Annotated in this window: 57 protein-coding genes (1 of these 57 running past the window's edge); 9 read left to right on the forward strand and 48 right to left on the reverse strand. The window is 76.2% G+C overall.

Annotation, left to right across the window (positions count from 1 at the left end; all coding sequences use genetic code 11):
- The first annotated feature begins 34 nt into the window (after positions 1-34).
- The gene (locus ACI781_RS10745) at positions 35-1,624 is read left to right on the forward strand and encodes a UDP-N-acetylglucosamine 1-carboxyvinyltransferase (protein ID WP_456566086.1); all 1,590 of its coding nucleotides are present in this window, start codon (positions 35-37) and stop codon (positions 1,622-1,624) included.
- Positions 1,625-1,701: 77 nt separating this feature from the next.
- Here the strand turns inward: ACI781_RS10745 and ACI781_RS10750 are convergent, their stop codons facing one another.
- Together ACI781_RS10750 and ACI781_RS10755 are read right to left on the reverse strand one after the other, a co-directional pair.
- A complete protein-coding gene (locus tag ACI781_RS10750; RefSeq protein WP_456566087.1) occupies positions 1,702-2,448 on the reverse strand; it encodes a DUF5995 family protein in 747 nt (248 codons plus the stop codon).
- Positions 2,449-2,538: 90 nt separating this feature from the next.
- Positions 2,539-4,392, reverse strand: coding sequence for a PucR family transcriptional regulator (locus tag ACI781_RS10755; RefSeq protein WP_456566088.1), 1,854 nt, complete (start codon positions 4,390-4,392; stop codon positions 2,539-2,541).
- 405 nt (positions 4,393-4,797) lie between these two features.
- Here ACI781_RS10755 and ACI781_RS10760 point away from each other — a divergent pair, with 405 nt between their 5' ends.
- Together ACI781_RS10760 and ACI781_RS10765 are read left to right on the forward strand one after the other, a co-directional pair.
- A complete protein-coding gene (locus tag ACI781_RS10760; RefSeq protein ID WP_456566089.1) occupies positions 4,798-5,793 on the forward strand; it encodes a DUF2877 domain-containing protein in 996 nt (331 codons plus the stop codon).
- A 184-nt stretch (positions 5,794-5,977) separates the two neighbouring features.
- The gene (locus ACI781_RS10765; protein WP_456566090.1) at positions 5,978-6,268 is read left to right on the forward strand and encodes a DUF4287 domain-containing protein; all 291 of its coding nucleotides are present in this window, start codon (positions 5,978-5,980) and stop codon (positions 6,266-6,268) included.
- Position 6,269: 1 nt separating this feature from the next.
- Here ACI781_RS10765 and ACI781_RS10770 read toward each other — a convergent pair whose 3' ends face one another.
- From ACI781_RS10770 to pyrR, 25 genes are all read right to left on the reverse strand, one after another.
- Positions 6,270-6,677 (reverse strand): SSI family serine proteinase inhibitor, encoded by a 408-nt coding sequence (locus ACI781_RS10770; protein WP_456566091.1) that lies wholly within the window; start codon positions 6,675-6,677, stop codon positions 6,270-6,272.
- A 56-nt stretch (positions 6,678-6,733) separates the two neighbouring features.
- On the reverse strand, positions 6,734-7,600 hold the full coding sequence (hisG, locus tag ACI781_RS10775; RefSeq protein ID WP_456566092.1) for an ATP phosphoribosyltransferase: 867 nt from the start codon (positions 7,598-7,600) through the stop codon (positions 6,734-6,736).
- A gap of 99 nt (positions 7,601-7,699) precedes the next feature.
- Entirely contained in the window at positions 7,700-7,963 is a 264-nt protein-coding gene (locus ACI781_RS10780) for a phosphoribosyl-ATP diphosphatase (protein ID WP_456566093.1), read from the reverse strand.
- Entirely contained in the window at positions 7,960-8,484 is a 525-nt protein-coding gene (ribH, locus tag ACI781_RS10785; RefSeq protein WP_456566094.1) for a 6,7-dimethyl-8-ribityllumazine synthase, read from the reverse strand. Before ribH ends, ACI781_RS10780 begins: the two co-directional genes overlap by 4 nt.
- Positions 8,481-9,785 (reverse strand): bifunctional 3,4-dihydroxy-2-butanone-4-phosphate synthase/GTP cyclohydrolase II, encoded by a 1,305-nt coding sequence (locus tag ACI781_RS10790; RefSeq protein WP_456566095.1) that lies wholly within the window; start codon positions 9,783-9,785, stop codon positions 8,481-8,483. Before ACI781_RS10790 ends, ribH begins: the two co-directional genes overlap by 4 nt.
- Positions 9,782-10,405, reverse strand: a complete 624-nt coding sequence (locus ACI781_RS10795; protein WP_456566096.1) for a riboflavin synthase — start codon at positions 10,403-10,405, stop codon at positions 9,782-9,784. Before ACI781_RS10795 ends, ACI781_RS10790 begins: the two co-directional genes overlap by 4 nt.
- Positions 10,406-10,407: 2 nt before the next feature.
- Positions 10,408-11,448 (reverse strand): bifunctional diaminohydroxyphosphoribosylaminopyrimidine deaminase/5-amino-6-(5-phosphoribosylamino)uracil reductase RibD, encoded by a 1,041-nt coding sequence (gene ribD / locus ACI781_RS10800; RefSeq protein ID WP_456566097.1) that lies wholly within the window; start codon positions 11,446-11,448, stop codon positions 10,408-10,410.
- Positions 11,445-12,119: a ribulose-phosphate 3-epimerase gene (gene rpe, locus ACI781_RS10805; protein WP_456566098.1), complete on the reverse strand. Its 675-nt coding sequence runs from the start codon at positions 12,117-12,119 to the stop codon at positions 11,445-11,447. Before rpe ends, ribD begins: the two co-directional genes overlap by 4 nt.
- Before the next feature lie 108 nt (positions 12,120-12,227).
- Positions 12,228-13,625, reverse strand: a complete 1,398-nt coding sequence (locus tag ACI781_RS10810) for an RsmB/NOP family class I SAM-dependent RNA methyltransferase (RefSeq protein ID WP_456566099.1) — start codon at positions 13,623-13,625, stop codon at positions 12,228-12,230.
- Positions 13,622-14,599, reverse strand: coding sequence for a methionyl-tRNA formyltransferase (locus tag ACI781_RS10815; RefSeq protein ID WP_456566100.1), 978 nt, complete (start codon positions 14,597-14,599; stop codon positions 13,622-13,624). Before ACI781_RS10815 ends, ACI781_RS10810 begins: the two co-directional genes overlap by 4 nt.
- Positions 14,548-15,081 carry a peptide deformylase gene (gene def, locus ACI781_RS10820; RefSeq protein WP_456566101.1) on the reverse strand — a complete coding sequence of 178 codons (534 nt, stop codon included), beginning with the start codon at positions 15,079-15,081 and terminating at the stop codon, positions 14,548-14,550. Before def ends, ACI781_RS10815 begins: the two co-directional genes overlap by 52 nt.
- A gap of 100 nt (positions 15,082-15,181) precedes the next feature.
- Complete coding sequence (locus tag ACI781_RS10825) at positions 15,182-17,173, reverse strand: primosomal protein N' (RefSeq protein ID WP_456566102.1); 1,992 nt, start codon at positions 17,171-17,173, stop codon at positions 15,182-15,184.
- Between the two features lie 114 nt (positions 17,174-17,287).
- On the reverse strand, positions 17,288-18,484 hold the full coding sequence (gene metK, locus ACI781_RS10830) for a methionine adenosyltransferase (RefSeq protein ID WP_456566103.1): 1,197 nt from the start codon (positions 18,482-18,484) through the stop codon (positions 17,288-17,290).
- Positions 18,485-18,575: 91 nt separating this feature from the next.
- The gene (gene coaBC, locus ACI781_RS10835) at positions 18,576-19,787 is read right to left on the reverse strand and encodes a bifunctional phosphopantothenoylcysteine decarboxylase/phosphopantothenate--cysteine ligase CoaBC (RefSeq protein WP_456566104.1); all 1,212 of its coding nucleotides are present in this window, start codon (positions 19,785-19,787) and stop codon (positions 18,576-18,578) included.
- Positions 19,788-19,944: 157 nt separating this feature from the next.
- Positions 19,945-20,208 (reverse strand): DNA-directed RNA polymerase subunit omega, encoded by a 264-nt coding sequence (gene rpoZ / locus ACI781_RS10840; protein WP_012949163.1) that lies wholly within the window; start codon positions 20,206-20,208, stop codon positions 19,945-19,947.
- 50 nt (positions 20,209-20,258) lie between these two features.
- Positions 20,259-20,867 (reverse strand): guanylate kinase, encoded by a 609-nt coding sequence (gmk, locus tag ACI781_RS10845; protein ID WP_456566105.1) that lies wholly within the window; start codon positions 20,865-20,867, stop codon positions 20,259-20,261.
- A gap of 32 nt (positions 20,868-20,899) precedes the next feature.
- Positions 20,900-21,256: an integration host factor, actinobacterial type gene (mihF, locus tag ACI781_RS10850; RefSeq protein WP_456566106.1), complete on the reverse strand. Its 357-nt coding sequence runs from the start codon at positions 21,254-21,256 to the stop codon at positions 20,900-20,902.
- Positions 21,257-21,610: 354 nt separating this feature from the next.
- Positions 21,611-22,504 carry an orotidine-5'-phosphate decarboxylase gene (gene pyrF / locus ACI781_RS10855; protein ID WP_456566107.1) on the reverse strand — a complete coding sequence of 298 codons (894 nt, stop codon included), beginning with the start codon at positions 22,502-22,504 and terminating at the stop codon, positions 21,611-21,613.
- Positions 22,501-23,442: a dihydroorotate dehydrogenase gene (locus ACI781_RS10860; protein ID WP_456566108.1), complete on the reverse strand. Its 942-nt coding sequence runs from the start codon at positions 23,440-23,442 to the stop codon at positions 22,501-22,503. The genes pyrF and ACI781_RS10860 overlap by 4 nt, the downstream gene beginning before the upstream one ends.
- A gap of 5 nt (positions 23,443-23,447) precedes the next feature.
- Complete coding sequence (locus ACI781_RS10865; RefSeq protein ID WP_456566109.1) at positions 23,448-24,329, reverse strand: iron-sulfur cluster-binding protein; 882 nt, start codon at positions 24,327-24,329, stop codon at positions 23,448-23,450.
- Entirely contained in the window at positions 24,326-27,619 is a 3,294-nt protein-coding gene (gene carB, locus ACI781_RS10870) for a carbamoyl-phosphate synthase large subunit (protein ID WP_456566110.1), read from the reverse strand. The genes ACI781_RS10865 and carB overlap by 4 nt, the downstream gene beginning before the upstream one ends.
- Positions 27,619-28,779 carry a glutamine-hydrolyzing carbamoyl-phosphate synthase small subunit gene (carA, locus tag ACI781_RS10875; protein ID WP_456566111.1) on the reverse strand — a complete coding sequence of 387 codons (1,161 nt, stop codon included), beginning with the start codon at positions 28,777-28,779 and terminating at the stop codon, positions 27,619-27,621. Before carA ends, carB begins: the two co-directional genes overlap by 1 nt.
- Positions 28,776-30,065, reverse strand: coding sequence for a dihydroorotase (locus ACI781_RS10880; protein ID WP_456566112.1), 1,290 nt, complete (start codon positions 30,063-30,065; stop codon positions 28,776-28,778). The genes carA and ACI781_RS10880 overlap by 4 nt, the downstream gene beginning before the upstream one ends.
- Positions 30,062-30,982, reverse strand: coding sequence for an aspartate carbamoyltransferase catalytic subunit (locus ACI781_RS10885; protein WP_456566113.1), 921 nt, complete (start codon positions 30,980-30,982; stop codon positions 30,062-30,064). Before ACI781_RS10885 ends, ACI781_RS10880 begins: the two co-directional genes overlap by 4 nt.
- Positions 30,979-31,584 carry a bifunctional pyr operon transcriptional regulator/uracil phosphoribosyltransferase PyrR gene (gene pyrR / locus ACI781_RS10890; protein ID WP_456566114.1) on the reverse strand — a complete coding sequence of 202 codons (606 nt, stop codon included), beginning with the start codon at positions 31,582-31,584 and terminating at the stop codon, positions 30,979-30,981. Before pyrR ends, ACI781_RS10885 begins: the two co-directional genes overlap by 4 nt.
- Positions 31,585-31,853: 269 nt before the next feature.
- On the opposite strand from pyrR, the gene bldD reads away from it, so the two are divergent.
- Both bldD and ACI781_RS10900 read left to right on the forward strand, forming a co-directional pair.
- Positions 31,854-32,399, forward strand: coding sequence for a transcriptional regulator BldD (gene bldD / locus ACI781_RS10895; RefSeq protein WP_456566115.1), 546 nt, complete (start codon positions 31,854-31,856; stop codon positions 32,397-32,399).
- A gap of 170 nt (positions 32,400-32,569) precedes the next feature.
- Positions 32,570-32,713 carry a hypothetical protein gene (locus ACI781_RS10900; RefSeq protein ID WP_456566116.1) on the forward strand — a complete coding sequence of 48 codons (144 nt, stop codon included), beginning with the start codon at positions 32,570-32,572 and terminating at the stop codon, positions 32,711-32,713.
- A gap of 37 nt (positions 32,714-32,750) precedes the next feature.
- Here the strand turns inward: ACI781_RS10900 and ACI781_RS10905 are convergent, their stop codons facing one another.
- The 16 genes from ACI781_RS10905 to ACI781_RS10980 all read right to left on the reverse strand — a co-directional run bounded on the left by ACI781_RS10905 (position 32,751) and on the right by ACI781_RS10980 (position 47,326).
- Entirely contained in the window at positions 32,751-33,062 is a 312-nt protein-coding gene (locus tag ACI781_RS10905; protein ID WP_456566117.1) for an EthD family reductase, read from the reverse strand.
- Between the two features lie 113 nt (positions 33,063-33,175).
- Positions 33,176-33,580: a transcription antitermination factor NusB gene (gene nusB, locus ACI781_RS10910; protein ID WP_456566118.1), complete on the reverse strand. Its 405-nt coding sequence runs from the start codon at positions 33,578-33,580 to the stop codon at positions 33,176-33,178.
- A 29-nt stretch (positions 33,581-33,609) separates the two neighbouring features.
- Complete coding sequence (efp, locus tag ACI781_RS10915) at positions 33,610-34,170, reverse strand: elongation factor P (RefSeq protein ID WP_409330659.1); 561 nt, start codon at positions 34,168-34,170, stop codon at positions 33,610-33,612.
- Positions 34,170-35,270 carry a M24 family metallopeptidase gene (locus ACI781_RS10920; protein WP_456566119.1) on the reverse strand — a complete coding sequence of 367 codons (1,101 nt, stop codon included), beginning with the start codon at positions 35,268-35,270 and terminating at the stop codon, positions 34,170-34,172. Before ACI781_RS10920 ends, efp begins: the two co-directional genes overlap by 1 nt.
- Positions 35,270-35,704: a type II 3-dehydroquinate dehydratase gene (aroQ, locus tag ACI781_RS10925; protein WP_456566120.1), complete on the reverse strand. Its 435-nt coding sequence runs from the start codon at positions 35,702-35,704 to the stop codon at positions 35,270-35,272. The genes ACI781_RS10920 and aroQ overlap by 1 nt, the downstream gene beginning before the upstream one ends.
- A gap of 21 nt (positions 35,705-35,725) precedes the next feature.
- Positions 35,726-36,775 carry a 3-dehydroquinate synthase gene (aroB, locus tag ACI781_RS10930; protein WP_456566121.1) on the reverse strand — a complete coding sequence of 350 codons (1,050 nt, stop codon included), beginning with the start codon at positions 36,773-36,775 and terminating at the stop codon, positions 35,726-35,728.
- On the reverse strand, positions 36,772-37,311 hold the full coding sequence (locus ACI781_RS10935; protein ID WP_456566122.1) for a shikimate kinase: 540 nt from the start codon (positions 37,309-37,311) through the stop codon (positions 36,772-36,774). The genes aroB and ACI781_RS10935 overlap by 4 nt, the downstream gene beginning before the upstream one ends.
- Positions 37,308-38,486 (reverse strand): chorismate synthase, encoded by a 1,179-nt coding sequence (gene aroC, locus ACI781_RS10940; protein WP_456566123.1) that lies wholly within the window; start codon positions 38,484-38,486, stop codon positions 37,308-37,310. Before aroC ends, ACI781_RS10935 begins: the two co-directional genes overlap by 4 nt.
- A gap of 66 nt (positions 38,487-38,552) precedes the next feature.
- A complete protein-coding gene (locus ACI781_RS10945; protein ID WP_456566124.1) occupies positions 38,553-39,209 on the reverse strand; it encodes a prepilin peptidase in 657 nt (218 codons plus the stop codon).
- 38 nt (positions 39,210-39,247) lie between these two features.
- Positions 39,248-40,057, reverse strand: a complete 810-nt coding sequence (locus ACI781_RS10950) for a shikimate dehydrogenase (protein ID WP_456566125.1) — start codon at positions 40,055-40,057, stop codon at positions 39,248-39,250.
- Positions 40,057-41,748: an endolytic transglycosylase MltG gene (gene mltG / locus ACI781_RS10955; protein WP_456566126.1), complete on the reverse strand. Its 1,692-nt coding sequence runs from the start codon at positions 41,746-41,748 to the stop codon at positions 40,057-40,059. The genes ACI781_RS10950 and mltG overlap by 1 nt, the downstream gene beginning before the upstream one ends.
- Positions 41,745-42,407, reverse strand: coding sequence for a Holliday junction resolvase RuvX (ruvX, locus tag ACI781_RS10960; RefSeq protein WP_456566127.1), 663 nt, complete (start codon positions 42,405-42,407; stop codon positions 41,745-41,747). The genes mltG and ruvX overlap by 4 nt, the downstream gene beginning before the upstream one ends.
- A gap of 1 nt (position 42,408) precedes the next feature.
- Entirely contained in the window at positions 42,409-45,099 is a 2,691-nt protein-coding gene (alaS, locus tag ACI781_RS10965; protein ID WP_456566128.1) for an alanine--tRNA ligase, read from the reverse strand.
- Between the two features lie 49 nt (positions 45,100-45,148).
- Entirely contained in the window at positions 45,149-45,433 is a 285-nt protein-coding gene (locus ACI781_RS10970; protein WP_456566129.1) for a hypothetical protein, read from the reverse strand.
- Positions 45,433-45,858, reverse strand: a complete 426-nt coding sequence (locus ACI781_RS10975; protein WP_456566130.1) for a DUF948 domain-containing protein — start codon at positions 45,856-45,858, stop codon at positions 45,433-45,435. The genes ACI781_RS10970 and ACI781_RS10975 overlap by 1 nt, the downstream gene beginning before the upstream one ends.
- 133 nt (positions 45,859-45,991) lie before the next feature.
- Complete coding sequence (locus ACI781_RS10980) at positions 45,992-47,326, reverse strand: replication-associated recombination protein A (RefSeq protein WP_456566131.1); 1,335 nt, start codon at positions 47,324-47,326, stop codon at positions 45,992-45,994.
- A gap of 36 nt (positions 47,327-47,362) precedes the next feature.
- On the opposite strand from ACI781_RS10980, the gene ACI781_RS10985 reads away from it, so the two are divergent.
- Positions 47,363-48,223, forward strand: a complete 861-nt coding sequence (locus ACI781_RS10985) for an aldo/keto reductase (RefSeq protein ID WP_456566132.1) — start codon at positions 47,363-47,365, stop codon at positions 48,221-48,223.
- Between the two features lie 170 nt (positions 48,224-48,393).
- The gene (locus ACI781_RS10990) at positions 48,394-49,251 is read left to right on the forward strand and encodes a DUF559 domain-containing protein (RefSeq protein WP_456566133.1); all 858 of its coding nucleotides are present in this window, start codon (positions 48,394-48,396) and stop codon (positions 49,249-49,251) included.
- 91 nt (positions 49,252-49,342) lie between these two features.
- Here ACI781_RS10990 and ACI781_RS10995 read toward each other — a convergent pair whose 3' ends face one another.
- Positions 49,343-50,434 carry a pyridoxal-phosphate-dependent aminotransferase family protein gene (locus tag ACI781_RS10995; RefSeq protein WP_456566134.1) on the reverse strand — a complete coding sequence of 364 codons (1,092 nt, stop codon included), beginning with the start codon at positions 50,432-50,434 and terminating at the stop codon, positions 49,343-49,345.
- 37 nt (positions 50,435-50,471) lie between these two features.
- Here ACI781_RS10995 and ACI781_RS11000 point away from each other — a divergent pair, with 37 nt between their 5' ends.
- Positions 50,472-50,951: an ASCH domain-containing protein gene (locus ACI781_RS11000; protein WP_456566135.1), complete on the forward strand. Its 480-nt coding sequence runs from the start codon at positions 50,472-50,474 to the stop codon at positions 50,949-50,951.
- Positions 50,952-51,005: 54 nt separating this feature from the next.
- On the opposite strand, the gene aspS is transcribed toward ACI781_RS11000, so the two are convergent.
- From aspS to ACI781_RS11020, 4 genes are read right to left on the reverse strand one after another with little or no spacing between them, the layout of a single operon-like run.
- Positions 51,006-52,784, reverse strand: coding sequence for an aspartate--tRNA ligase (gene aspS / locus ACI781_RS11005; protein ID WP_456566136.1), 1,779 nt, complete (start codon positions 52,782-52,784; stop codon positions 51,006-51,008).
- A gap of 37 nt (positions 52,785-52,821) precedes the next feature.
- Positions 52,822-53,811: an aldo/keto reductase gene (locus tag ACI781_RS11010; RefSeq protein ID WP_456566137.1), complete on the reverse strand. Its 990-nt coding sequence runs from the start codon at positions 53,809-53,811 to the stop codon at positions 52,822-52,824.
- On the reverse strand, positions 53,808-55,070 hold the full coding sequence (hisS, locus tag ACI781_RS11015; protein WP_456566138.1) for a histidine--tRNA ligase: 1,263 nt from the start codon (positions 55,068-55,070) through the stop codon (positions 53,808-53,810). Before hisS ends, ACI781_RS11010 begins: the two co-directional genes overlap by 4 nt.
- Positions 55,067-55,759 (reverse strand): MBL fold metallo-hydrolase, encoded by a 693-nt coding sequence (locus tag ACI781_RS11020; RefSeq protein ID WP_456566139.1) that lies wholly within the window; start codon positions 55,757-55,759, stop codon positions 55,067-55,069. The genes hisS and ACI781_RS11020 overlap by 4 nt, the downstream gene beginning before the upstream one ends.
- A 180-nt stretch (positions 55,760-55,939) precedes the next feature.
- Between ACI781_RS11020 and ACI781_RS11025 the strand changes: the two genes are divergently transcribed.
- On the forward strand, positions 55,940-56,168 hold the beginning of the coding sequence (locus ACI781_RS11025; protein ID WP_456566140.1) for a peptidylprolyl isomerase. It continues 608 nt past the right edge of the window; 229 of the gene's 837 nt are visible here — the first part of the coding sequence; the start codon lies at positions 55,940-55,942; the stop codon falls past the right edge of the window.

Below are 56,168 nucleotides of genomic sequence, written 5' to 3' on the forward strand. Positions count from 1 at the left end.
GGGGGCGCGTCCCGGCGGGGGATAGCGTTGCGCGGTGACGGTCACCGACGTGCCCCTCGACCCCCCTGGCACGGCCGGTGCCGGCGGCCCGGTACCCGAGTGCGACGCCACGCGGCGGATCGGCAACCTCGTGCGGGACGCGCGCCGCCACCGCGGCCTCACCCAGGCGCAGCTGGCCGAGCGGCTGGGCACCGACCCCGCCGCGATCGCGCGCATCGAGCAGGGCGGCCAGGACGTCACCCTGGAGCTGCTGGGCCGCCTGTCCGAGGCGCTGGACAGCGAGCTGATCACCGTCGGCCCGAGCGGCCCCGCGCACCTGCGGGTCACCGGCGGGACGCCGCTGCGGGGCCGGGTCACGGTCAAGTCCTCGAAGAACGCCGCCGTCGCACTGCTGTGCGCCGCGCTGCTCAACCGCGGCCGCACGACCCTGCGCAACGTCGCCCGCATCGTCGAGGTCGAGCGGATCCTCGACGTGCTGCGCTCGATCGGCGTCTCGGCCGTCTGGGACGCCGACGGTCACGACCTCACCCTCGTCGTCCCCGACGAGCTGGACCTGGCCGGCATCGACGCCGACGCCGCCCGCCGGACCCGCAGCATCATCATGTTCCTCGGGCCGCTGCTGCACCGCGCCGGCAGCTTCCGGCTGCCCTACGCCGGCGGCTGCGACCTCGGCACCCGCACCGTCGAGCCGCACATGATCGCGCTGCGCCACTTCGGCCTGCAGGTGGAGGCGCACGCCGGGGAGTACCGGGCCACCGTGGCGCCGCCGGCGACCGCCGACCACACGATCGTGCTGACCGAGCGCGGCGACACGGTCACCGAGAACGCGCTGCTGGCCGCCGCCCGCACCGACGGCACCACCACCATCCGCAACGCCAGCTCCAACTACATGGTCCAGGACCTGGTCCTGTACCTGCAGCTGCTCGGGGTGGACATCGAGGGCCTGGGGACGACGACGCTGGTCGTGCGCGGCCGGCCGGTGCTCGACGCCGACGTCGACTACACGATCAGCGAGGACCCGGTCGAGGCGATGAGCCTGCTGACCGCCGGCATCGTCACCCGCTCCGAGCTGACCGTGTGCCGGGCGCCGGTGGAGTTCCTGGAGATCGAGCTCGCCGTCCTCGCCGAGATGGGCCTGCGCTACACGCTGTCGCCGGAGTACCGGGCGGCCAACGGCCACACCCGGCTGGCCGACGTCACCATCGCGCCGTCGGACCTGCGGGCGCCGATCGACAAGATCCACCCGATGCCGTTCCCCGGCCTCAACATCGACCACCTGCCGTTCTTCGCGGTGATCGCCGCGGCGGCCGAGGGCTCGACGATGATCCACGACTGGGTCTACGACAACCGGGCGATCCACCTGTCGGACCTGACCCGGCTCGGCGCCGACGTCCGCCTGCTGGACCCGCACCGGGTGCTGGTCGGCGGCCCGACACGGTGGCGCGCGGCCGAGGTGGTCTGCCCGCCGGCACTGCGGCCCGCGGTCTGCCTGCTGCTCGGCATGCTCGCGGCGAAGGGCACCTCGGTGCTGCGCAACGTCGACATCATCGCGCGCGGCTACGAGCACCTCTACGAGCGACTGGTGGAGATGGGCGCCTCGATCGAGGTCTTCCGCGACTCGTGACGGACCCCGTGCCCCCCGGCCACTCGCAGGCTCGCGGCGGGCCCCTGCACGCGGGCCGGCGGCCGTGACCTGTGCGGTCAGGCGGCCGTGGGGAGGGTGACGCCGAAGCCGGTGAGGGCCAGGCGCAGCAGCACCGGGCCGGGGCGGCGCAGGTCGGCCACCCGCGCCGCGCTCAGCGCCTCGAGCTCGGCGACCCGGGCGGCCAGCGCCTGCGGCCCGCGCAGCCGGGCGGCGTGCAGCGCCGTCGCGTTGGCCCACACCTTGCGCCGCGACTCGCGCAGCAGGACCCGCGCGGCGCCGCGGTTGAGCCCCACCGCCAGCCGGTCGACGACGGTGCGACGGCTGCCGGCCGCCTGCAGCGCCACGTCCTCGGCGGCGACCCGGCCGGCGAGGACGGCGTCGATCCGCTCGTGGTCGCGCTCGCGGCGGGCCAGCACGGCCGGGTCGGCGAACTCCGTGGCCGGGATCACCCGGACCAGCGACTGCGGCAGGTCGCAGTTGATGTGCGCGTTCATCCCGAGCAGCACGTGCGCCTCCGGTCGGGCGCCGGCCCGGGTGCCGAACGCCGGCCGCCACGGCTCCGGCGCGGTCGCGGGGTCGCGGCGGTGGGCCTCCAGCGCGTCGAGGTAGAGCCCGGCGAAGTCGACGTCCCAGGCGCTGACCCAGGCCGGGTCCTCGAACGCGCCGGCGTCGATGGCCGCGCCGACCGCCCGCGTGGTGCGCAGGTAGGTGCCGAGGAAGAACCGCGCCGGGTCGCCCGCGGCCGCCATCGGCGCGAGCAGGTCCTCCATCCGCGCCACGAGCGCGTCGACGGCCTCCGTCATGGTGCCAGGCGCAGCCCGCCGGTCGGGCCGGCCCCGTCGCCGGGGCCCGCCGCGAGCGCGCGGGCGGTGGGGAGCACCGGGGGCCTCCGGCTAGATGAGCGCGTCGAGGCCGTCGTCGGGGGGCAGCAGTCCGGCGTCCACCGGCGGCCGGTGCGGCTGGTCCAGGCCGCGCATGCGCGCCGCGTGCAGGGCCAGCAGCAGGTTCAGCCGCAGCGTGGGGTCGGTGGTGAACGGCCCGAGCAGCCGCTCCAGCTTCCCGATCCGGTAGCGCATCGTGTTGTAGTGGAAGTGCAGCCGGCGCGCGGACTCCGCGACGTTGAGGTTGGTCTCCAGCAGCACCCGCAGCGTCTCGCGCAGGTCGGCGGAGTCGGGGTCGGTGGCGTCGGCGAGCGCGCCGAGCACCTCGTCGACGTAGGTGCGCAGCTCGGTGCTGTCCGGGATGAGCGAGAGCAGCCGGAAGACGCCGAGCTGGTCGAAGTGCGTGACCGCCGCCGGCCCGTGGATCTCCTGGCCCACGCCCAGCGCGCGCTGCGCCTGCTGGTAGGCCTCGCCCACCGCGGACAGCGACCCCGCCGGCCGGCCGATCCCGGTCGCCAGCACGCGGCCCACCCGGCGGACCCGGGCGTTGACCCGGGACGTGACCGCCGCGACCAGCGAGCTGATCTCCTCGGGGCTGCGCCCGTCGAGGGGCAGCACGGTGACGATCTCGGTGGACAGGCCCGCCACGGCGGCGCCGGCCACCTCGCCCTCCAGCGCCGACCGCCAGCCGTCGGCCAGCCGGTCCAGCACGTCCAGGGCCCGGGTGGGGTCGGCCGTGGGGTCGGCGGCGGTCTCGGTGGCGGTCACCAGGACGACGACCGGGCCGTCCAGGCGCCAGCCGAACGAGCGCGTCTGGGCGAGCACCCGCTCGGTGTGCCGCAGCGAGCCGGCGACCAGCCGCCGGACCAGGTCGCCCTGGAAGCGGAGCTCGACCGAGTGCACGGCCTGCTGGCGGATGACCGAGAGGGCCGCGACGACGGCGGCCCGCTCGAGCACCCCGCCGGCGCCCCACGGCAGCGGCCCGGTCCGGTCGACGGCGACCAGCCAGCCCTGGCGCTGGTCGCCGGCGACGATCGGGGCGACGGCGTACTCCCCCACCCCGCCGGGCAGCTCGTGGTGGCCCGGTACGAGGAGGATGCCGTCGGCCGGGGACAGGTCGGCGCCGGCGAGCACCTCGGCCGGGGTGACGACGGCCTGCACTGCCCGCTGGCCGGAGATCCGCCGCGCGGGGGCCATCTCGGCCATCAGGTCGTCGGCGGCGGCGTCGAGCAGCCAGAGCCAGTCGCTGATCTCGGCGACGTCCTCGGGCGGGCCGGCGCTGGTGACGATCTCGCGGTCGGGGCCCAGCCCCAGGACGGCGGCGCCCTCCAGGTAGTCGGCGAGCTGCTCGGTGACCTCGGCCAGTCCGCCGCCGCTGAGCGCGACGTCGATGAACTGGTCGTGCATCCGCAGGGACAGCGCCAGCGCCTCGGCCTGCTTGCCGACGACCGCGCCCAGGACCTCGGAGACGACCTCGTCCATGCGGGCGGTGGCCGGCACCGCCAGGACGGGGAGGCCGCGCCGGTCGGCCTCGGCGAGCACCTCCGGGGGGACCGGCGCCGGCCCCTCGGCCCGCCGGAAGGCCAGGCCCGCGGTGCCCATGGACACCAGCCGCTCGACCAGGGCGCGGCAGTTGGCCGCGTCCGCGGACGGGAGCCGGCTGCCCAGGACCACCAGCACGTCCGGGCCCGCCACCGCCAGCGGGTCCGCCGGGTCGTCGACGACCATGTGCCGGACCAGCCGGGAGCGGCCGGCCGCCCCGGCGACGAGCTCCGTCCCGGCCAGGCCGGGCAGGCGCAGCGCCTCGTCGAGGGGCAGCCCCGAGCGCTCCTGCCAGCTGGCCTGCTGCGGCCGGACGTCGGTCACCGGGCCCCCTGCCGGACGGCCCCAGCCGTCGTGTTTGACTGCCGCTCGCCTCGGGTACAGACCATGGCCACGTTGACGCTGCGCAGTTGGCTCGTCACCGTGCGTATCTCTCCCCTGCGAGTCGTGACTCTGTGTGAGCGTCCGCGTACATGTAGCTCGTGTGGTCGCTCCACGATTGGCGCCATTCTGTCAGTAGTCCCCGGGCAGCCGTACCCATTCTTGGCGAGATCCGCCATATTTCGGCCCGCGACGCGCCGAATAGGTTCGAAGTCCGGATCCACCCCGCTCGCTGGATGGTAGGTGGCCACCGTTCCCGCGGAGCCCCGACCCCCGGTGGAGGGGCGGCACCGGGCGGGGGCTCCGAACAGGGAGGGCCCGCGCCGATCCGACGGGGAAGGGCCCTCGATGCGCACCGTCCACGACAGCACCCCGGCCGCCGCCGGCACCTCGACGCCGCGGGGGCGGGCCGCACGAGCCGGCGTCCCCACCATCCCGCTGCCGCGCGAGTCCGCGCAGGCCACCGCGCGCACCGCGCCCGTCTCCCGCCCCGCGAGCGCCGTGCCGGCCTCGGCCAGCACCGGCATCGCCGACCTCCTGCGCGGCCCGGTCCGCCCGGCGCGCGTCCTCACCAGCCTCCCGGCCGCGGTGTACCTGCAGGTCACCACCGAGCGCGGTCCGGACGTCGTCGGCGTGCTGACCAGCGACGCCGCCCGCCTCCCGCTGGGCTGCGTGCTCTTCCGGCCGAGCAACGGCCGGCCGCTCGTGGCCCTGCCCGCCGGCGCCCCGGCCGAGGTCGGCGGCGGCCGGATCGTCGTCGGGGACCTGGCGGTCAGTGCCGCCGCCTGGTGGGACGCCCGCCCCAAGCTCCCCAGCGCCCGGCCGGCCCTGCTCCCCGAGGGCGTCCGCCAGCTGCGCACCGCCCTGTACGGCGAGGGGCCGCACAGCGCCTTCACCCTGCCGGGGCTGCCCGGCGGCCCGGGCGGGCCGCTCGCGGCGCTGCGGGGTGCGGTGCGCCGCGCCGACCTGGACGCGGCGCTCCGGACCGCCACGCGCCTGATCGGTCTCGGCCCGGGCCTCACCCCGGCCGGCGACGACGTCATGGCCGGCACCATGGCCGGCCTGGTGCTCCTCGGGCACCCGGCGGCCGAGCGCTTCGCCGGTGGCGTGTTCGCCCTGGCCGCGGGCCGCACCACGGAGCTGTCCCGGGCGCTGCTGCGGCACGCGGCGGCCGGCCGGGTCAGCGGCGAGTTCTCCGCCGTCCTGCACGGCCTGGTCGGCGAGCGCCCGCTCGGCCCGGCCATCGCCGGGCTCATGGCCGCCGGGTCGACCAGCGGCCGCGCGCTCGCGCTGGGCCTGAGCACCGCGATCGACCTGGTCGAGCGGACCGCCCGCCCGCGCTGATCCCCGGTCGGCCTGGGTGCCGGGGCCGCCGCCCACCGTCCGGCGGCCCCCGCACGCCCTGGCCGTCGTCGTCCGTCCCGACACGGCGTTCCGGCGGCCACCGATGAGTCCGGCGCCGCCCCGTCGTCCTCCTCGTGATGCCGCCCGCCGCCGGAGCCGGGCCGCCGGACCCCCAGGAGCCGCCATGTCCTTCCAGGCCTACCTCGACGCGATCGAGCAGAAGACCGGGCTGACCCCGCGCCAGTTGCTCGACCGGGCCCGCGAGCGCGGCTTCGAGGGACCCGCCACGAAGGCCGGGCCGGTGCTGACCTGGCTGGCCGAGGAGCACGGCCTGGGCCGCGGCCACGGCATGGCGCTCGTGCACGTGATCAAGAACGGGCCGACGATCAGCGCGAAGCACGTCGGCAGCAGCGGGGTCCACCGCGACGAGTCCGACACCCTGTGGCTGGACGGCGCGGCGACGAAGCCGGCCTGAGTCAGCCCGGGACGCCGACGGGCCCGGGCAGCAGCGGCCCGAGGGAGTCCCACTGGGCGATCCGGCAGCCGTCGGTCCGCGACAGCGCGAGGTCGACGGCCTCCCCCGCCCAGCGTCCGGTCACGCGGGCGGTCTGCGGACCGCCGTACTGCTCGGTGCACGCGACGTCGGGCGGCAGCGCGGCGAACGGCGCGTCCCGCCCCGCCAGGTGCTCGCAGGCGGCCCGCGGGTCGGGCAGGGTGCCGGCGGCGTCCCCGCCGCAGGTCAGGGTGTACTCCTCGACCGGGCCACCGGCGCCCCGGTCGACGGCAACGGTCAGGCCGTCCGCGGGAGGCGGCGGGGGCGCTCCGGCGTCCCCACCGCCGGGCCGGTCGGCGCAGCCGGCGGCCGCCACCAGCGCGAGGAGCACCGCCGGCCACCCGGCCCGCGCGCGGACGGGCGTCCCGGACGTCCGCACGGGAGCGCTCAGATGCGGCAGGCGTGGATGCTGGTGACGAGGATGGCGCGGGCGCCGAGCTCCCACAGCTCGTCCATCAGCCGGTTGGTCTCGGTCTGGCGGACCATCGCGCGCACCGCCGACCAGCCCTCGGTCTGCAGCGGGCTGACGGTCGGCCCCTCCAGTCCGGGCGTGATGGCGGTGGCCCGGTCCAGCAGCTCGTTGGGGCAGTCGTAGTCGAGCAGCACGTACTGCCGGGCGACCAGCACGCCGCGCAGCCGCCGGCGCAGCTGGGCGACGGCGGGGCTCTCCTCGGTGCCGCCGCGGCGCACCAGCACCGCCTCGCTGGCCAGCACCGGCTCGCCGATGATGTGCAGCCCGGCGGCCCGCAGCGTCGTCCCGGTCTCCACGACGTCGCAGACGGCGTCGGCGACGCCCAGCCGGCAGGCGGTCTCCACCGCGCCGTCGAGCTTCACGACGCCGGCGTCGATGCCGTTGTCGTCCAGGTAGCGCCGCAGCAGCACCGGGTAGGCCGTGGCGATCCGCTTGCCGGCCAGCTGCTCGGGCTTCTCGATGCCGGACTCCACCGGGCTGGCGAACCGGAACGAGGACCGGCCGAAGCCCAGCGGCATGACCTCGACGGCCGAGTGCCCCGAGCCCTCGGGCGGGGCGGTCTCCAGCAGCATGTCGCGGCCGGTGATGCCGACGTCGAGGGTGCCGGCGGCGACGTAGACGGCGATGTCGCGGGGCCGCAGGTAGAAGAACTCGGTGTCGCTGTCGGGGTCGTAGACGGCGAGGTCCTTCGTGCTGCGCCGCTGCCGGTACCCGCTCTCGGCGAGCATCTCGGCCGCGGGCTCGCTCAGGGCCCCCTTGTTCGGGACAGCGACGCGCAGCACTGGAGGTCTCCTCCGACGTGAGATGACAGGGCGGCCCCCGAGCAGGGCCCCGCGGCGCGCGGAGCGTGGCGCGGGGGGCTCGGGGGTCCTTCGACTTCTTCAGAGGTGAGCGTAGACGTCGTCCAGGGTGAGCCCTCGCGCGAGCATGAGGACCTGCACCCGGTAGAGGAGCTGGCTGATCTCCTCCGCCGTCCGCTCCTCGCCCTCGTGCTCGGCGGCCATCCAGCTCTCGGCGGCCTCCTCGACGACCTTCTTGCCCGCGGCGTGGACCCCGTCGCGCACCGCCGTCACCGTCCCGGAGGCCGGGTCGCCGCCGGCGACCTTGGCCGACAGCTCGGCGAACAGCTCGTCGAAGGTCTTCACGCTCGTCCTCCCGGGGCCGGGGCCGCGGGGGTCCCGGTCGTGCCCTGCGGCGCGCGCAGGTCGCGCAGGGTCAGTGCCGTGGCCAGTGCCGCCACCGCGGCCTCCCAGCCCTTGTCCTCGGGCGACCCGGGCAGCCCGGCGCGGTCCCGGGCCTGCTGCTCGGTGTCGCAGGTGAGCACGCCGTTGCCGACCGGCCGGCCGGCGTCCAGCGCGACCCGGGTGAGGCCGCCGGTCACGGCGTCGCAGACGTACTCGAAGTGCGGCGTGCCGCCGCGCACGACGACGCCCAGGGCCACGACGGCGTCGTGGCCCGCGGCCAGCGCCTGCGCGACGACCGGCAGCTCCACGGCACCCGGCACCCGGACGACGGTCGGCTGCGGCACCCCGCACGCGGCGGCGGCGGCCACGGCCCGCTCCAGCAGCGCGCCGGTGAGCTCCTCGTGCCAGGTCGTGGCGACGATGCCCAGCGTCAGGCCCGCGGCGTCGACCGCGGCGGCCTCGGGCGCCCCGGAGCCGCTCACAGCGCCTGCTCCTGCTGGCCCAGCGGGACGTCGGTGCCGGGCACGGTCGGCGCGTCGCCGGGCAGCTCCTCGGGCTCGAGGATGTCGAGCAGGTGGCCCATGCGGTCGCGCTTGGTCCGCAGGTAGGCCAGGTTCTCCGGGGTCACGTGGCTGGGCAGCGACACCCGGCCGACGATCTCCAGCCCGTACCCCTCCAGGCCGGCGCGCTTGGCCGGGTTGTTGGTGAGCAGTCGCATGGTGCGGATGCCGAGGTCGACGAGGATCTGCGCGCCGGTGCCGTAGTCGCGGGCGTCGGCGGGCAGGCCCAGGTCGAGGTTGGCGTCCACGGTGTCGGCGCCGCGGTCCTGCAGCTGGTAGGCCTGCAGCTTGTGCAGCAGGCCGATGCCCCGGCCCTCGTGCCCGCGGACGTAGAGGACGACGCCGCGCCCCTCGTCCGCGACCGCCTGGAGCGCGGCCTGCAGCTGGGGGCCGCAGTCGCAGCGCAGCGAGCCGAAGACGTCGCCGGTGAGGCACTCGGAGTGCACGCGGACCAGCACGTCCTCGCCGTCGGCGATGTCGCCGTGCACGAACGCGACGTGCTCCCGGTCGTCGTAGGTGCTGCGGTAGCCGACCGCGGTGAAGGTGCCCGCGGGCAGCGGCACGATGGCCTCGGCGACCCGCTCCACCAGCTTGTCGAACCGCTTGCGGTAGGCGATGAGGTCGGCGATCGAGACCATCACCAGGTCGTGCTCGTCGGCGAAGGCCCGCAGCTCCCCCGCGTGCGCCATCCGCGTCGGCTCCTGCTCGCTGACCAGCTCGCACAGCACACCCGCCGGTCGCAGGCCGGCCAGCCGGGCCAGGTCGACGGCGGCCTCGGTGTGCCCGGGCCGGCGCAGCACGCCGCCGTCCTTCGCGCGCAGCGGGACGACGTGCCCGGGCCGCGACAGCTGGGTCGACGTCGTGGCGGCGTCGGCGAGCAGGCGGATGGTGTGCGCCCGGTCGGTGGCCGAGATGCCGGTGCCCACGCCCTCGCGGGCGTCGACGGTGACGGCGTAGGCGGTGCCGTGCCGGTCCTGGTTGACCCGGTACATCGGCGGCAGGTCCAGCCGGTCGGCGTCCTCCTCGGTGACCGCGACGCAGACGTACCCCGAGGTGTGGCGGACCACGAAGGCCACCCACTCGGCGGTGGCCAGCTCGGCAGCGAGGATGAGGTCGCCCTCGTTCTCGCGGTCCTCGTCGTCGACCACGACGACGGGACGCCCGGACTTGATGGCGGCGATGGCGTCCTCGATGCCGTCCAGCCGCACTCCCTGACCGCTCACCGGCGGGCCTCCAGCAGTCGTTCCAGGTACTTGGCGATCACGTCGACCTCCAGGTTGACCGGGCTGCCCGCCTCGCGGGCGCCCAGCGTGGTCTCGCGCAGTGTGGTCGGGATGAGGCTCACCTCGAACCACGGCTCGGGGTCGCGCACGGCGCTGACCGCGCTCACGGTGAGCGAGACGCCGTCGACGGTGACCGAGCCCTTCTCCACGGTGTAGGGGGCCAGCGCGGGCGGCAGCCCGATCCGCACGACCTCCCAGTGCTCGCCGGGCGTGCGGGCGAGGACGGTGCCGACGCCGTCGACGTGGCCCTGCACCAGGTGCCCGCCCAGGCGCCCGTCGGCGGCCATCGCGCGCTCGAGGTTGACCGGGTCGCCGGGGGCGAGCGCACCGAGGCTGCTGCGGCGGAGCGTCTCGGCCATCACGTCGGTGCTCCACACGCCGGTGCCGTCGTCGGCCGGCTCGATGCCGGTGACGGTGAGGCAGACGCCGTTGACGGAGATGGAGTCGCCCAGTGCGACGCCGCCGAGCGCGGTCCGGGCGCGGATGGTCAGCTGCGCCGCGTCCGTCTGCTCGGTGCGGGTGACGAGGGTGCCGACCTCCTCGACGATGCCGGTGAACACGATCAACCCCTCCCGTCCGGCCGCAGCCGGATCTCGACGTCCTGCCCGCGCCGGACGACGTCGGTGACCGTCAGGGTCAGCGCGCCGGCGATGGTGTTGATTCCCAGGTCACCCACGAGGGGCGGGCCGGCGCCGAGCAGCTTCGGCGCCAGGTGCAGCACGGCCTCGTCGACCAGGCCCGCGCGCCAGAACGCCGCCGCCAGCCCGGGGCCGCCCTCGAGCAGCACCCGGCGGACCCCGCGGTCGTGCAGCTCGGCGAGCAGCTCGGCCGGTCCGGGCGCCGCGCTCACCAGCGTGGGGGCCGCGCCGTCCCGCAGGCGGGCACCGGCGGGCAGCCGGCCGCGGCGGTCGGCGACGACGCGCAGCGGCTGGCGGGCGGCGTCGGTCCCGTCGGGGAGCCGGACCGTGAGCTGCGGGTCGTCGGCCAGGGCGGTGCCGGACCCGACCAGGACCGCGTCGCAGGTGGCGCGCAGCCGGTGCACCGCCTCGCGGGCCTCGGGGCCGGTGACCCAGCGGCTGGTGCCGTCGGCGGCGGCGACGCGCCCGTCGAGCGTCGCGGCGACCTTCCAGACGACGGCCGGGCGGCCGAGGCGGACGGCGGTCAGCCAGGAGGACAGCGCCCCGGCCTCGGCGGCGTCGCGCTCCACGCCGACCTCGACGTCGATCCCGGCCGCCCGGAGCCGCTGCGCGCCGCCCGCGGCCAGCTCCGTCGGCTCGGGGACGGCGACGACGACGCGGGCGACCCCGGCGGCGATCAGGGCGTCGGCGCACGGGCCGGTGCGGCCGGTGTGCGCGCACGGCTCCAGGGTGACGACGACGGTGCCGCCGCGGGCGCGGTCCCCGGCCCGGGCCAGGGCGGCGACCTCGGCGTGCGGCCCGCCGGGCGGAGCGGTGGCGCCCTCGCCGACCGGCGTGCCGTCGGCGGCCAGGACGACGGCCCCGACCGGCGGGTTGGGGCTGGTGCCGCCCAGCACCGACTCCCCGAGCGCGCGGGCCCGGGCCATGGCCGCGCGCTCGGCGCCCGCGGCCGTCTCGGCGGTCACCCGGGCAGTGCCGCGGCGGCGCGGGCGCGCAGCGCGGCGATCGCGCGCGCGGGGTCGTCGGCGCCGTAGACGGCGGACCCGGCCACGAAGACGTCGGCGCCGGCCTCGGCGGCCTGCTCGATGGTGTCGGCGTTGATGCCGCCGTCGACCTCGACGAGCACCTGCAGGTGCCCCGTGTCGACCAGCTCGCGGGCGCGGCGCACCTTGGGCAGCACCTCGGCGATGAAGGACTGGCCGCCGAAGCCGGGCTCCACGGTCATGACGAGCAGGGTGTCGAAGTCGCGCAGGACCTCGACGTAGGTCTCCAGCGGCGTGCCCGGCTTGAGGGCGAGGCCGGCGAGGGCACCGGCGGCGCGCAGGTCGCGGGCGACGGCGCGCGGGTCCCCGGTGCAGGCCTCGGCGTGCACGGTGACGTTGCGGGCGCCCAGCTCGGCGTACCCGGGCGCCCAGCGCTCGGGCGCCTCGATCATGAGGTGGCAGTCCAGCGGGACGGGGCTGACCGCCTGGATCGCCTCGACGACCGGCCGGCCCATCGTGAGGTTCGGGACGAAGTGCGCGTCCATCACGTCGACGTGCAGCCAGTCGGCGTCCGCCACCCGCTGCGTCTCCTCCGCCAGCCGGGCGAAGTCGGCCGAGAGCAGGCTCGGGGCGATGAGTGGAGCGCGGGACACGGGAACGGAGTCTAGGTCGCCACCCTGGCGGGCTCCCGGGTGACGCCCGCGACCTCACCCCGGAGGGGCGTCCCGGCCGCGGCCGGCGAGCCGTCGTGGCGCCGCGGGTCAGCGGGTCCGGCGCAGCAGCGACAGGAACATCGCGTCGGTGCCGTGCCGGTGCGGCCACAGCTGCCCGGCCGGCCCGCGCTCGACGCCGGGGACCTCGGGCAGCAGCGGCGCCACCGGCACCACCTCGACGTCCGCGCGCGCGGCGGCCGCGTCGACGACCGCGACCGTCTCGTCGGTGTGCGGCGAGCAGGTCACGTAGGCGACCACTCCCCCGGGCCGCACCGAGGCCAGCGCGCTGTCCAGCAGCTCGGCCTGCAGCGCGGCCAGCGGGGCGACGTCGGCCGCGGTGCGCCGCCAGCGGACCTCGGGACGGCGGCGCAGCGCGCCCAGCCCCGTGCAGGGCGCGTCCAGCAGCACCCGGTCGAACACGCCCTCGCCCCAGGGGCGCTCCCGCCCGTCGGCGACGAGCACCTCGACGTCGTCCTCACCGGCCAGCGCCTGCCGCACCAGCTCCGCACGGTGCGGCGCCCGGTCGGCGGCGGTGAGCCGCACCCCCGCGGGGCGGACGGCGGCCAGCAGGCCGGACTTCCCGCCCGGGCCGGCGCACATGTCCAGCCACGCGGCGTCGGGCCCGTCCAGCGGGGCGCGGGCCAGCAGCAGCGCGGCGAGCTGGCTGCCCTCGTCCTGCACCGCGGCCGCGCCCGAGCGCACCGACGGCAGCCGGCCCGGGTCGCCCCCGCCCAGCCGCACGGCGTACGGCGACCACCGGCCGGGCTGCCCGCCGGACTCCTCGGCCAGCTGCGCGCGCGGCACCCGGCGGGCGACCAGGTGCACCTCGGGGGCGGCGTCGTCGGCCAGCAGCGCCGGCTCCAGCTCCTCGTCGCCACCCAGCGCGTCCCGCCAGGCCCGCACCACCCACTCCGGGTGGTCGGTGGCCAGGGCGAGCCGCGCGTCGCCGGAGGCGTCCAGGCGCTCGAGCCAGGCGGCCCGGTCCCCGCCGGCGCCGACCTTGCGCAGCACCGCGTTCACCAGCCCCGCGGCGCCGGCGCCGACGATCGCCCGGGTCAGGTCGACGGTGGTGTCCACGGCCGCGTGCGCCGGCACCCGCAGGTCGACCAGCTGGTAGGCGCCCAGCCGCAGCAGGTCCAGCACGCGGGGGTCGAGCTCGCCCAGCGGCCGGTCGACGAGCGTGGTCAGGACGGCGTCCAGCGTGCCCTGCGCCCGCAGCGCCCCGTAGGCCAGCTGGGTGGCGAACGCCGCGTCCCGGGTCTCCAGCCGCCGCTCGCGCAGCAGCTGGGGCAGCAGCAGGTTGGCGTAGGCCTCGCGCGCGGACACGGCGTCGAGCACGTCGTAGGCGGTCAGCCGGGCGCCGTCCAGCTGGGCGCGGGGGCGCCGGCCCTGGTGGCTGCCCGACCGGCCGGCGGGGCGGCCGCCGCGCCGGGGCGGGCGGGTCACCCGCCCACCCGCTCGCCGGCCGCCGGCCGCGCCCCGCGGGCCCAGTCCGCCGCCGGCAGCATGCGCTTGCCGGCCGGCTGCACCTCGCCCAGCCGGACGGCGCCGCGGCCGGTGCCGACCAGCACCCCCGTGGGGCCGACGGACAGCTCGCCGGCCTCGAGCCCCAGCGAGGTGGGCAGCGGCTCGACCGGGCCCAGGCGCAGCCGGTCGCCGCGCCACGTCGTCCACGCACCGGGAGCCGGGGTCACCCCGCGCACCCGCCGGTCGACCACGTGGGCGGGCAGCGTCCAGTCGACCCGGGCGTCGGCCACCTCGATCCGCGGCGCGAGGCTGATGCCCTCGCCCGGCTGGGGCCGCGCCTCCAGCGCGCCCGCGGCGATGCCGTCGAGCGTGGCCAGCAGCAGCTGCGCCCCGCTGACGGCCAGCCGGCCCAGCAGGTCCCCGGCGGTGTCGCGCGGCCCGACCGGCTCGGTGACGGTGCCGAACACCGGCCCGGTGTCCAGGCCCGCCTCCAGCCGGAAGGTGGAGGCCCCGGTGACCTCGTCACCGGCCATGATCGCGTGCTGCACCGGCGCGGCCCCCCGCCAGGCGGGCAGCAGGGAGAAGTGCAGGTTGACCCACCCGTGCGCGGGCAGGTCGAGCGCGGCCGGCGGCACCAGCGCGCCGTAGGCGACGACGGGCGCGCAGTCGACCGCGAGCCCGGCGAGCTCCTCCAGGAACGCCGGGTCCCGCGGCGAGCGCGGCTGCAGGACGGGCACGCCGGCGGCGTCGGCCCGCTCGGCCACCGGCGAGCGGCTGAGCGACCGGCCGCGACCGGAGCGCGCGTCGGGCCGGGTGAGGACGGCGACGACCTCGTGGTCGGAGCCCAGCAGCAGGTCCAGGGCGGGGACGGCGGGGGCCGGGGTGCCGGCGAACAGGAGCCTCAGTGGGGACTCACCTCCACGCGCGGCACCCAGGCGGCCAGACCGGCCCACTCGGCCTCGGCGAGGGCGGCCAGCGCGGCCTCGCGGGCGCCGGGGTCGAGCCGGTCGACGAACAGCACGCCGTCGAGGTGGTCGACCTCGTGCTGCACGGCGCGGGCGAGCAGGTGCGAGCCCTCGACGCGCACCGGGTCGCCGTGCATGTTCCAGCCGGTGGCGGCCACGTGCAGGTGCCGGCGGCAGTCGTAGGCGTAGCCGGGCAGCGACAGGCAGCCCTCGGGGCCCTCCTGCTGCTCCTCGCCGACCGGGGTCACCACGGGGTTGACCAGGTGGCCGACCTCGCCGTCGACCCGCCAGGTGAACACCCGCAGGCCGACGCCGATCTGCGGGGCGGCGAGCCCGGCGCCGCCGGCGGCCTGCATGGTCTCGGTCAGGTCGGCGACCAGGGTGCGCAGCTCGGCGTCGAAGTCCACGACCGGCGCGGCCGGGGTGCGCAGCACCGGGTCGCCGTACAGCCGGATGGGGGTCACGCTCACCCGACGATCGTAGGGGGCCTCCGGAGCGGCGATCATCGGCATCCGGCTGGTCGACACGCCGACAGGCGCGACCGTTCGCCGATGATCGACGAGCCGGGGCTCAGACCAGCTCGGTCGGGTCCAGCTGCACCCGGACGTGCTCGGCGGCCTTCCGGGCGCTGCGCACCCCCTGCACCTCGGCCAGCGCGTGCGCCAGCGCCACGCCCGCGGCCCGCGGGGTCCGCACCAGGTACCGCTCGCGGACGCCCTCCTGTCCCGGCCGCGGCTCCTCCGGGACCGGCCCGAGGAGGTCGGCCCCGTCGGGCAGCCGGGCGGCGGCGAGGAACTCCGCCAGCGCGGCTGGCGAGCCCGACAGCGACGCCATCCGGGTGGCCGGCGGGAAGCCCAGCTCGCGCCGGTCGGCGAGCTCCCGCTCGGCCAGCCAGCCCGGGTCCCACCGGACCAGCGCCTGCACCACGGGGTGCGCGGCGTCCGCGGCCACGACGACCTGGCCGCCCGCGGACGCCGGCCGCACCAGGGTCGCGGCGTTCATCCAGCGGCGCAGCGTCTCCTCCCCCGCCCGCAGGTCGGCCCGCCCCAGCAGCGCCCAGGAGTCCAGCAGCAGCGCCGCCCCGTAGCCGCCCTCGGCGACGGGCTCGGCGCCCGGGGTGGCGACGACCAGCGCCGGGCCGGTGGGGACCGTGGCGAGCACGCCGGAGGCCCGCCCCGACACCCGCACGGCGGCGCCGGGGAACGCCCGGCCCAGCTCCTCGGCGGTGCGGGAGGCACCCACGACAGAGGCGCGCAGCCTGGTCCCGTGGCAGTGCGGGCAGTCGAAGGTGGCCGCGGGGCGGGCGCACCAGCGGCAGGCCGGCACCCGGGAGCCGCCGGGGCCGGGGGTCGCCGCGATGCCCAGCGGGCCGGAGCAGGCGGCGCAGCGGGCGGGGGCGCGGCAGCGGTCGCAGGACAGGCCCGGCGCGTACCCGGCGCGCGGCACCTGCACGAGCACCGGCGCCCCGGCGGCGAGCGCCTCGCGGGCCACCCGGTGGGCGAGGCTGGGCAGCCGGGCGGTGCGCGCGGCGGGGTCGCGGGCCAGCTCGGCGTCGGCCCCCAGCGCCTGCACCCGCGGGGAGGCCGCGCGCAGCGCCGCGCGGTCGGCGGACAGCTCGTGCGCCCAGCCGCTCTCGACCAGCAGCGCGGCCTCGGCGGTGCGGGCGGTGGCGCCCAGGACCGCGGCGCAGCCGGCGAGGTGCGCCCGGTGCACCAGCACGTCCCGGGCGTGGGCGTAGGGGCCGCGGGGCTCGGCGTGCAGGTCGTCGCCGTCGTCCCAGATGGCGACCAGCCCGAGGTCGGTCACCGGGGCGTACACGGCCGCGCGGGTGCCGAGGACCACGCGGGCGCTGCCGCGGGCGGCGTCGAGGAACCGCCGGTAGCGGGCGTCGGGGGCGGCGTCGGCCCGCAGGACGACGGACGAGCCCTTCGGCAGCCGCTCGGCGGCCGCCGCCTCCAGGCGGTCCAGGTCGCGGCCGTCGGGGACGACGACCAGCGCGCCCCGCCCGCCGGCCAGCGCCGCCTGGCAGAGCTCGGCGAGCCGGGCCGGCCAGTCCTCCCCGGGCAGCGCCGTCCACACCGCGCGGGCGGGGCGGCCCTCGGCGAGGGCGGCGAGCAGGGCCGGCCCCGCCGGGTAGCGGGCGAGGCCGGCCGGGTCGGGCGCCGGAGGGGGCGGCGGCGGGTCGGCGGGCGGGCGCTTCTCGGCCGCGGCCCGCCGCGGCGGGACCGCCAGCCGCAGGACGTCGGACAGCGTGCCGCCCCACCGGTCGGCCACCGCGCGGGCGAGGACGGCGACCTGCGGGGTGAGCACCGGCTCGGACGAGACGACCTTGGCCAGCGGCGCCAGCTTCCCCGTGTGCTCGGTGGTGCTGCCCAGCTCGAGGACGAAGCCGTCGACCAGCTGCCCGGCGAAGCGCACCCGCACCCGGCAGCCGGGGCGGACCTGCTCGGCGAGCTCCGGCGGCACCGCGTAGTCGAAGGGCCGGTCCAGGTGGGCCAGCGGCACGTCCACGACGACCCGGGCGACCAGCGGTGCGGCGGGGAGGTCGGGAGAGGTCGTCATCGCCCGGCCGACGCTACCCAGCGGCGGTGACAGGCCCGCGTCCTCGGCCCCGGGACGACGGTGGCCCGTCCCCCCGGTCGGGGGGACGGGCCACGCGGGCGGTGCGGGGCGGCGCTACTGGCCGACGGCCGAGCGCAGCGCGTCGACGCGGTCGGTGCGCTCCCAGGGCAGGTCGACGTCGGTGCGGCCGAAGTGCCCGTAGGCGGCCGTCGGGCCGTAGATCGGGCGCAGCAGGTCCAGGTCCCGGACGATCGCGCCCGGGCGCAGGTCGAACACCGAGGTGATCGCCTTCTCCAGGACGTCGTCGGGCGCCGAACCGGTGCCGTGCGTGTCGACGAACAGGCCGACCGGGTGCGCGGCGCCGATGGCGTAGGCGACCTGCACCTCGCACCGCCGGGCCAGGCCGGCGGCGACGACGTTCTTGGCGACCCAGCGCATCGCGTACGCCGCGGAGCGGTCCACCTTCGACGGGTCCTTGCCGGAGAAGGCACCGCCGCCGTGGCGGGCCATGCCGCCGTAGGTGTCGACGATGATCTTGCGGCCGGTCAGCCCGGCGTCGCCCATCGGGCCGCCGATGACGAACTTGCCGGTTGGGTTCACCAGCAGCCGGTAGTCGCCGGTGGGCAGGCCGAGCGCCCGCAGCTCCGGCTCCACGACCAGTTCCTTGACGTCGGGCGCCAGCAGCTGCTCGATCGAGATGTCCTCGGCGTGCTGGGAGGAGACGACGACGGTCTCGACGCCGACGGGGCGCCCGTCCTCGTAGACGACGGTGACCTGGGTCTTGCCGTCGGGGCGCAGGTAGGGCACCGACCCGTCCTTGCGGACCGCGGACAGGCGGCGCGCCAGCCGGTGCGCCAGGGCGATCGGCAGCGGCATGAGCTCGGGGGTCTCGTCGGTGGCGTAGCCGAACATCAGGCCCTGGTCACCGGCGCCCTGGCGCTCGATCTCGTCGTCGGCGGTCCCGGCGGTGCGCGCCTCGTAGGCGGTGTCGACGCCCTGGGCAATGTCGGGCGACTGCGCGCCGAGGGAGACGCTGACCCCGCAGGAGGCGCCGTCGAAGCCCTTGCGGGAGGAGTCGTAGCCGATGCCCAGCACCGTCTTGCGGACGATGTCGGCGATGTCGACGTAGCCGGAGGTGGTGACCTCGCCGGCGATGTGCACCTGGCCGGTGGTGATCAGCGTCTCGACCGCGACCCGGCTGCGCGGGTCCTGGGTCAGCATGGCGTCGAGGATCGCGTCGCTGATCTGGTCGGCGATCTTGTCCGGGTGGCCCTCCGTCACCGACTCGGACGTGAAGAGGCGGCGTGGCACGGGGACTCCCAGGTGTTGGACGGACGATGTCCCCGTGCACGCTACCGGCGCCGCACGACGCGCGGTGACGGAGGCGTGCCCCGACCGGTGCTCAGCCCAGGCGGGCGGCGACCGCCGTCCAGATGCCGGCGGCGACCGAGTCCTTGCTGCCGGCGGGCAGCTCGGTGGCCGACCCGTCCGCGCCGAGGACGACGGCGGCGTTGTCGGGGCGACCGAACACCTGCCCGTCGGACACGTCGTTGACGACCAGCAGGTCGCAGCCCTTGCGCGCGAGCTTGGCCCGGCCGTGGGCGAGCACGTCGCCCTCGGCGTCGCCGGTCTCGGCCGCGAAGCCGACCACGAGCTGGCCGGGGCGGCGCTCGGCGACCAGCTCGGCGAGCACGTCGGGGTTGCGCACCAGGGGGACGGCGGAGGGCTCGTCCCGGGACCCCTTCTTGAGCTTGGTCGCGGCGACGGTCTCCGGCCGGAAGTCGGCGACGGCGGCGCTCATCACGACGACGTCGGCGACGGCCGCCTCGGCGCGCATCGCCGTCCGCAGCTCCTCGGCGGTGCCGACGCGCTCGGCGCGCACGCCGAAGGGCGCCGCGGCGTCGACGTTGGCCGCGACCAGCACGACCTCCGCGCCCCGGGCCGCGGCGACGCGGGCCAGCGCCCAGCCCTGCAGCCCCGAGGAGCGGTTGCCGAGGTAGCGCACGGGGTCCAGCGGCTCGCGGGTGCCGCCGGCGCTGATGACGACGCGGCGGCCGGCGAGGTCGCGGGGCAGCGCGTCGGCGCCGCCGGCGAGGACCAGCTGCGCCAGCGCGGCGACGTCGGCGGGCTCGGGCAGCCGGCCGGGGCCGGAGTCGGGGCCGGTGAGCCGGCCCACGGCCGGCGGCAGCACGATCGACCCGCGGCGGCGCAGCGTGGCCACGTTGTCCTGGGTGGCCGGGTGCAGCCACATCTCGGTGTGCATGGCCGGGACGAACACCACCGGGCAGTGCGCGGTCAGCAGCGTGGCGGTGAGCAGGTCGTCGGCGCGGCCGGCGGCCGCGCGGGCGAGCAGGTCGGCGGTCGCGGGGGCGACGACGACGAGGTCGGCGGTCTGCCCGATGCGGACGTGGGCGACCTCGGGGACGTCGGACCACACGTCGGTGGTCACGGGGTTGCCCGACAGCGCCTCGAAGGTCGCCGCACCGACGAAGTGCAGGGCGCCCGGGGTGGGGACGACGCGCACGTCGTGCCCGGCCTCGGTGAACGCCCGCAGCAGCAGGGCCGCCTTGTACGCGGCCACGCCGCCGCTGACCCCCAGCACGATCCGGCTCATGCGCCCATCCTCCCCCAGACGCGACGACGCCCCCGGCGACTGCCGGGGGCGTCCTCATCCCAACGGGTACCGATGGCGGTCACGCCACCAGCGGCCGGCCCCGGTCCAGAGGCTCGCCCCCGAGCTCGCGAGGGGGTGAGGAGGACCGGGGTCCTCCTCAGTTCTCGCCGGCCGTGTGGGTCAGCAGGCCCTCGTTGATCTCGCGGAGCGCGATCGACAGCGGCTTCTCCTGGGGAGCGGTGTCCACCAGCGGGCCGACGTACTCCAGCAGGCCCTCGGAGAGCTGGCTGTAGTAGGCGTTGATCTGCCGCGCACGCTTGGCGGCGAAGATCACCAGGCCGTACTTGCTGCTCGTGCGCTCGAGAAGCTCGTCGATCGGCGGGTTGGTGATGCCCTCGGGGGCAGGTGCGACTCCGGACACGGGTGGGCGTGCTCCTCAGATCGATCAGCGGGAGTGGGCGGCGGGCCGCGTCACTCGTGAGCGCCACCCCGACACAGGTCGGGCGCGGGCGCAGTCAGCAAGCCTACCAACTCGTCCGCGGCCCTGGCCACGTCGTCGTTGACCACCACCACGTCGAACTCCCCGGCGGCGTCCAGCTCGGCCTGCGCGATGGCCAGCCGGCGCTCCTGCACGGCGGCCGGCTCGGACCCGCGGCCGGCCAGCCGGCTGACCAGCTCGGCCCAGGAGGGCGGGGCCAGGAAGACCAGCTGCGCCTCGGGGGCGCGGGCCCGCACCTGCCGGGCGCCCTGCAGCTCGATCTCCAGCAGAGCCGGGGCCCCGGCCGCGAGGCGCTCGCGGACCGGGGCCACCGGCGTGCCGTACCGGTTGCCCGCGTACTCGGCCCACTCGAGCAGGCCGTCGGTGGCGATCAGCCGGTCGAACTCGGCGTCGTCGACGAAGTGGTACTGCACCCCGTCCACCTCGCCCGGCCGCGGGCGGCGGGTCGTCGCCGACACCGAGAGCCACACCTCGGGGTAGCGGCGCCGGACCTCGGCCACGACCGTGCCCTTGCCGACCCCGGAGGGGCCGGAGAGCACGGTCAGCCGCGCCGGGGTCGTGCGGGCAGGGGCATCGGGCACCACGTCGTCGTCGTCCTGTCCGGGTCGGGCGGTCAGCTGGTGGCGTCGGCGGAGACCTGCTCGGCCGCCACCTGCTCCCCGCCGAACTCCGCCTCCAGCGCGCGACGCTGGTTGGCGCCCAGACCGCGGACACGCCGGGTCGGGGAGATCTCCAGCCGCTCCATGATCTTGGCGGCGCGAGCCTTGCCCACACCCGGGAGCGACTCCAGGACGGCGCTGACGCGCATCTTGCCGATCACCTCGTCGGTCTCGCCCTGACGGAGGACGTCGCCGACGGTGGCGCCCTTGCTCTTGAGCTTCTCGCGGAGCTCGGCGCGCGACTTGCGGGCCGCGGCGGCCTTCTCGAGTGCGGCGGCGCGCTGTTCGGGAGAGAGGCTGGGAAGGGGCATCGTTGCGACCCAATCGTGTCGTCGCCGGCGACGGTGGACCCCGGCTGGTGGTTGTGCTCGTTGGGGACGGAGCTCCCGCGGGAGCCTGACGGCCAACCTAGTAACCGGCGTATGCGCAGGTCACGCCCGCCCCCGGGGTATTTTCCCGGCACTCGGTGCCGTTCCGTTCACGGTGCGTACACCGTGCGGATGACCGTGTGTCATGTGCGCTGCTCATGCCACATACGACAAGGTGCAGTTCCGGTTCCGCGCGCCTCGCCACGCCGGGACGCAACCTCCGCGACACGCCGGGAGGTCGTGGCCGGCCGCCCCCGTACCGGCCGCTCGGGCGGCGCGGGAGGGCCGGCCGCCGCCTCACCCGGCCAGCGCCTCCGCCCAGCGGCCGGCGGCCGCGCGCAGCGCGTCCCGGTCGGGACCGGCGGCCAGCACGTCCCGGGAGACGGTGGGGACGACGGCCGTGCCGGTGCCGAACAGCCGCCGCAGGTCCGCCGGCGAGCCGCCCTGCGCGCCCAGCCCGGGTGCCAGCACCGGACCGCCCAGGCCCGCGAGGTCGACGTCCAGCTCGCGCAGCGTCGCGCCGACGACCACGCCGAAGGACCCCGTCGTCGGGCCGAACCGGCTCGCCGCGTCCTGCACCGAGCCGAGGTCGGGCAGCGGGTCGCCGACGACCCAGCCGGGGGTGTTCCAGGCGCGCACCGTGTCGACGACGACCTGGGCGACCGACCGCTCCCCCGCCGTCCCGCCGGGCACGAGCGCGTGCTGGAACGTGCCGGCGTCGGGGTTGGAGGTCCGGGCGAGGACGAACAGGCCGCCGCCGTGCTGCCGGGCCGTGTCGACGGCCGGCTGCAACGACCCCGGCCCCAGGTAGGGGCTCACCGTCAGCGCGTCGACCGCCAGCGGGTGGTCCGGGCGCAGGTAGTCGGCGTAGGCGTCCATCGTCGAGCCGATGTCGCCGCGCTTGGCGTCCAGCAGCACCAGGGCGCCGGCCGCGCGGGCGCGCCCGACCGCCTCCTCCAGCACGGCCAGACCGCGGGAGCCGTGCCGCTCGTAGAACGCCAGCTGCGGCTTGAGGACGGCGACCGTGCCGGCCAGCGCGTCGACGACGGCGTCGGTGAAGCGGGCCAGGCCCTCGGGCGAGTCCGGCAGCCCCCAGCGCTCCAGCAGCGGCGCGTGCGGGTCGATGCCGACGCACAGCGGGCCGCGGGCGGCGACGGCGTCGGCCAGGCGGGATCCGAAGGGCGCCGTCATCGGTGCGCGTACCCGACGGCGTCGCGGAGGGAGGCGAAGCCCCGCTCGGCGAGCGCGGTGGCCAGCTCGCGGTGCACCCGGGCGGTCGCCGAGGGGTCGTGGAAGACCGCCGTCCCCACGCTGACCGCCGAGGCGCCGGCGAGGACGAACTGCAGCGCGTCCAGGCCGGTGCGGATGCCGCCCATGCCCAGGATCGGCACGTGCGGCAGCGCCTGGTGGACCTGCCAGACGCACCGGACGGCCACCGGGCGCACCGCCGGGCCCGACAGCCCGCCGGTGACGCCGCCGAGCACCGGCCGCATGGTGTCGGGGTCGATGACCAGCCCGAGCAGGGTGTTGATCATCGACAGGCCGTCGGCGCCGGCCTCGGTGACCGCGCGGGCGACCGACACGATGTCGGTGACGTCCGGGCTGAGCTTGGCGTAGACCGGCTGGGCCGGGTCGGCCGCGGCCCGGACGGCGGCGACGACGTCGGCGGCCGCGACCGGGTCGCAGGCGAACACCTCGCCGCGGCTCTCCACGTTCGGGCAGCTGATGTTGACCTCGAGGCCCAGCACGCCGGGCACGCCGCGCAGCCGGGTGGCCAGCTCGGCGAAGTCCTCGACGCGGGTGCCGGCGATCGAGACGAACGCCGGGACGCCGCGCTCGGCCAGCCACGGCAGCTCGCCGGACAGCAGCCCGTCGATGCCCGGCCCCTGCAGGCCGATGGAGTTGAGCATGCCGCTGGGCGTCTCGGCCATCCGCGGCGTCGGCCGGCCCGAGCGCGGGCGCAGCTGCACCGACTTGGTGACCACCGCCCCGAGGCCGCCCAGGTCGACGAAGGGCTCGAGCTCCCGGCCGAACGCCGAGCAGCCCGACGCGGTGAGCACCGGGCCCCCCAGGGGCACCGCGCCCAGCGCGGTCGTCATGTCGACCGCCGTCCCGCTGGCCGTCTCCACCGCGGTCACGGTGCGACCACCCCCATCGCGTCGGCGCCGACGACGTCCCACGGCAGGGACCCCACGTCGGCGAAGCGCACCCGGTCCCCGCCGAAGACCGGGCCCTCGGTGCACGAGCGGGCGAAGCGGGTCGCCCCGTCCTCGCCGACCACCGGCAGCACGCAGGTCATGCACACCCCGATCCCGCAGGCCATCGACTCCTCGACGGCGACGTAGGAGGGCACGCCCGCGGCGGAGGCCGCGTCGGCCACGGCGCGCAGCATCGGCATCGGCCCACAGGCGTAGACGACGCCGGCCTCGCCGAGCAGCTCGTCCACCGCGACGGTCACCCGCCCGGCACGCCCGGCGCTGCCGTCGTCGGTGGTGACCTCGACGCGGTCGGCGACCGCACCGAGCTCCTCGACCGAGCACAGCCGGGCGGCGTCGGCCGCACCGGTCACCGCGAGCACGCGGGAGCCGCGGGAGCGCAGCAGCGCGGCGAGCCCGACCAGCGCCGCCGCCCCGTAGCCGCCGCCCACCAGCAGCGCGGTCGTGCCCGGCTCCGGCAGCGGGAAGGGCCGGCCGAGCGGGGCGACGACGTCGACGGTGTCCCCCGGCCGGCGCTGCGCCAGCCAGGTGGAGCCGGGCCCGTGCGGGGCGACCACCACGGTGACGGTCCCCTCCCCCGTGCCGGCGATGGCGATGGAGCGGCGCAGCAGGTGGGCGGTCATCGGACCGCCGACGGCGAAGGCGACGAACTGGCCCGGCTGCACCCGCTCGGCGACCTCGGGCGCGGCCAGCGTCAGCTCGACGTAGGCCCCGACCGGCCGGGCCGACACCACCTCGACCTCGCGCTGCACCGGCGGCCGCCGGGCGGGCGGCGCCGGGGCGGTCAGGTGGGAGGTCACCGGCCGGCCGCCAGGGCGGCGTGCAGCTCCTGCAGGCTGCGGACGCCGATGTCGCCGGCGCGCAGCGCCTCGATGCCCTGCACCGCCGCGGCCATCCCCTGCACGGTGGTGATGCTCGGGACGCCGACGCTGATCGCCGCCGCCCGGATCTCGTAGCCGTCCAGCCGGGGCCCGCTGTTGCCGGGCGAGCCGAAGGGCGTGTTGACCACCATGTCGACGTCGCCGGCGAGGATCCGCTCCACGCAGTTGCCGGGGCCCTCGCTGTACTTGCCGACCACCTCGCAGTCCACCCCGTTGCGGCGCAGCACCTGGGCGGTGCCGGCCGTCGCCAGGATGCGGAAGCCGAGGTCGGCCAGCCGCTTGACCGGGAAGATCGCCGACCGCTTGTCCCGGTTGGCCAACGAGACGAACACCGTGCCCTTGGTCGGCAGCGAGCCGTACGCGGCGGCCTGGGCCTTCGCGAACGCCGTCCCGAAGCCCGAGTCCAGGCCCATGACCTCGCCGGTGGACTTCATCTCCGGCGACAGCACGGTGTCGACGTTGTGCCCCTCCACGGTGCGGAAGCGGTTGAACGGCAGCACCGCCTCCTTGACCGCGATCGGCATGTCGACGGGCAGGTCGCCGCCGTCGCCGGTGGCGGGCAGGACGCCCGCGGCCCGCAGGTCCGCGATCGACTCGCCCACGGCGATCCGGGCCGCGGCCTTGGCCAGTTGCACGGCGGTCGCCTTGGACACGAACGGCACCGTCCGGCTGGCCCGCGGGTTGGCCTCGATGACCCAGAGGATGTCGTCCTTGATCGCGTACTGGACGTTCACCAGCCCGCGGACGCCGATGCGGGCGGCCAGCTCCTCCGTCGCGGCGCGGATCTTGGCGATGTCGGCGGAGCCGAGGGTGATCGGCGGCAGGGCGCACGCCGAGTCGCCGGAGTGGATGCCGGCCTCCTCGATGTGCTCCATGACCCCGCCCAGGTACAGCTGCGCGCCGTCGTAGAGGGCGTCGACGTCGATCTCGACGGCGTCCTCCAGGAAGCGGTCGACCAGCACCGGGTGCTCGGGGCTCACGTCGGTCGCCTTGGCGATGTAGGCCTCGAGGGTGGCGTCGTCGTAGACGATCTCCATCCCGCGGCCGCCGAGCACGTAGGAGGGCCGGACCAGCACCGGGTAGCCGATCTCGGCGGCGATCGCGCGGGCCTCGCCGAACGTCGTCGCGGTCCCGTGCTTGGGGGCGAGCAGGCCGGTGTCGGCCAGCACCCGGGAGAAGGCGCCGCGGTCCTCGGCGTCGTCGATCGCCTCCGGCGAGGTGCCCAGCACCGGCACGCCGGCGTCCTTGAGCCGCTGGGCCAGGCGCAGCGGCGTCTGCCCGCCGAGGGTGCAGATGACGCCGGCGACCGGGCCGACGGCGCGCTCGGCCTCGACCACCTCGAGGACGTCCTCGAACGTCAGCGGCTCGAAGTAGAGCCGGTCGGCGGTGTCGTAGTCGGTGGAGACGGTCTCGGGGTTGCAGTTGACCATCACCGCCTCGTAGCCGGCGTCCTGCAGGGCCATGACCGCGTGCACGCAGGAGTAGTCGAACTCGATGCCCTGCCCGATCCGGTTCGGGCCCGACCCGAGGATCAGCACGGCCGGCTTCTCGCGCGGCTCCACCTCGGTCTCCTCGTCGTAGGACGAGTAGTGGTAGGGCGTGCGCGCGGCGAACTCGGCGGCGCAGGTGTCGACGGTCTTGTAGACCGGCCGGATGCCCAGCCGCCAGCGCAGCGCCCGGACGCCGTCCTCGCCGGCGAGCTCCGGGCGCAGCGCGGCGACCTGCCGGTCGGACAGGCCGTGCCGCTTGGCCCGGCGCAGCAGGTCGGCGGTCACCGCCGGGGCGTCGCGCAGGTCCGCGGCGACCTCCTGCACGAGCGCGATCTGGTCGACGAACCACGGGTCGAAGCCGCTGGCCTCGGCGACCTGCTCGACGCTGGCGCCGGCGGCCAGCGCTCGCTCGGCGGTGTAGAGCCGGCCGTCGACCGGGGTGCGCAGGGCCTCCAGCAGCTCCTCGGCCGAGCGGTTGTCCGGGCCCGCCGTCCAGAAGCCCGCGGCCGACGTCTCGGTGGACCGCATGGCCTTGCCCAGCGCCTCGGGGAAGTTGCGGCCCATCGCCATGACCTCGCCGACGCTCTTCATCGTCGTGGTCAGCCGCGGGTCGGCGCCGGGGAACTTCTCGAACGCGAAGCGCGGGATCTTCACCACGACGTAGTCCAGCGTGGGCTCGAAGGCCGCGGGGGTGACGCCGGTGATGTCGTTGGTGATCTCGTCGAGCGTGTAGCCGATGGCGAGCTTCGCGGCGATCTTGGCGATCGGGAAGCCGGTGGCCTTGGACGCCAGCGCGCTGGACCGGGAGACCCGCGGGTTCATCTCGATCACGACCAGCCGGCCGTCGGCGGGGTTGACCGCGAACTGGATGTTGCAGCCCCCGGTGTCCACGCCGACCTCGCGCAGCACCGCAATGCCGACGTCGCGCATCCGCTGGTACTCGACGTCGGTGAGCGTCATCGCCGGGGCCACGGTCACCGAGTCGCCGGTGTGCACGCCCATCGCGTCGATGTTCTCGATCGAGCAGATGACGACCACGTTGTCGCTGCGGTCGCGCATCAGCTCGAGCTCGTACTCCTTCCAGCCGAGCACCGACTCCTCGATGAGGACGGTGTGCACCGGGGAGTCGGCCAGGCCGTGGCCGGCCATCCGGCGCAGCTGCGCCTCGTCGGTGGCGAAGCCCGAGCCCAGGCCGCCCATGGTGAACGAGGGCCGGATGACGACGGGGTAGCCGACCTCGGCGGCGGTCTCCAGCGCCTCCTCGACGCTGGCGCACACCCGCGACCGCGGGGCGTCGGCGCCAATGGACCGCACGATGTCCTTGAACATCTGCCGGTCCTCGCCGCGGTTGATCGCGTCGACGTCGGCCCCGATGAGCCGGACCCCGTACTTCTCCAGGACGCCGTTCTCGTACAGGCCGATCGCGATGTTGAGCGCGGTCTGCCCGCCGAGGGTGGCCAGCAGCGCGTCGGGCCGCTCCTTGGCGATCACCCGCTCGACGAACTCCGGGGTGAGCGGCTCGACGTAGGTGGCGTCGGCGACCTCGGGGTCGGTCATGATCGTCGCCGGGTTGCTGTTGACGAGGCTGACGCGCAGGCCCTCGGCCTTGAGGACCCGGCAGGCCTGGGTGCCCGAGTAGTCGAACTCGGCGGCCTGCCCGATGAGGATCGGCCCGGAGCCGATCACCATCACGTGCTCGATGTCGGTGCGCTTGGGCATCAGGCGTTCTCCCCCGTGCTGTGCTCCACGACGGGAGGCGGGCTGGCGGCGGGACCACCGCCGCGGGTGGTCTCCATCAGGTCGACGAACCGCTGGAACAGCGGCGCCGCGTCGTGCGGGCCGGCCGCCGACTCGGGGTGGAACTGGACGCTGAAGGCCGGCGCGTCGACCAGCCGCAGGCCCTCGACGACGTCGTCGTTGAGGCCGACGTGGCTGACCTCCACCGGCCCGTAGGGGGTGTCGGTGGGCCGGTCGAGCGCGGCGTCGACGGCGAAGCCGTGGTTGTGGCTGGTCACCCGGACGGTGCCGCTGACCCGGTCGAGCACCGGCTGGTTGAGCCCGCGGTGGCCGAAGCGCAGCTTGTAGGTGCCCAGGCCCAGTGCCCGGCCCAGGATCTGGTTGCCGAAGCAGATGCCGAACAGCGGCCGGCGGGCGTCCAGCACGCCGCGGACCGCCGCCACCGCCCAGTCGGCGGCGGCCGGGTCGCCGGGGCCGTTGGACAGGAAGACCCCGTCCGGGCCGGCCGCCAGCAGCTCCTCGGCCGTGGCGGTCGCCGGCAGCACGTGGGTCTCCACGCCCAGGGCGGCCAGGTGCCGCGGGGTGGCGGTCTTGATGCCGAGGTCGAGCGCGGCGATCGTGAACCGCCGCTCCCCCACCGCCGGCACGACGTAGGGCTCGCCGGTGCTCACCGTGGGCGCGAGGTCCGCGCCGACCATGCCGGCGGCGTCGCGCACCCGCGCCAGCAGCGCCTCGGCGTCCAGCTCGGTGCTGATGCCCGCGCGCATGGCCCCGCGCTCGCGCAGGTGCCGGGTCAGCGCCCGGGTGTCGATGCCGCTGATGCCGACGACGCCCTGGGCGACCAGCTCGTCGTCCAGGCTGCCCGTGGCCCGCCAGTTGGCCGGGCGGCGGGCGGGGTCGCGGACGACGAAGCCGGCCACCCACATGCGGCGGCTCTCGTCGTCCTCCCCGTTCACCCCGGTGTTGCCGATGTGCGGGGCCGTCATGGCGACGATCTGCCCGGCGTAGCTCGGGTCGGTCAGCGTCTCCTGGTAGCCGGTCATGCCGGTGGCGAAGACCGCCTCGCCGACCGTCGTCCCGACCGCGCCGTAGGCGTCGCCGCGGAACGTGCGCCCGTCCTCCAGGACCAGGATCGCGCTCACCGGTCAGCCTTGCCGTCGGTCACTGTCGGGACACCTCTCAGGAACGTGTGGACGACGCGGCCGGGCAGCTCCCGGCCGGCGTAGGGACTGTTGCGGCTGCGGCTGGCCAACGCGGCCGGGTCGACGGTCGACCGGGCGGCGGGGTCCAGCAGCACCAGGTTCGCGGGCTCGCCCGGGGCGATCGGGCGGCCGTGACCGCCGAGGCGGCCGATCGCGGCCGGGCGGACCGACGTGCGGTCGGCGACACCGGCCCAGTCGAGCAGGCCGGTCTCGACCATCGTGGCCTGCACGACCGCCAGCGCCTGCTCCAGCCCGAGCATCCCGGGCCGGGCCTGCGCCCACTCGCACTCCTTGTCCTCCACCGCGTGCGGGGCGTGGTCGGTGGCGACGCAGTCGATCGTCCCGTCGGCCAGGCCGGCCCGCACCGCCTGGACGTCGGCGTCGGTCCGCAGCGGCGGGTTGACCTTGAACACCGCGTCGTAGCCGGTGACGCAGTCGTCGGTGAGCAGCAGGTGGTGGGGGGTGACCTCGGCGGTCACGTCCACCCCGCGGGCCTTGGCCCAGCGCAGGATCTCCACCGACCCGGCGGTGGACACGTGGCAGACGTGCAGCCGGGCGCCGACGTGCTGGGCCAGCAGCACGTCGCGGGCGATGATCGCCTCCTCGGCCGCGGCCGGCCAGCCGGTCAGCCCGAGCTCGGCGGAGCGGTCGCCCTCGTGCATCTGCGCGCCGACGGTCAGCCGCGGCTCCTCGGCGTGCTGGGCGACGACGCCGTCGAAGGCCTTCACGTACTCCAGCGCCCGCCGCATGAGCGCGGGGTCGGCGACGCAGTGCCCGTCGTCGGAGAACACCCGCACGCGGGCGGCCGAGTCGGCCATCGCGCCCAGCTCGGCCAGCCGCTCGCCGCGCAGGCCGACGGTCACCGCGCCCACCGGGACGACGTCGACCAGGCCGGCCTCCTGGCCCAGCCGCCACACCTGCTCGACGACGCCGGCGGTGTCGGCCACCGGGTCGGTGTTGGCCATCGCGTGGACGGCGGTGAACCCGCCCAGGGCCGCGGCGCGGCTGCCCGTCTCGACGGTCTCGGCGTCCTCGCGGCCGGGCTCGCGCAGGTGGGTGTGCAGGTCCACCAGGCCGGGCAGCGCCACCAGCCCGTCGGCGTCGACCACCTGTGCGCCGGTCGCGGCCAGGTGGTCGCCGACCGCGGCGACCCGCCCGTCGACGAGCAGCAGGTCGGCGGGGTCGCCGCCGAGGACGCGCGCCCCCTTGATCAGGTACGAGGTCACTGCGGGGCCCCTCCGAGCAGCAGGTAGAGCACGGCCATGCGCACGGAGACCCCGTTGCCGACCTGCTCGACGATGGTGGACCGCACCGAGTCGGCGACGTCCGCGGCGATCTCCATGCCGCGGTTCATCGGGCCGGGGTGCATGACGATGGCCTCGTCGCCCAGGGCGGCCACCCGCCGGGCGTCGAGGCCGTAGCGGCGGCTGTACTCGCGCGCGCTGGGGAAGAACGAGGCGTTCATCCGCTCGGCCTGGACCCGCAGCATCATCACGACGTCGGCCTTGGGCAGGACGGCGTCCAGGTCGTAGGAGACCTCGGCGGGCCAGCTCCCCACGCCGACCGGCAGCAGCGTCGGCGGGGCGACGAGGGTGACCTCGGCGCCGAGGGTGTGCAGCAGGCGGACGTTGGACCGCGCGACCCGGCTGTGCAGCACGTCGCCGACGACCGCGACCCGCACGCCCTCCAGCCGGCCGAGGCGGCGGCGGATCGTGTACGCGTCGAGCAGGGCCTGCGTGGGGTGCTCGTGCGTGCCGTCGCCGGCGTTGACCACGCTGCCGCGCACCCAGGACGACAGCCGGTGCGGGGCGCCCGAGGCCGAGTGGCGGATGACGATGGCGTCGCTGCCCATCGCCTCCAGGGTGAGCGCGGTGTCCTTGAGGCTCTCGCCCTTGGAGACGCTGCTGCCCTTGGCGGAGAAGTTGATCACGTCGGCCGACAGGCGCTTGGCGGCCAGCTCGAAGCTGATCCGGGTGCGGGTCGAGTCCTCGTAGAAGAGGTTGACCACCGTGCGCCCGCGCAGCGTGGGCAGCTTCTTGACCTCGCGGCCGGTGAGCGCGGACTCGATCTGCGCGGCGGTGTCCAGGACCAGCGTCGCGTCGGCGCGGTCGAGGTCGGCGGCCTCCAGCAGGTGACGCTTCACGGCTGCTCCTCCCCTGCCTGCTCGGTGACCCGGACCTCGTCGACGCCGTCGGTCTCGGCCAGCCGGACCCGCACCGACTGGGTGCGCGCGGTGGGCACGTTCTTGCCCACGTAGTCCGCGCGGATCGGCAGCTCCCGGTGGCCGCGGTCGACCAGCACGGCCAGCTGCACCGCGCGGGGCCGGCCGAGGTCGCGCAGGGCGTCCAGCGCCGCGCGCACCGAGCGGCCGGAGAACAGGACGTCGTCGACGAGCACCACGAGCCGGCCGTCGATGCCCGCGGCGGGCAGCAGCGTGTCCTCCAGCGCGCGGACGCCGCGCAGCCGCAGGTCGTCGCGGTAGAGGGTGATGTCGACGGTGCCGACGTCGATCGGGGTGCCGGAGAACGCCTCCACGCGGCCGGCGAGCCGGCGGGCCAGCGGGGCGCCGCGGGTCGGGATGCCGACCAGGACGACGTCGGCCAGGCCGTTGCCGGCCTTCTCGATCAGCTGGTGGGCCATCCGGTCGACCACGCGGGCGACGTCGGCGGCGGTGAGCAGCGCACCGGGCGCCGCGGGGTCGCGGGGGTCGCGGCTGCTCGGGGCAGCCGGGGACGAGCCGGCCATCAGGCCTCCTTCCCCGCCTCGCCGGACGGGTCGTTAAAGGAGTGGGGTGGACCGGCGACCACCGTACTGCACCCCCTCCTGTGACCCGGATCGCGCGGCTGGTGCCCGCCCTCCGCCGGGCGGCGAGGCGCGTCGCGGGCACCCACGGCGTCCGCGCTGGTGGACGATGTCCCCCGCAGGAGCGGCCTGCTGTTCTCGGAGCGGGCAGTGCCAGTACGCTGAGTGACGACAGAGCCCCACAGACCACGACGGACAGTGAGCGACACGGGATGAGCACCGACTACTCACGGGCCCTCGGCGCCCGGCTGCGCGCGATCCGCAACCAGCAGGGCCTGTCCCTGCAGGGCGTCGAGGACAAGTCGCACGGTCGCTGGAAGGCGGTCGTCGTCGGCTCCTACGAGCGCGGCGACCGCGCCGTCACCGTCCAGCGGCTGTCGGAGCTGGCCGTCTTCTACGGCGTGCCGGTCTCCGAGCTGCTGCCCGACCCGCGGCCCAGCTCCGCGGTGACCGCGACGACCAAGATCGTGCTGAACCTCGAGTCGCTGGGCTCGCTGCCCGCCGACGAGGCCGGCCCGCTGGCGCGCTACGCGTCGACGATCCAGGCCCAGCGACACGACTACAACGGCAAGGTGCTCAGCATCCGCGCCGAGGACCTCAAGTCGCTGGCGATCATCTACGACATGAGCCCCGACGAGCTGACCAGCCGGCTCATCGAGTGGGGCGTGCTGTCTCCCGGCATGGAGGGCATCGCCGGGGGCGACGACGAGGAGGACGGCGCGAACCCGAACTGGGAGCGCCGCCGCGCCCCGCGCTGACCCGCCCGCACCGACGACGAGGGGCCCCTGCCGCTGCGCGCGGCGGGGGCCCCTCGTCGTCGCGGCTGCGGCGTCCAGCCGGCCGCAAGCCGGCTGCAAGGGAACTGTCAGGGGGCGGACCTAGCGTCGTCGGTGTCGCAACGAACCGAGCCCAGCCCGAGGAGCTCCCCGTGTCCCTGCCGCCGCCGGCCCCCGCCCCCGACGTCCTGCTCGCCGCGCACCGCCGCGCGGCCCTGCGCCGGGCGCACCGCCGGCAGTCCAGCGCGCGCATGGCCGCGATGCTGGCCGCGGCCGCCCCGCACGCCGGCCGCTGACCGCGGGCCCGCCCCGCCGGAGGCGGGCCCGCCGGGTTCAGCCCCGGACGTCCTCGACGTCGAAGTGGCTCATGGTCGCGCCGCCGGTCGCGAAGTTCGCGACGTCGCCCGCCGCCGCCGCACCCTCGGCGGACTGCATGCCCGCGCCGAAGGCCTCCACCGAGTCGAAGTCCAGCGCCGCGACGAGGTAGGGCCCCTCCTCGCCGCTCAGGGACTGGGGGTTGCCGATCTCGAAGCGCACCAGCCCGGGGATCTGCCGCGCCAGGGGCACGTGCACCTCGCGGTAGTGGCGGTCGAAGGCAGCCGGGTCGGTCGGGCGGCCGTACTGGATCATCAGGCGGTGCGTCACATGGACCTCCTCGGGGCGCCCCGGGGCTCCACTGCCCCGGAGAACTCCGTACACCCAACCAGGGCGCCGCGACGTCGCCGACGGGCGGTCCGCGCCAGCGGCCCGCGCCGGACCTAGGCGGGCACCTCGGCGTCGAGGATCGCGCCGAGCACGCCGTTGACGAACGACGGCGAGTCGTCGGTCGACAGCGAGCGGGCCAGCTCGACGGCCTCGTCGATCACCACGGCGTCGGGGACGTCGTCGGCCCACAGCAGCTCGAAGGTCGCCATGCGCAGGATCGCACGGTCGACGTCGGGCAGCCGGGACAGCGTCCAGCCGCGCGCGTGGGTGTCGATCAACTGGTCGATGCGGGCCGCGTGACCGACGGCGCCCTCGACCAGCCGCACGGTGTGCTCGGCCACCGGCGGCTGGCCCTCGGCGATGCGGTCGCGGAGCACGGCCAGCGGGTCGGCGCCGCGGAGGTCGGCCTCGTAGAGGACGTCGACGGCGCGCTTGCGGGCCTTGCTGCGGGCTGCCATGCCGGTGCGGGTCGCTCGGTCGCCGGCGCTCAGTTGGCGCGGCCGAGGTACCGGCCGTCGCGGGTGTCGACCTTGAGCTTGTCGCCGGTGTTGACGAACAGCGGCACCTGGATCTGCGCGCCGGTCTCCAGCGTGGCGGGCTTGGTGCCGCCGGTGGAGCGGTCGCCCTGCAGGCCCGGGTCGGTGTGCTGGACGACGAGCTCCAGGGTCACCGGCAGCTCCACGTACAGCGGCGTCCCGTCGTGGACGGCGACGACGACCTCGGTGTTCTCCAGCAGGTAGTCCGCGCCGCCACCGACGGTGCCCTCCGGCACGTGGATCTGGTCGTAGGTGTCGCCGTCCATGAAGACGAAGTCGGTGCCGTCCTTGTACAGGTACGTCATGTTCCGCTTGTCGACGTTGGCGGTCTCGACCTTGGTGCCCGCGTTGAAGGTCTTGTCCACGACCTTGCCCGAGAGCACGTTCTTCAGCGTCGTCCGCACGAAGGCGCCGCCCTTGCCGGGCTTGACGTGCTGGAACTCGGTGACGGCCCACAGCTGGCCGTCGAGGTTGAGGACCATGCCGTTCTTGAGATCGTTCGTGGTAGCCATCAGAGGACCAGCAGTTCCTTGCTCGTGAGGGTCAACAACTCGGGCTCGTCGTCCGTGACGACCAGGGTGTCCTCGATCCGGACACCGCCGTGGCCGGGGAGGTAGACCCCCGGCTCCACGGTGACGGCCATGCCGGCGGTCAGCGTACCCGCGCCCAGCGGGCCGATGCCCGGCGCCTCGTGGATCTCCAGGCCGACGCCGTGCCCGAGGCCGTGGGTGAAGTGGTCGGCGTGCCCGGCCGCGGCGATCACGTCGCGGGCCGCGGCGTCGACGGCGACGACGTCCGCGCCCACCGCCAGCGCCGCCCGGCCGGCCGCCTGGGCGGCGGCGACGAGCTCGTACACCTCGCGCTGCCAGTCGGCCGCGTGACCGAGCACCAGCGTGCGGGTCATGTCGGAGTGGTAGCCGTCGACGGTGGCGCCGAAGTCGAGCTTGAGGAAGTCGCCCTCGCGCAGCACCGTCGCGTCGGGCCGGTGGTGCGGGATGGCGGAGTTCGCGCCGGCGGCGACGATCGTCTCGAACGACGGACCCTCGGCACCGAGGTGCATCATCCGGGCGTCGAGCTCGCGGCCCACCTGCAGCTCGGTGCGGCCCGGGCGCAGCGCCCCCTCGGCGGCCAGCTCGGCCAGCGCCGAGTCGGCGACCGCGCAGGCCCGCCGCAGCGCCGCGATCTCGTCGTCGTCCTTGACCGCGCGCAGCTCCTCCACCGCGCGGCGCACGCTGGCCAGCTCCGGCACGGTGCCGCCGGCCGCGGCGTCGGCGAGCACCCGCTCGAGCCCGGCCAGCCCGTCGACGGTCACCACGTGGCTCTCGAACCCGATCCGCCCGGCGCCCCCGCGCACCGCGGCCCGCACCAGAGCCGCCACGGTGGCCCGGTCGACCACGACCTCCAGGTCCGGCACCTGCGCCGCGGCCTGGGTGGTGTAGCGCCCGTCGGTGCCGAACAGGTCCGGCTGGCCGGTGCGCAGCAGCAGCGCGCCGTTGGAGCCGGTGAACCCGGTCAGGTAGCGGACGTTGAGCAGCTCGGTGACCAGGACGGCGTCCAGACCGCGCTCGGCGGCGACGGCCCGCAGCCGCTCCCGGCGGCCGGCGGTGTCCATCAGCGGGCGTCCCGCGCGGCGAGCCAGCGCAGCGCCAGCACGTAGCCGTCGACGCCGAGCCCGGCGATCACCCCGGAGGCGACGGGCGAGACGTAGGAGTGCCGGCGGAACTCCTCCCGCGCGTGCACGTTGCTGATGTGCACCTCGACCACCGGCGCGGTCACAGCGGCCAGGGCGTCGCGCAGCACGACCGAGGTGTGCGTCCAGCCGCCGGGGTTCACCACGATCGGGTCCCCGGCGTCGGTGGCCTCGTGCACCCAGCGCAGCAGCTCGCCCTCGTCGTCGGTCTGGCGCACCCGCACGTGCAGGCCCAGCTGCGCGCCGGCGGCCTCGACCAGCTCGACCAGCTGCGCGTGGGTGGTCGTGCCGTACACCGCCGGCTCGCGGGTGCCCAGCCGGCCGAGGTTGGCGCCGTTCAGCACCTGGATGGTCACGTCGTCTCCGTCGCGTCGGGGTCAGGCCGCGACCGCGGCCCAGGCCGCGTCGAGCCAGGCCTGGTCGGGGTCGGTCAGGATCCTCGGGGTGCCCATGCCGTCGAGGACGACGAAGCGCAGCGACGCGCCGCGGGCCTTCTTGTCGATGCGCATGACGCCCTGCAGCGTCGCCCAGTCCCCGGCGTAGCGGGTGGGCAGCCCCATCGCCTCGACGAGCGTGCGGTGCCGGTCGACCTCGGCGCGGGTCAGCAGCCCGGCCTGCCCGCCGAGCTCGGCGGCGAAGACCAGCCCGACGGCGACGGCCTCGCCGTGCCGCCAGCCGAAGTCCTCGACCCGCTCGATGGCGTGGGCCAGCGTGTGCCCGTAGTTGAGGAACTCGCGCCGGCCGGTGTCGAAGAGGTCCTCCCCGACGGCGTCGGCCTTGACCTGCACGGCCCGCTCGATCAGCTCGGCGGTGTCGCGGCGGCCGGTGGGGTCGGCCTCCAGCAGCTCCAGGACCCCGCCGTCGGCGATGAAGCCACATTTCACGACCTCGGCCAGGCCGGACCGGAACTCGGCCTCCGGCAGCCCGGCGAGGACGTCGGTGTCGGCGAGCACGCCGGCCGGCGGGTGGAACGCGCCGACCAGGTTCTTGCCGGCGCCGGTGTTGATGCCGGTCTTGCCGCCGACCGCGGCGTCGACCATGCCGAGCAGGCTGGTCGGCAGGTGCACGACGCGCACCCCGCGCACCCAGGTGGCGGCCAGGAAGCCGGCGAGGTCGGTGACCGCACCCCCGCCGACGCCGACGACGGCGTCGCTGCGGGTCAGCCCCAGCCGGCCGAACTCCTCCCACGCGGCCGACGCCACCTCGGCGGTCTTGGCGGCCTCCCCGTCGGGGACGACGACGGCCTCGGCGGCGACCCCGGCGGTCTGCAGGGTCTCGACGGCGGCGCCGGCGAGGGCGGCCAGCGGCGGGGTGTGCACGACGGCGGCGCGCGGGGTGCCGGCCAGCAGCAGCGCCAGCTCGGTCTGCGCGCCGGGCCCGATGACGACCTCGTAGGGCTTCTCCCCCGGGACGGTGACGCGCCTCATCGGGCGGTTCCCGTCGACGCGGGCAGTGCGGCGAGCACCTGGGCCACGACCTCCTCGACCGGGCGGTCGCCCGTGTGCACGGTCGCGGTGGCGACCTCGGCGTAGAGCGGCGCGCGCGCCGCGAGCATGGTGCGCAGCATCGCCCGGGGGTTGACCGCCAGCAGCGGGCGGTCGCGGTTCAGCCCGGCCCGCCGCGTGGCGGTGGCCAGGTCGACGTCCAACCACACGACCGCCCCGCCGGCGCGGCCGTGGGCGACCAGCAGAGCCCGCGTGGCCGCGGAGAGGACGGCGCCGCCGCCGAGCGCCAGCACGCCGTCGTGCTCGGCCAGGGCGCGGGCGACGGCGTCGGCCTCCAGCCGGCGGAAGTGCTCCTCGCCGTGCTCGACGAACAGGTCGGCGACCCGGCTGCCGGTGGTGGCCTCGACGTCGGCGTCGGTGTCGCGGAAGGCCAGCCCCCGGGCCTCGGCGGCGGCCCGGCCGACCGTCGTCTTGCCGGCGGTCGGCGGCCCGACGAGGACCAGCGCGGGCCCGGTCATCGCAGGGCCAGCGCGTCGAGGTAGGCCTGCGCGTTGCGGCGGGTCTCGGGCAGCGAGTCGCCGCCGAACTTCTCCAGCGCGGCGTCGGCCAGCACGAGCGCGACCATCGCCTCCATCACGACCGAGCCGCGGGGCACGGCGCAGGCGTCGCTGCGCTGGTTGATCGCGACGGCGGCGTCGCCGGTGGCGACGTCCACCGTGGCCAGCGCCCGCGGCACGGTGGAGATCGGCTTCATCGCGGCGCGGACCCGCAGGACCTCGCCGTTGGTGATGCCGCCCTCGATGCCGCCGGCCCGGTCGGACTGCCGCTGGATGCGACCGTCGGCCAGCACGATCTCGTCGTGGGCCACCGACCCGCGGCGGCGGGCGGTCTCCAGCCCGTCGCCGACCTCGACGGCCTTGACCGACTGCACGCCCATGAGCGCGCCGGCCAGGCGGGAGTCCAGCCGCCGGTCCCAGTGCACGTGGCTGCCCAGCCCCGGAGGCAGGCCGTGGACGACGACCTCGATGACGCCGCCGAGGGTGTCGCCGTTCTTGCGGACGTCGTCGATCTCGGCGGTCATGGCCGCGCTGGTGGCGGGGTCGGCGCAGCGGACCGGGTCCTCGTCGATGCGCGGGTTGTCCGCGGGCCCGGGGACCAGGCCCTCGGGGGCGACGACCGGGCCGATCGCCACCACGTGGCTGACCACCTCGACGTCGAGGGCCTGGCGGAGGAACGCCTTCGCGATCGCGCCCAGCGCGACGCGGGCCGCGGTCTCGCGGGCGCTGGCCCGCTCCAGGACCGGCCGCGCGTCGTCGAAGCCGTACTTCTGCATGCCGGGGAGGTCGGCGTGGCCGGGGCGCGGGCGGGTGAGCGGGGCGTTGCGCGCCTGGCCGGCGAGCACCTCCGCGTCGACCGGGTCGGCGGCCATCACGGTCTGCCACTTGGGCCACTCGGTGTTGCCGACCTGGACGGCGATCGGACCGCCCTGCGTCCGGCCGTGCCGGATGCCGCCGGTCAGCGAGACGACGTCCTGCTCGAACGACATGCGGGCGCCGCGGCCGTGCCCGAGGCGGCGGCGGGCGAGGTCGAGGTCGAGGTCGGAGGTCTGCACGGCGACGCCGGCCGGCAACCCCTCGAGGATGGCGGTGAGCTGGGGGCCGTGCGACTCACCGGCGGTCAGCCAGCGCAACATGCCCGGGATTCTGCCAGGGCGGGCCGCCGCTCCCCGCGGGGCGGCCCCGGAACCGACGGCGGCGGGTCACCCGAGCCCGGACACCGCCAGCGCGAGCACCGCACCGGCCATCAGCGGTGGCCCGAACGGGACGGGGGTGCGCCAGCCGGCCCGCCGGGCCGCGACGAGCACCAGCGAGGCGGCGGCGCCGGCGATCAGCCCGAGCAGGACCCCGGCCAGCAGCACGCCCCAGCCGGCCCAGCCCAGCAGCAGGCCGATCAGGCCCAGCAGCTTGACGTCGCCGAAGCCGAGCCCCGCCGGCGACGCCAGGCGCGCCGCGGCGGCCAGGACGAACGCCACGGCCGCGGCCAGCACGGCCCGCAGCAGCCCCGCCCAGCTGCCCGTCGCGGCCGCGTCCAGCACGAGGGCGGTCAGGCAGGCGGCCACCGCCGGCAGCAGCACCCGGTCGGGCAGCCGGTGCACGGCCAGGTCGACGGCGGCCAGCACCAGCCCCGCGCCGGCGGCCCACGCCAGCGCCACCGCGGCCGGCCGGACCCCGGTCAGGGCCAGCACCCCGGCGACCAGCGCGCCCAGCGCGACGGCGGTCAGCACGACCCGCGCCGGCGCCGGCCGCGCGGCCTCGTCGGCGCGGGCCAGCCGCACGCTGCGGCGGGCCAGCCAGGGCCCGACCAGCAGGCCGACCGCGACCGCGACCGCGGCCAGCGCCGGCGGGTCCAGCGGCACCCCGGGCGTGCCGAGGGCGGTGCCGGTGAGCGTCGGGCTCAGGAGCGCGCCCCGGGCCGCTCGTCGAGGGCCCGGCGCATCTCCGCGATCGGCGCGGGCAGCCCGGTCATGAGCTCGACCTGGGCGGTGGCCTGCCAGAACAGGACCTCCAGGCCGCTGATCACCGTGCCGCCGGCGGCGCCGACCGCCGTGGCCAGCGGGGTGGGCCAAGGCGCGTAGAGGACGTCGAGGACCGTCTGCCCCGCGCGCCAGCCGAGGCCGACCAGGTCCGGCTGCCCGCCGATGGGCACCGTGCTGACCACCACGGGGGCGGACACCGTGGCGCCGGCGAGCCGGTGCACCGTGGCGGCGACGCCGAGGGTGTCCAGCACCCGCGTGACCTCCCCGGCCCGGCCGGGCTCGCGGACGACGACGTCGACCTGCTCGGCCCCGAGGGAGGCCAGGGCGACCGCGGCCGCCACCGCCGTCCCCCCGGCGCCGAGGATCGCCGCGTGCGGGGCCGACTCGGCCCCGCCCAGCTGCAGCGCCATCCCCACGCCGCCCACGTCGGTGTTCTCCGCCCGCCAGCCACCGTCGTCGGTGCGCACCAGGGTGTTGGCGGCGCCGAGCAGCGCCGGCAGCGGGTCGACGACGTCGGCGGCGCGGGCGGCGGCCTGCTTGCAGGGCATCGTGACCGAGAAGCCGCGCCACTCCGGGCCGAGGCCGGCGATGAGCTCGGGCAGTTCCTCGGCGCCGACGTCCAGGGCGTCGTAGGTCCAGTCCGTCAGGCCGAGCGCGGCGTGGGCCGCCCGGTGCAGCAGCGGGGAGAGCGAGTGCGTCACCGGTCGGCCGAGGACGGCCGCCCGCATCAGTTGGGGTTCTCCCGCAGCCACTGCTGGAACAGCGCCACGTTGGCCGCGTGCTCCTCCGCCGTCGCCGCGAAGCGGGTCTCGCCGGTGTCCGGGTTGACGACCACGAAGTACAGCCAGTCCCCCGGTGTCGGGTTCAGCACCGCCCGCAGCGCGTCCTCGCCGGGGTTGCTGATCGCCCCCGGCGGCAGGCCGGCCGCGTAGTAGGTGTTGTACGGCGAGGGGTTGGCCCGGTCCTCCGGCGTGGTGGTGATGCCCGCCTTGCCGGTGGCGTAGTTGACCGTGGTGTCCAGCTGCAGCTTCATGCCGATCGCCAGCCGGTTGTCCAGCACCTGGGCGACCATCGCCATGTCCTCGGGCGAGGCGGCCTCGGCCTGCACCAGGCTGGCCTCGGTCACGACCCGCAGCCGCTGGTCCTCGGGCACCCCGAGGGAGTCCAGGGTCTGCACGGTGCGGGTGACCATCTGCGCGAGCATCTGCGCGGGCGTCGTCTCGGGCTCGAAGTCGTAGGTGGCCGGGAACAGCCAGCCCTCCAGCGCGCCGTTGGCGTAGGGCGGCAGGCCGGTCGCGACCGGGTCGACGGCGGCGGCGTACAGCTCCTCCACCGGCGTCTCGGTCTCCTCCGCCAGCCGCTCCAGGACCCGCGCGACGGTGAACCCCTCGGGGATCGTGACGCGGGAGAACAGCCGGCTGGCGGGGTCGAGCAGCAGGTCCAGGGCCGCGGCGCCGCTCATCTGCTGGCGCATGCCGTAGACGCCGGGCTGGATGCCCATGGCCGCGGGCTCGGACTCGGCGGCGGCGACGAACGGGCCCACCGAGGCGATCACGTCCGCGTCGGCGAGCGTGCGGCCGATGTCCGAGAGCGTGTCGCCGTCGGAGATGCGGACCTCCACGCTGCCGGTCCCGGCGCCGGTGTAGTCCTCGTCGGCGGGGTTGACCAGCCCGATCAGGGCCTTGCCGCCGAAGACGATGCCGGCCACCAGGCCGGCGAGGACGACGAGGGAGAGGACGACGGCCAGCGGCCGGCGCCGCCGGCGCGGCGCGCCCTCGTCGTGGGGCTCGTGACCGTGCGGCTCGTCGTGCTCGTCGTGGTGGCGGTCGTCGTGGTGGCGGTCGTCGTCGTGGCCGCGCTCGTCGCGCGCGGACCGGCGGGAGCGCCGGCCGCGGCGGGGGCCGTCGTCGACGATGACCTCGAGCCCGCCGGTGTGGTCGTCGGCGTGCGGCTCGGCGGTCGCGGGCTCGTGCTCCTCGACCGGCGGCGGGGGCGGCGTGGCGCCGACCGCGGGCTGGGCGACGGTGGGCTCGTCGTCGGGCGCGGCGCCGTCGCGCGGCTGCAGGCGCGACCACGGGCCCGCCGGGCGCGGGGGCAGCGGGAGACTCGGGTGGGTGCCGGCCGGGGGCGGGACGTCGGGCGTCGGGGACCCGTCCCCGACGCCGGGCAGGCGACCGGTGGGCTCGTCGTCGCCGGCGGAGTGCCGCGCGTAGTCGGCCAGCGGGTAGTCGGCGGCGTGCTCGCGGTCGATCACCCCGGCCCGGCGCCGGGGCACCGCCGGCGCGGGCGTGGTCTCCGGCGCCGGGCGGGTGGCGGCCTGCTGGCGTGGCAGCCCGGCCGCCCAGGCGCTGAGCGACTGCCCCGCGGCGCCGGGCTCCGGGTGCCGACCCCGCCCACCGGGCGGGGTCGGGAACGTCACGAGCGCCCCCGCTGGGCGTCGAGATAGGTCTGCAGGATGACCACGGCGGCCGCCTGGTCGATGACGGGGCGCTGCTGGCGGCTGTCGAGCCCGCTGGCCCGCAGGGAACCGGCTGCCGTCACGGTGGAGAGCCTTTCGTCGACGAGGTGCACGGGCACGGACCCGATGCGCCCGGCCAGGGACCGAGAGTAGGCACGCGCCTCGCGCGCCGACGCCCCCGACGCACCCGACAGGTGCCTCGGCTCCCCCACGATCACCTCTGTCACCTCGTGTTCCACCACGAGCGCCGCGATCCGGTCCAGATCCGACTCGTCCCGCGCCCGCTGGACGGTCTCCAGCGGGCTGGCGAGGGTGCCGGTCGGGTCGGACAGGGCCACCCCGACGCGCACCGTGCCGACGTCGAGCCCCAGCCGCCGGCCCTGGCGGGACCGGCGCGGCGGGATCGGCAGGCCGGCGGGCAGGCCGCCGGAGAGGTCGATCTCGGTGGTCTCGTTGCGGACCGGGGGGAAGCCCTGCCGCAGGTCGATCTCGGTGGTCGGGTGCTGCACCGGCTGCTCCCGCGTCGGGAGCTTGGGCCGCGCCGGCGGGACGGCGGGGCGCTGCACGCGCCGCTCGCCGACCGGGCCGGTCTCCTCGGGGTCCCAGCGCTGCTCGGGCATGTCAGCTCACCTCCGCCACGGCGGTCACGACCGCCTGCTCGCCGGCCGCCAGGGCCGCGGGGATGCCGCCCGGGTCGGTCCCGCCGCCCTGGGCGACGTCGGCCTTGCCACCGCCACGCCCGCCGACGGGCGCCGCGGCTGCCCGCAGCACGTCGGAGGCCGACAGTCCACGCTCCCGCGCGGCCGGTGTGAGGGCCGCCACCAGAGCAACCTTGCCCCCCGAGTCCGACGCGAGCAAGACGACCGCCGGGCGGTCGCCCAGCCGGCCGCGGACGTCCAGCGCGAGGGTGCGCAGGTCGCCGCCGCCCAGGCCCTCCGGCGCGCCGGTGACGACCGCGACCCCGCCGACGTCCCGCGCGCCGGCGGCCAGCGTCCCGGCGGCCGCGACGGACTGCTGCGCCCGCAGCTCGGTGAGCTCGCGCTCGGTCTCCCGCTGGCGGGCCAGGACGCCGCTGACCCGCTCGACCAGCCCGTCGGAGGGGGTCTTGAGCAGCTCGCCCAGCTGGCGGACCAGGTCGCGCTCCCGGGCCAGGTAGCGGAAGCCCTCCAGGCCCACGGCCGCCTCGACGCGGCGGGCGCCGGACCCGACCGACGACTCGCCGGTGAGCGCGAGGGTGCCGATCTGGGCGCTGCCGCGCACGTGCGTGCCACCGCAGAGCTCGCGCGACCAGGGGCCGCCGATCTCGACGACGCGGACGTCCTCGGAGTAGGTCTCGCCGAACAGGGCCAGGGCCCCGATCGCCTGGGCCTCGGGGAGGGTCATCCAGCTGGCGGTCACCGCGTGGTCGGCGCGGACGGCGGCGTTGGCGACGTCCTCGATGTCGGTGCGCTGCTGGACGCTGAGCGCGCCCTGCCAGGCGAAGTCCAGCCGCAGGTAGCCCGGCCGGTTGTAGGAGCCCGACTGCAGCGCCTGCGGGCCGAGCACCTGGCGCAGCGCGGCGTGCACCACGTGCGTGCCCGAGTGCGCCTGGCAGGCCGACAGCCGCCACTCGCGGTCGACCTCGGCGGTCAGCGAGACCCCGGCGCGCAGCTCGCCCTCGAGCACCCGCACCTGGTGGGCGACCAGGCCCTTGACCGGTCGCTGCACGTCCAGCACCTCGGCGCGGCCGCCGTCCCAGGTGAGGACGCCGGCGTCGGCGACCTGGCCGCCGGACTCGGCGTAGAACGGCGTGCGGTCCAGCACGACGCGGGTGACCTCGCCCGGCCCGGCCACGACCTCGGCGCCGTCGGAGTCGGTCAGCTCGGAGACGACCGCGAGCACCCGGGAGTCGGTGCGCAGCGTCTCGTAGGCCAGCCAGTCGGTGGGGCCGTGCTCGGCCAGCAGCCGGCGGTAGGCCAGCACGTCGACCGAGCCGGTCCGCTTGGCGCGGGCGTCGGCGCGGGCCCGGTCGCGCTGCTGCTGCATGAGCGCGCGGAAGCCGGCCTCGTCGACGGTCACGCCCTGCTCGGCGGCCATCTCGAGGGTGACGTCGATCGGGAAGCCGTAGGTGTCGTGCAGCGAGAACGCCTGCTCCCCCGACAGCGCCGGCGTCCCCGCCTGCTTGGCCTCGCGGACCGCGGTGTCGAACAGCGCCGTGCCGGAGGCGAGGGTGCGGCGGAACGCCTCCTCCTCGGCGTAGGCGACCGAGGAGATGCGGGCGAAGTCGGTGGCCAGCTCGGGGTAGCTGGCGCTCATCGCGTCGCGGGAGACCGGCAGCAGCTCGGGCAGCGTGGCCTCGTCGACGCCGAGCAGCTTCATCGAGCGCACGGCGCGGCGCAGCAGCCGGCGCAGGATGTAGCCGCGGCCCTCGTTGCCGGGGGTGACGCCGTCGCCGATGAGCATCAGGCCGCTGCGGACGTGGTCGGCGACCACGCGCAGCCGCACGTCCGCGTCGTGGTCCTTGCCGTAGGTCACCCCGGCGAGCTCGGCGGCGCGGCGCAGCACCGGGGCCACCTCGTCGATCTCGTACAGGTTGTCGACGCCCTGCAGCAGGAACGCCACGCGCTCCAGGCCCATGCCGGTGTCGATGTTCTTCTTCGGCAGCTCGCCGAGGATCGGGAAGTCCTTGCCCTCCCCGGCGCCCCGCTCGTACTGCATGAACACGAGGTTCCAGATCTCGAGGAACCGGTCGCCGGCGCGGTCGACGGCGGGGCCGCCGTCGGGGCCGTACTCCGGCCCGCGGTCGACGTAGATCTCCGAGCAGGGGCCGGCCGGGCCGGGCGCGCCGGTCGACCAGTAGTTGTCCTCCATGCCCAGGCGCTGGATGCGCTCCGGCGGGAGGCCGGCGATGCGCGCCCAGGCCTCGGCGGCCTCGTCGTCGTCCAGGTAGACGGTGACCCAGATCCGCTCCGGGTCGAAGCCCAGCCCGCCGTCCTCCACCCGGCCGGTGACCAGGTCCCAGGCGTGCTGGATGGCGCCTTCCTTGAAGTAGTCGCCGAAGGAGAAGTTGCCGTTCATCTGGAAGAACGTGCCGTGCCGGGTGGTCTTGCCGACCTCCTCGATGTCGAGGGTCCGGACGCACTTCTGCACGCTGGTGGCGCGCGGGAACGGCGCGGGCTCCCGGCCGGTCAGGTACGGGATGAACGGCACCATGCCGGCGACGGTGAACAGCAGCGACGGGTCCGGCGACACCAGCGAGGCGCTGGGGACGACGGTGTGGCCGCGGGCGGCGAAGTGCTCGAGGAAGCGGCGGCGGATCTCGGCGGTCTGCATGTCCTACTCGGGTGCTCGGGTGCGGCGGTGGGGCGGGCGGCCCCGGGGGTCAGCGGGCGGGCGGGGCGCTGTGCCGGCCGGGCAGCTCGACGGCGCTCCGCTCGGGCAGCGGCGCGTCCAGCCCGGTGCCGGCGCGCAGCTCGTCCTCGCGCGCGGCGGCCGCGGCGCGGACGTCGGCACCGAACTCGCCGATCGCGTCGGCCAGGTCGCGCAGCCCCTCGACGATGGAGCCGGCGACACCCTGCGGGGTCAGCTTGTCGGCGGCCGCCGACAGCTTGCGGACCACGAGGGCGCCGATGGTGACGCCCATGGCCAGCCAGAACAGCCGGCGCATCAGGCGGCCCGCCGGGCGGCCCGGCGCGCGCGGCGCGCCTCCTTGTCGCGCTGCGCGGCCTCGGCGAGCGCCACGCCCTCCCGGCGCTTGCGGGCCGCGCTGCGGACGCCGTAGCTGAACGCGGCGAGCTTGATCAGCGGGCTGCCCAGGGTCGCGGCGACGACGCTGGTCAGCGCGGCGACGTTGCTGGACACGTTGGCGGCGTTGCCGGTGATGTCGTCGACCCGCTCGAGGTTCGAGTTGACGTGGGTGACGGTCGTGGTCGCCTGCGCCAGGATCGGGGCGCTCTGCTCGCGGACCTGCCGGAAGGTCAGCGTCGCCTCGTCCAGCGTGCGGCCCAGCTTGAGCAGCGGGACGGCCAGCAGCAGCACCAGCAGCACCAGCGCGAGGGCTGCGATCAGTCCGGCCCACTCTCCTGCGGACACGCGGGGTCTCCTTGTCCTTCGACGGCTCGTGGCCGGGGCGTCCCGGCGTGGCCACAGTAGTCGGCGGGCGCCGCGACGCCCCCGCCGTCCGGGGCCCGTGGGACGGCGGCGACGGACGGGGGGCGCCGGGCGGTCAGCGGGTGCGCCGCAGGATCGCCCGCAGCTTCGGCAGCCGGGCCGCGATCGGGCCCTCCGCGCCGCGCTGGGTGGGCCGGTAGTAGTCGCGGCCGACCAGCGCGTCGGGCGGGTACTGCTGGGCGACGATCCCGTCCGGCGCGTCGTGCGGGTAGCGGTAGGTCCCGCCGTGGCCGAGCTTCTTCGCCCCGGCGTAGTGGGCGTCGCGCAGGCCGGGTGGGACCGGGCCGGCGAGCCCGGCCCGGACGTCGGCGACGGACTCGCCGATGGCCACCGTGACCGCGTTCGACTTCGGCGCGGTCGCCAGGTGGACGACGGCGTGGGCGAGCGGGAAGTGGCCCTCGGGCATGCCGATGAAGGCGACCGCCTCGGCGGCGGCCACCGCGGTCTGCAGCGCGGTCGGGTCGGCCATGCCGATGTCCTCGCTGGCGGAGATGACCAGCCGGCGGGCGATGAACCGCGGGTCCTCCCCCGCCTCCACCATCCGGGCCAGGTAGTGCAGGGCGGCGTCGACGTCGCTGCCCCGGATGGACTTGATGAGCGCGCTGGCGACGTCGTAGTGCTGGTCGCCCTGCCGGTCGTAGCGGACCGCCGCCTGGGCGACCGCCGTCTCCAGGGTGGGGAGGTCGATCTCGGCCGCACCCGCCGCGACCGCCGCCCCGGCGCCGGACTCCAGGGCGGTCAACGCCTTGCGCCCGTCGCCGCCGGCGATGCGGACCAGGTGCTCCTCGGCCTCGGCGCTGAGGGTGACCGCCCCGTCCAGGCCGCGGTCGCTGGTCAGCGCCCGCCGCAGCAGCGCCCGCACGTCGTCGTCGGCCAGGGGCTGCAGCGCCAGCACGAGGCTGCGCGACAGCAGCGGGCTGACCACGGAGAAGAACGGGTTCTCGGTGGTGGCGGCGATCAGGCTGACGATCCGGTCCTCGACCGCGGACAGCAGCGAGTCCTGCTGCGTCTTGGAGAAGCGGTGCACCTCGTCGATGAAGAGCACGGTGCGCCGGCCGGCGTAGGTGAGCTCCCGCTTGGCCGCGGTGATGACCGCGCGGACCTCCTTGACCCCGGAGTCCAGCGCCGACAGCTGGACGAACTGGCGCTTGGTGGCCAGCGAGATGACGTGCGCCAGCGTGGTCTTGCCGGTGCCGGGCGGCCCGTACAGCACCAGCGACATCGGCTCGTCGGCCTCCACCAGGCGGCGCAGCGGCGAGCGCGGGCCGAGCAGGTGCTGCTGGCCGACGACCTCGTCCAGCGAGCGCGGGCGCATGCGCACCGCCAGCGGGGCGCCCGGGTCGACCGCGGCGCCGTCGGGCGGCTCCGGGTCGTCGAACAACGAGCTCACGGGTACCGACGCTACCCGCGGGGCAGGACAGTCCCCATGCAGCAGAGACGACTCGGCGACCGGACCGTCAGCGCGATCGGCCTGGGCGCCATGCCCCTGTCGACGAAGTCCGACCGGCCCTCGCCGGAGGAGGCGGAGGCGGTGGTGCACGCGGCGCTGGACGCCGGGGTGACGCTGGTCGACACCGCCGACGCCTACGCCCGCGACGAGTCCGAGTTCGGGCACAACGAGGAGCTGGTGGCCCGCGCGCTGCGCTCCTACGGCTCCCCCACCGACGACGTCCTCGTCGCGACCAAGGGCGGCCACACCCGCTCCGGCAGCGACTGGGGGCTCGACGGCTCGCCGGCCTACCTGCGCCGGGCCTGCGAGGGCTCGCTGCGCCGGCTGGGCGTCGACGCGATCGACCTCTACCAGTTCCACCGGCCCGACCCGGAGACGCCGTGGGAGGAGTCGATGGCCGGGCTGCGGTCGCTGGTCGACGCGGGGCTGGTGCGGATGGTCGGCGTCTCCAACGCCGACATCGCCCAGATCGACGTCGCCCGCTCGGTGCTGGGCGACGCGCTCGTTGCGGTGCAGAACCAGTTCTCCCCCGGCTGGCGGTTCTCCGCCGACGAGCTGGCGCACTGCGCCGCGCACGGGCTGGCGTTCATCCCGTGGAGCCCGTTCGGCGGGGTGTCGGCCGCCGGGTCGCTGGACGCCGCCGCCCCCGCCTTCGCCGAGGTCGCCGGGGAGCTCGGGGTCTCGGTGTACCGGGTGACGCTGGCCTGGCACCTGGCGCAGGCCGACGTCGTCCTGCCCATCCCGGGGGCCTCCCGCCCGGCGTCGATCACCGACTCGGCGGCCGCCGCCGACCTGACGCTCACCCCCGACCAGCTGGCCCGCCTCGACCCCCGCTGACCCCCTTCGTCGTCGTCCCCTCCGCCGTGATCATCGGCAGGTGGCTGCCCTCCCCGGCGTGTCCACCCGCCACCTGCCGATGATTACCGCGGGTCCACAGCAGGGACGACCGTCCACAGATCCCCTCGACCCCGTCCGCGCCGGCCCCCCGGCCGGGAGCGTGCCCGGGCATGCCCCTCCCCCCGGTCCACTCGGCCGCCTCCGCCCGAGCGGCCGGCCTCACCCGCGCCCAGCTGCGCGGCCCGTCGTGGGTCCGCCTCGCACACGACCGGGCCGTCCGGCTGGACGACGCCATCGACCTGCGGGAGCGGTTGCGCCTGCTCGCGACCGTCCTCCCCGCGGACGCCGCGTACAGCCACCGGACGGCCGCGGCCCTGCTCGGCGCCTGGGTCGACGCCCCCGCCCGCCCCCACGTCGCGCTGACCCCGCGGCGCGTGCTGCCCCAGCGAGCCGAGTTCGTCGTCCACTCCCGGGCGCTGTCGCCGGCCGACGTCCTCGACCTCGACGGCCTGCGGGTCACCGCCGCGCCGCAGACGTTCCTCGACCTGGCGGCGGTCCTCCCGCCCGAGGAGCTCGTGGCGGTCGGGGACGCGCTCCTGCGACACCGGCGCACGACGCCGCCGGAGATCGTGCGGCGGCTGGAGCGCGCTCACCGGGTGCGCGGCGTCGTCCGGGCCCGGGCGTGCGCTCCGCTGCTGTCGCCGCTGTCCATGTCGCGGCCGGAGAGCCTGATGCGGTACTGGCTGACGACCAGCGAGCTGCCCGATCCGGAGCCGCAGGTGCCGGTGCACGACCGCTCCGGCATCGAGGTCGCGCACGGCGACCTCGGCTACCGGCGGTGGCGGGTGCTGCTGGAGTACGAGGGCGCGCACCACGCCGAGGCCGCCACCTTCGGCCGCGACGTCGAGCGCTACTCCTTGATGGCGGCCGACGGCTGGCTGGTCCTCCGGTTCGCGCGGCGCCAGCTCAACCGGCTGACGGTGCTGGAGCGGACGCGCCGGGCGCTGGAGAGCCGTGGCTGGCGCTGAGCGTCCGACCCCGGGTGTTGATCATCGGCAGGTGGCGGGTCGCCACGCCGGCGGGGACAGCCACCTGCCGATGATCAACAGGAGGACGACGTCAGCGGCCGAGGACCTCGCGCAGCGCCGCCAGGACCAGCGCCACCTTCTCCGGCCGGGCGTTGGCGCCCATCAGGCCGATCCGCCACACCGTCTGGGCGTACGCGCCGACGCCGCCGCCGATCTCCAGGTCGAAGCGGTCCAGCAGCTCCGCCCGCACCTGCGCCGAGTCGACGCCCTCGGGCACCCGCACGGTCGTGAGCTCGGGCAGCCGGTGCCCCTCGGCGGCGAACAGCTCCAGCCCGAGCCCGGCCAGGCCCTGGTGCAGCAGCCGGCCGGCCTCCGCGTGCCGGGCGTGGACGGCGTCCAGGCCCTCCTCGAGGATGCGGCCGAGCGCCGCGTGCAGGGAGACGACCATGCCGGTCGGCGCGGTGTGGTGGTAGGTGCGCCCGCCGGTGCCCGCGGCCTCGCCCGCGTAGCCGCCGAGCATGCCGAGGTCGAGGTACCAGCTCTGCGGCTTCTCGATCCGCCGCTCCCACGCCCGGTCGTTGATGGTGAACGGCGCCAGGCCGGGCGCGACGCCCAGGCACTTCTGCGAGCCGGAGTAGGCGAGGTCGACGCCCCACTCGTCCAGCTGCACCGGGATGCCACCCAGCGAGGTCACGCAGTCGGCCAGCAGCAGGGCGTCGCCCTTGCCGGCCGCCAGCGGCTGCAGGTCGGAACGGACGCCGGTGGAGGTCTCGGCGTGGACGACGGCGATCAGCTTCGGCGCCGGGTGCGCGGCCAGCACCCGCTCGGCGTCGACCGGCTGCCCCCACTCGTGGTCCACGCGCACCACCTCGGCGCCGCAGCGGGAGGCGACGTCGACCATGCGCTCGCCGAACAGGCCGTTGACCGCGACGACGACGACGTCACCCGGGCCCACCGTGTTGACGAACGCCGCCTCCATGCCCGCGGACCCGGTCGCCGACAGCGGGAGGGTGCGCCGGTTCGCCGTCCCGAAGACCTGGCGCAGCCGGTCGGAGGTCTCGTCGAGGACCCCGAGGAAGACCGGGTCGAGGTGTCCCAGCAGCGGCTGCCCGAGGGCGACCGTGGCCTCCGGGTAGGGGTTGGACGGGCCGGGACCGAGCAGGGTGCGGGCGCGCAGCGGCATGCTGCGCAACGTACCGATCCCGAGGGTGGGGAGCCCGATGACACCGGACGCCGACCAGTTGTGGCGGGCCTACCGCGCGGCCGCCGCCGACCCCGCGCCGCCCGAGGAGGAGCCCGTCGTCGAACGGTTCGGCGACAGCCCGGCGATGAACGACGAACTGCTGGGCCTCGTGCTGGCCGGCACCAAGCGCGCGACCGCCGGCCTGGTCACCGACTTCGCCGCCCGCGGGCAGCCGCTCCCGCGGATCGGCGGCCACTGGCTGGTGGCCGACGGCGCGGGCGTGCCGCGGTGCGTCCTGCGCAGCACCGACCTGCGGCTGGGGCGGCTGGCCAGCGTCGACGACGCGTTCGCCTGGGACGAGGGCGAGGGCGACCGCACCCGCGAGGGCTGGCTGGCCGGACACCTGCGCTACTTCACCCGCACGCTGGCCGCCCGCGGCGAGCGGTGGTCCGACGACCTCGAGGTGGTGTTCGAGCGCTTCGCCGTCGTGTGGCCGCCCGAGGTCGCGGACCCGTGAACGCCGACGGCCCGTTCCGGAGGTCGGAACGGGCCGTCGGTGCAGCGGTGGGCCTCAGCCCTTGGTCGGGTTCGTCGGGCCCGGGGCGCCGGGCTCGCCGGGCAGCGGCGGCTCCTCGGGCTTCGCGTCGATGCCCGCCTCCGTGCGCTGCGCGTCGGTGATCGGCGTCGGCGCGCCGGTCAGCGGGTCGAAGCCCGCACCGGTCTTGGGGAACGCGATGACCTCGCGGATCGACTCGACGCCGGCCAGCAGCGCGGTCAGCCGGTCCCAGCCCAGCGCCGCGCCGGCGTGCGGCGGGGGGCCGTAGGCGAAGGCCTCGAGGAAGAAGCCGAACCGCTCCCGGGCCTCCTCGCGGGACATGCCGAGGGTCTCGAACACCCGCTCCTGCAGCGAGGCGTCGTGGATGCGGACCGAGCCGCTCATCACCTCGTTGCCGTTGATCACCATGTCGTAGGCGTCGGACAGCGCGCCGCCCTTGTCCTCGGCGAACCGCTCCCGCCACTCGGGCGTGGGCGAGGTGAACGGGTGGTGCATGAAGGTCCAGTCGCCGTCCTCGGTCTCCTCGAACATCGGGAAGTCGACGACGAACAGGAACGACCAGCTGCCGGGCTCGATGAGCTCCAGCCGCTTGGCGATCTCGTTGCGGGCCGCGCCCAGCAGCTCCTGCGAGGTGCGGCGGGCCCCGGCGGCGAAGAACACGCAGTCGCCCGGCTGCGCGCCGACGGCCTCGACCAGGCCGGCGCGCTCGGCGTCGGAGATGTTCTTGGCGACCGGCCCGCCGAGCGTGCCGTCCTCGGCGATCGTCACGTAGGCCAGGCCGCGGGAGCCGCGCGAGCGGGCCCAGTCCTGCCAGGCGTCGAACGCCCGCCGCGGCTGCGACCCGCCGCCGGGCATGACGACCGCACCGACGTAGGGCGCCTGGAAGACGCGGAACGGGGTGTCGGCGAAGAAGGAGGTGAGCTCGGTCAGCTCGACGCCGAAGCGCAGGTCGGGCTTGTCGGAGCCGAACCGGTCCATGGCCTCGCGGTAGGTCATCCGCGGGATCTCGGGCACCTCGTAGGAGGCGAGCTCGCGCCACAGCGCCCGGACGACGTCCTCGGCGATGGCCAGCACGTCGTCGCGCTCGACGAAGCTCATCTCGAAGTCCAGCTGGGTGAACTCCGGCTGCCGGTCGGCCCGGAAGTCCTCGTCCCGGAAGCAGCGGGCGATCTGGTAGTACCGCTCGAGCCCGCCGATCATCAGCAGCTGCTTGAACAGCTGCGGCGACTGCGGCAGCGCGTACCACTTGCCCGGCTGCAGGCGGACCGGGACGACGAAGTCGCGGGCGCCCTCGGGGGTGGAGCGGGTCAGCGTCGGCGTCTCCACCTCGGTGAAGCCGTGCCCGGCCATCACGGTCCGCGCGACCCGGTTGACCTCGCTGCGCAGCCGCATGATCCGGGCCGGGTCCTGGCGGCGCAGGTCCAGGTAGCGGAACCGGTAGCGGACGTCGTCGCTGGCCGCCGAGTCGGTCTCGATCGGGAACGGCAGCGGGGCCGCGGCCGACAGCACCCGCAGCTCGCTCGCGACGACCTCGATCTCGCCGGTGGGCAGCTCCGGGTTCTCGTTGCCCGCCGGGCGCTGCCGGACCTCGCCGGTGACGAGCACGCAGTACTCGTTGCGCAGGGCGTGGGCGTCGGACTCGCGGACGACGACCTGGACGTAGCCGGAGGCGTCGCGCAGGTCGAGGAATACGACACCGCCGTGGTCGCGGCGGCGGGCGACCCAGCCGGCGAGGGTGACCGTCGAGCCGGCGTCGGACCCGCGGAGGGTGCCGGCGTCATGGGTGCGGAGCACGGGGATCTCTCTCTGTGGTGGGCGGTGGAGGGGTGGCTTACCAGCGGTCGTGCACGTGCGCGCGGATGCGCTCGTCGTACACCCGCTCGAGGTCGGCGAGCTGCGCCGCGGTGAGGGGCGGGAGCGAGGCGGCGGCGACGTTGCCGCGCACCTGCTCGGGGGTGCGCGCGCCGGGGATGACGGCGGTGACGCCGGGCTGGTCGATCACCCAGCGCAGCGCGAACGCCGCGGTCGGGGCGTCCCCGGCGATCTCGGCGACCTCGCGGGCCGCGGCGACGCCCACCTCGAAGGGCACGCCGGCGAAGGTCTCGCCGACGTCGAAGGCCTCCCCGTGGCGGTTGAACGTCCGGTGGTCGTCGGCGGGGAACGTCGTCGACTCGTCGTACGTCCCGGTGAGCAGCCCGCTGGCCAGCGGCACCCGGGCGAGGACGCCGACCCCGGCGGCCTGCGCCGCGGGCAGCAGCTGCTCCAGCGGCTTGCGGCGGAAGACGTTGAGCACCACCTGGATCGTCGCGACGCCGGGGTGCTGCAGCGCGGTCAGGCCCTCGGCGACCGTCTCCACCGAGACGCCGTACGCGGCGATCGAGCCGTCGGCGACGAACCCGTCGAGGGTGTCGTGGACGCGCTGGTCGGAGTAGACGGCGGTCGGCGGGCAGTGCAGCTGGACGAGGTCCAGGGTCTGCACGCCGAGGGTGCGCCGTGACCGGTCCACCCAGGCACGCAGGTTCTCCGGCGTGTACTGCGCGGCGGTGAACGGGTCGGCGCGGCGGCCCACCTTGGTCGCCACGAACGGGCGCTCGGCCTGCAGCACCAGCGCGCGCCGGATCCGCTCCTCCGACCGCCCGTCGCCGTAGACGTCGGCGGTGTCGAACAGGGTCACGCCCGCGTCGAGCGCGGCCTCGAGCACGGCCTCGGCGGCCTCGTCGTCGACGTCGCCCCAGTCCCCGCCCAGCTGCCAGGTGCCCAGGCCCACGACGCCGACCTCGGCGCCGGTCCGGCCCAGCGGCCGCTGCTCCACCGAGGTCACTCCCCCACCGTCGCACGCCGCAGCGCGTCGAACAGGTCGGCGACGGGGACGGCGGTCTGCTCGCCGGTGCGCAGGTCCTTGAGCTGGCCCACGCCCTCGGCCAGGTCGCGCTCGCCGATGACGACCGCGTGCGAGGCGCCGGAGCGGTCGGCGGCCTTCATGGCCCCCTTGAGGCCGCGGTCGCCGTAGACGGTGTCGGCGGCGACGCCGGCGGCCCGCAGCTGCCCGACCAGCCGGACCGCGAGCCGCTTGGCCTCGGTCCCCAGCGGGACGACGAACGCCTGCACCCCGGCGGCCGTGCCGATGTCGAGCCCCTCCGCCTGCACCGCCAGCAGCGTGCGGTCGACGCCGACGGCGTAGCCGATGCCGGACACGTCGGGGCCGCCGAGCGCCGCGGACAGCCCGTCGTAGCGGCCGCCCCCGCCGATCGCCGACTGCGCGCCGAGGCCGTTGTGCACGAACTCGAACGTCGTCTTCGTGTAGTAGTCCAGCCCGCGCACCAGCCGCGGCGCCTCGGTCCAGGCCACACCGAGGTCGGTGAGGTGCTGGCGGACGGCGTCGTAGTGCGCCCTGGTCGAGTCCGAGAGGTGGTCGACCATCAGCGGGGCGTCGTCCAGCTGCGCCTGCACCTCGGGGCGCTTGTCGTCCAGCACCCGCAGCGGGTTGATCTCGGCGCGGCGGCGGGTCTCCTCGTCCAGGTCGAGCTTCGCCAGGAACTCCACGAGCAGCTCGCGGTACTGCGGCCGGCAGGTGGCGTCGCCGAGCGAGGTGAGCAGCAGCTCGAAGTCGGTCAGCCCGAGGTCGCGGAAGCCCTGCACGCCGAGTGCCACCACCTCGGCGTCCAGCGCCGGGTCGTCGACGCCCAGGGCCTCCATGTCGACCTGGGTGAAGTGCCGGTACCGGCCGGCCTGCGGGCGCTCGTAGCGGAACGCCGAGCCGACGGTCCACAGCTTCACCGGCAGCGCGCCGGTGTGCAGCCGGTGCTCGATGAACGCCCGCATGAGGCCCGCGGTGAGCTCCGGGCGCAGGGTGAGGGAGCGGCCGCCGCGGTCGTCGAAGGTGTACATCTCCTTCGTGACGACGTCGGTGGACTCGCCCACGCCGCGGGAGAAGACGGCGGTCTCCTCGAACACCGGCGTCTCGACGTAGCCGTAGCCGGCCCGCCGCAGCGGCGCGGTGAGGGTGTCGCGGACGGCGAGGAAGCGCGCCGACTCCGGCGGCAGGGTGTCGAAGGTGCCCTTCGGGGCCGTGAGGCTCACAGCCCGCGGCCCCTCGGCGCGGGGCCCTCCGCGGCGGCCTGCGCCAGGTAGGGGTTGGTGGCGCGCTCCCGGCCGATGGTGGTGAGACCGCCGTGGCCGGGCAGCACGACCGTCTCGTCGGCCATCGGCAGGACGACGTCGCGCAGCGAGGCGAGCATCGACTGCCAGGAGCCGCCGGGCAGGTCGACCCGCCCGACCGAGCCCTCGAACAGCACGTCGCCCGACAGCAGGCCCGGCGCCTCGCCGAGGTCGAGCTCGAACATCACCGACCCCTCGGTGTGGCCGGGGGCGTGCCGGACGGTCAGCGAGACCCCGGCGAGCTCCAGGACGGCGCCGTCGTCCAGCGTGCGCACCTCCGACGGGTCGGGCAGCCGGGTGCCGGCGACCAGGCGCGCCAGCTGCGGGCCGAACCAGCGGCCGGGGTCGGTGAGCATGCCGTTGTCGGCCGGGTGCAGGTAGGCGGGGATGTCGTAGCCCTCGCACACCGGGACGACGGAGAAGGTGTGGTCGAGGTGGCCGTGGGTCAGCACGACGGCGACCGGCTTGAGGCCGTCCTCCTCGATCACCTGCCGCAGCGGGTCGACGGCGTCCATCCCGGGGTCGACGACCACGCACTCCTGGCCCCGCCCCGTGGCGACGGCGTAGCAGTTGGTGCCGAAGGCGCCGGCCGGGAACGAGCGGATGAGCACCCGTGCAGGTTACGCGGGGCCACCTGCGGCGTCCCGCCACTTCCCCGACCCGCCCGGCGGGAGACCGGGGACGCCCAGGCTCGGCACCTAGACTCGCCCACCGACCAGCGGGGCCGCCGGTCGGGCGGCGCACGCCCACCGGCCCGGCGCCGCAACCGTCCGTCCGAGGAGTCCTCCCCCGTGCCGAGCAACAAGCAGCGCCGGCAGGCCGCCCAGCGCCACCTGCAGCGGCAGCTGGAGCGCCGCGCCGAGCTGGCCCGCAAGCGCCGCCGCAACCTGCTCATCGTGGCGACGGTCGTCGCCGTCGCCCTCGTCGCCGGCGCGGTGCTGCTGATCACCGGTCTCGGGAGGGACGACGACGACCCGACCGTCGCCGCCGACGGGTCGAGCTCCTCCGCCGGGCCGTCCG

The organism is Blastococcus sp. SYSU D00695, from assembly GCF_054050555.1.

Excerpts from the sequence above, each read along its gene's own strand:
- ACI781_RS10750 (WP_456566087.1), bottom strand. The coding sequence starts at position 2,448 with ATGACGGAGGCCGTCGACGCGCTCGTGGCGCGGATGGAGGACCTGCTC.
- ACI781_RS10760 (WP_456566089.1), top strand. The coding sequence starts at position 4,798 with ATGCGCACCGTCCACGACAGCACCCCGGCCGCCGCCGGCACCTCGACG.
- ACI781_RS10765 (WP_456566090.1), top strand. The coding sequence starts at position 5,978 with ATGTCCTTCCAGGCCTACCTCGACGCGATCGAGCAGAAGACCGGGCTG.
- ACI781_RS10825 (WP_456566102.1), bottom strand. The coding sequence starts at position 17,173 with ATGACGACCTCTCCCGACCTCCCCGCCGCACCGCTGGTCGCCCGGGTC.
- coaBC (WP_456566104.1), bottom strand. The coding sequence starts at position 19,787 with ATGAGCCGGATCGTGCTGGGGGTCAGCGGCGGCGTGGCCGCGTACAAG.
- mihF (WP_456566106.1), bottom strand. The coding sequence starts at position 21,256 with ATGCCCCTTCCCAGCCTCTCTCCCGAACAGCGCGCCGCCGCACTCGAG.
- pyrF (WP_456566107.1), bottom strand. The coding sequence starts at position 22,504 with ATGACGGCGCCCTTCGGATCCCGCCTGGCCGACGCCGTCGCCGCCCGC.
- carB (WP_456566110.1), bottom strand. The coding sequence starts at position 27,619 with ATGCCCAAGCGCACCGACATCGAGCACGTGATGGTGATCGGCTCCGGG.
- pyrR (WP_456566114.1), bottom strand. The coding sequence starts at position 31,584 with ATGGCCGGCTCGTCCCCGGCTGCCCCGAGCAGCCGCGACCCCCGCGAC.
- bldD (WP_456566115.1), top strand. The coding sequence starts at position 31,854 with ATGAGCACCGACTACTCACGGGCCCTCGGCGCCCGGCTGCGCGCGATC.
- nusB (WP_456566118.1), bottom strand. The coding sequence starts at position 33,580 with ATGGCAGCCCGCAGCAAGGCCCGCAAGCGCGCCGTCGACGTCCTCTAC.
- efp (WP_409330659.1), bottom strand. The coding sequence starts at position 34,170 with ATGGCTACCACGAACGATCTCAAGAACGGCATGGTCCTCAACCTCGAC.
- ACI781_RS10920 (WP_456566119.1), bottom strand. The coding sequence starts at position 35,270 with ATGGACACCGCCGGCCGCCGGGAGCGGCTGCGGGCCGTCGCCGCCGAG.
- aroB (WP_456566121.1), bottom strand. The coding sequence starts at position 36,775 with ATGAGGCGCGTCACCGTCCCGGGGGAGAAGCCCTACGAGGTCGTCATC.
- ACI781_RS10935 (WP_456566122.1), bottom strand. The coding sequence starts at position 37,311 with ATGACCGGGCCCGCGCTGGTCCTCGTCGGGCCGCCGACCGCCGGCAAG.
- aroC (WP_456566123.1), bottom strand. The coding sequence starts at position 38,486 with ATGTTGCGCTGGCTGACCGCCGGTGAGTCGCACGGCCCCCAGCTCACC.
- ACI781_RS10950 (WP_456566125.1), bottom strand. The coding sequence starts at position 40,057 with ATGCGGGCGGCCGTCCTCGGCCGACCGGTGACGCACTCGCTCTCCCCG.
- ruvX (WP_456566127.1), bottom strand. The coding sequence starts at position 42,407 with ATGCCCGAGCAGCGCTGGGACCCCGAGGAGACCGGCCCGGTCGGCGAG.
- alaS (WP_456566128.1), bottom strand. The coding sequence starts at position 45,099 with ATGCAGACCGCCGAGATCCGCCGCCGCTTCCTCGAGCACTTCGCCGCC.
- ACI781_RS10970 (WP_456566129.1), bottom strand. The coding sequence starts at position 45,433 with ATGCGCCGGCTGTTCTGGCTGGCCATGGGCGTCACCATCGGCGCCCTC.
- ACI781_RS10985 (WP_456566132.1), top strand. The coding sequence starts at position 47,363 with ATGCAGCAGAGACGACTCGGCGACCGGACCGTCAGCGCGATCGGCCTG.
- ACI781_RS10990 (WP_456566133.1), top strand. The coding sequence starts at position 48,394 with ATGCCCCTCCCCCCGGTCCACTCGGCCGCCTCCGCCCGAGCGGCCGGC.
- ACI781_RS10995 (WP_456566134.1), bottom strand. The coding sequence starts at position 50,434 with ATGCCGCTGCGCGCCCGCACCCTGCTCGGTCCCGGCCCGTCCAACCCC.
- ACI781_RS11000 (WP_456566135.1), top strand. The coding sequence starts at position 50,472 with ATGACACCGGACGCCGACCAGTTGTGGCGGGCCTACCGCGCGGCCGCC.